We start from the raw sequence: 57,671 nt of genomic DNA, 5'->3' as shown, positions 1-57,671 counted from the left end.
GGTGGTGTCCTTCATATACGATTAACCACATTATGCGTTTTTATTTATTCTCTTGTTAAATCGAGTCACTTGCGGCCTACCTGCAACTTTATATAGCAAAGCAGTGATAGAAATCTTTGGATAAAAACGCCAATCTACAGAAGGTAATCATAATGAAAAAAACACTTATTTCGCTTTTTTTGATGTCACTAGCTGCAAATGTATCAGCACAGACCCCAGAAGTGTTGGATGTGCAAAATGTCGATCAAACCATGAGCCAATTGATGATGGTTGAGCAAGAAGGTGAATTCTTTGTGACTATTGACGAAGAAACAAGTTTCGAAGAAATTACCTTCTCAGGTTTTGTTGTGGAAAGGTATAGCGAGATTTATATCAGCAGACATGATGCGAAAGCATTACAGCTTGAACAAAAGAAAAAATTCTATGTTTATGGTGAAAAAGATCTGGAAGCACTAAACAAAAAAATAGCATTACGTATTGATCAGGATAATCCAAAGTTTTTCTCTGTTGATCTCTACCGTGATTATCATGGTGATTCTGGTGATTTTAGCTATGTTGCTCGAGTCATGGAGTATTAATAATCAATACATTAGCCCGCTTTAATTGAGCGGGTTTTTTATTACCCTAAATTGGTTCAATACCGGAATTTTACAGGACTTGGTATGTCTGAAACTCAGTATGTTGTTTAATGTGAAGGTTAATGATTATCCAAAAACAATTCTGGATAGTCGCTAAACACAGCATTAATAGTTTGTAAATGGCGCAGTTTCTTTGGGTTGTTGACCGTATAACACCACACTTGATATCCCGCTTGTTGGAGTTGTTGGACATGTTTTTTGCTTGTCCAACGGAAGTTTAAGTTACAGCTAAAAGCATTGATCTCTTCTAACAGCTGCCAGTCCTTTTTCGATAGCCTTTCACTTAACACTCCTAATTTATAGCCTTGGCAATATAGCGCTAGCGTACGCATGATGTCGTGGCTAAAGCTAGAGAGTAAAATATTTTTTTTGTCGATTGGACTATGATCAAGCTGCTGTTTTAATTGTTGAGCAACGTTTGAAACATCGTGCCGGTCGACCTTTACTTCAATATTGAGCCCTAACTGGTGCTTGGCTGCCAAAATCAATAATTCTTCAAGCGTCATAATGGGCTCGCCAGTAAAGGTTGGATTAAACCAACGACCAAAATCAAGTTGTTTGAGTTGTTGTAGGGTATAGGCATCCACCCGGCCTTTGCCATTACTACAGCGGTTAATAGTATGATCATGGCATACCACCAATACATTATCTTTGGTTGGTTGCACGTCGATTTCAACCCAATCTAAACCTAAATCAATCGCAGCTTGGACGCTGACTCTGGTATTTTCAGGAAAGCGACCAGCTACACCACGATGCCCAACAACGATTAAAGACATACTTATTCCTTATTACATTTATTTTTCGAGGTAGAATTGGTGACAGAACAATAGCATCGCACTTGACTGCTGTACTATTTTTACAGAGCAATTAATTCTAGCAACAAACCACCAATTCAGTATTGCTTTGCTGACATAGGGTTTGTATAGCATTGTTTTCTTCATCTACAAACATTCTTTTTATTTCAAACAATTGACCGCTCACAATCGGTGCGTAACGGCCAAGTTTTGTGGTGTCGGCAACTAACCAACACTGCTGGCTATGCTCAATGATAGCGCGTGTTAAACAGGCTTCTTCAGGTGTAAAGTCAAGCAATTGTCCTTTATTTCCTAAACCGCCTGCGCCAAATATGCCTATCTTTATATTGAACTGGCGATAGAAGTGGGTAGTTGCCTCACCAACGGTATCTTCATCAGAAGTTCTCACTGCACCGCCAGCCAAATGTACGACAATATTAGGGTTGCGGCTTAACATTAAAGCCGCATTGATATTATTAGTGACAACCGTTAAGCCCGGGTGATCAAGTAAAGCATGAGCAACATTTTTGGGTGTAGTACCTATACCGAGGAAAATACTGATGCCTTCGGGCAGTTCGCTGACGACTTGTCGAGCGATGCGTTGCTTGGCTGAAAGGTTGAGTATATCGCGGTTGCTGTACGACAAATTATCGTTGGCACCAGGTAAGCAAATACCACCATGCACACGTTTTACCATCCCTTTATCACTCAATTCATTGAGATCCTTACGGATGGTTTGCACTGAAACAGAAAATTGATTCGATAAGATAGTGCTAGATAGTACGCCATTGGAGCGTTCTAAATAGGTTAAAATATCTTTTTGTCTAGACGATAGGCTCACAATATCCCCTTGCTGGTATTCGTATCCTCATTGATGAATTTTACGCAATCGCTTGTTTAGTGTGCATAATAGGGCAAAGCCTTTTACCGTGTTCATCAAAAATATGGAGATTGGTTCGGTTAATAAATAAATGCAGTGGTTTATCGTGATCAAGATGAATCTCAGCAGTCACTGCGATAAATGGTTGATTACCGACAATACCGTGAACTAATTGATTTGGCCCGAGTGGTTCGACAGCAGCGATATTCATATTAAGTTCAATCGCATCATTGGACGGCATGGTGCTCGCATGTTCGGGGCGAATGCCGACCGTTATATTTTGAGATGACAAGCTGCGATAGTCGGGTAGATAAATATGTTGAGAACCAATATGTAAGTAACCAGACGCTAACTTTGCTGGGATAAAGTTCATCGCAGGGCTACCCATAAAACTGGCAACAAATTGGCTTGCTGGCTGGTGATAAACTTGCGCCGGAGTCCCAACTTGCTCAATTTTGCCTTGGTTTAGTACCACAATTCTGTCCGCTAACGTCATTGCTTCAACTTGATCATGAGTCACATAGACACTGGTTACGCCTAATTCGCGTTGTAGTTTTTTAATTTCTAGGCGCATGTGAGCACGTAGGGCGGCATCTAAGTTTGATAAAGGCTCATCAAACAAAAAAAGTTGCGGGTCACGTACAATGGCGCGTCCCATGGCGACACGCTGTCGTTGTCCGCCAGAAAGCTTGGCTGGCTTGCGTTCAAGATAGTCTTCAATTTTGAGCGTTTTGGCGACTTTGGTGATTTTTGATTCAATGGTTGCTTTATCGACATTACGATTCTTCAACCCGTAAGCAAGGTTATCGTAAACACTCATGTGTGGGTAAAGGGCATAATTTTGAAAGACCATAGCGATATCGCGCAGAGCTGGTTTTTCATTATCGACTTGACGACCGGCTAAGTGAATTTCTCCACCAGAAATGGCTTCAAGTCCGGCAATCGAGCGTAGTATAGATGATTTTCCACACCCCGACGGGCCAACTAAGACGATAAACTCCCCCTTTTTAATACTGAGATCGACGCCTTTCACTGCTTGATGGCCATTGTCGTAGGTTTTTACCAATTGTCTGAGCTCTAGCATTTTGAACTCCGGTGAGTTTTGAATAGGTTGAACCGTATGGGATTGAGATACTTTTGTGTTCCATAGTGTGATAACCAATGTGTGCTTTATTTCAGTGTTTGTATGCGAAATAGATGGTTTGCTCTTACAGGCGTTATTTTTCACTTTCAACTAATCCTTTTACGAACCAGCGTTGGAATATAACTACCACTAAAACCGGAGGTAGCATCGCTAAAATCACCATAGCAAAGACGTAGTCGTAGCGCGGGGAACTGGTCTCATTAATGCTGTTGAGCACTTGTTTGATGCCCATAACGATAGTGTTGTAGCTCTCATCCGTCGTCATCATGATTGGCCATAAATATTGGTTCCAGCCCACAACGAACATGATGATAAAAATAGCCGCCATCATAGTTTTAGATAATGGCAGTAAGATATCGATGAAAAAGCGTATTGGTCCTGCGTTATCGAGTTGAGCGGCCTCAAGCAGTTCGTCTGGAATGGTTTTAAAAAACTGGCGAAAGAAGAAAGTGGCGGTTGCTGAAGCGATTAACGGCAAGATAAGCCCAGTGTAACTATTGAGCATGCCAAGCTGAGAGACGACTTCATAAGATGGAATAATTCGTACTTCTAACGGCAGTAGCAGTGTGACAAAAATCAGTCCGAACCAAGCACTGGCGTAGGGCAGCCTAAAGTAAACTAAGGCATAAGCAGCCAGCATAGAAATAATGATTTTACCGATAGAAAAACCGAGCCCCATGATCATCGAGTTAACAATCATCGTTTGTGCGTTGACGTCACCGCTAAAGCCAACACTCTTGTTCCATGCCTCGCTATAAATAGCACTAAAATTGTCGCCAGGTAGCCACTGTAAGCCTTCGCTCACGATGGTATTAGGATTATGGGTTGAGCTAGCGAATATCAACCAGATAGGAACCACCATAAATAAAGCACCAGTGATAAGGATTAGGTGGTCGGAAAGTCGATTACTTTTCATATTCTTTCCTTAGTAATGAACGCGTTTTTCAACAAAGCGGAACTGGATAAATGTCAGTATCAGAACCAATAAAAGCAGCACCACGGATTGGGCCGAGCTACCGCCTAGGTCGGCACCAACAAAGCCATCACGATACACTTTGTAAACTAATGATGTAGTGTTGCCACCGGGGCCACCAGAGGTCATTGTGTCTATCACGCCAAAGGTTTCGAAAAACGCATAAGTTAGGTTAATGATCAATAAAAAGAAGCCAGTCGGTGCAAGTAAAGGGAAGGTGATGGTCCAAAAACGTTTCGAATCACTCACACAATCAAGCATCGCAGCTTCCCTGATAGCGAGTGAGATAGATTGCAATCCCGCTAGGAAATAGACGAAATTGACAGAAATTTGCTTCCAGACTGAAACCAAAATCAGTGCAAATGTGGCGTCAATCGGATCTGTTTGGAAGCTGAACTCCCAACCTAGATGACTGAAAACGTTAGTAAGTACGCCAATGTGTGGATTGAATAGAAAAGCACCGATGATACCGGCTACGGCTGGTGCAACGGCATAGACCCAAGTTAGCGTAATCTTGTAAGGGCTTTGTCCGTGGATGATATTATTGGCTTTCACCGCCAGCAGCAGTGCGATAGCGAGCGACAAAAATGAGACGGATAGAGAAAACAACAAAGTAAAGCCTATCGACTTCAGGTACTCGCTCGACTCGAACAGTATTTGATAATTTTCGAACCAGACGAAAGTTGAAGATAGCCCCCATGGGTCTTCTAACATGAAAGATAGATAGACCGCTTTTGCTGCTGGGTAAATAAAAAACACTGTAATTATGGCAATTTGAGGTGCCAAAAACAGATAGGGTAGGGATGAATGACAAAATTGTTGACGACGTTCCACAATTAGATCCAAACACGTTAAATAAAAGAGATAAGCCCTTAGCTAGTGACTAAGGGCTTCGGCTTAGCGAGTCGTTATTGAACGGTTCGCGCGAAACGTTTCAGCAGTTGATTGCTTTCAATTTCGACGTTATCTAACCCTTTTTCAACACTGGTTCGGCCTGCAAAAATGTTGTCAAATTCACGATGCATAACTTGACGAATTTGTGGGTAGTAGCCAAGGCGATAGCCTTTAGTCCACTCTCCTGAAGCGAGGCTAAGCTGTTTTACACCGACTTCAGCATCAGGTTGCTGTTGGTAATAACCTGATTGTTTCGTCAATTCATAAGCCGCATTGGTGACTGGGACATAACCAGTGGTTTTATGCCAATACATTTGTGTTTCAGGCTTGGTTAGGTAGTCAAAAAATGCAGCCACCGCTTTGTCTTGTAGTTTTTCGTGACCGTTAAGGGCAAATAGAGCTGCACCACCAATAAAGGTATGCCCAGCATTTGGATTGACCGATTGCCAGTAAGGTAAATAGGTTGTGCCTAAATTGAAGGTGACACGGTTGCGTAGTCCGCCAAATGAGCCTGATGAGCCCATCCACATCGCGACTTCTTGACGTTCGAAGGGGGTCTGGTTGGCATCCCAGTCACTGCCGTAATACTTGTAGTAACCTTTGTCAGACCACTCTTTTAGTTTCTTAACATGCATCAACATATCATCAGTATTGAACATGATTTGAGTAGGGAGCCCATCGTAACCATTGTGTTTATCAGCTAGCGGCAGGTTGTGACGAGACTTAAAGTTCTCAAACATGATCCAAGGTGTGAGGGACTGAGAAAAACTGGCGTAGCCCTGAGATTTCAACTTACCAGCGATTTGTTCTAGCTGTTCGTAAGTTTTAGGGGCGTCAACACCAACCTTAGCAAAAATATCTTTGTTGTAGTAAAGCACAGGTGTTGAGCTGTTAAAGGGCATGCCGACCATTTTGCCGTTGTTATCGGCATAGAAATTACGAACACCGGCTAAGTAATCATTTGAACTGAATGAGTAACCTGACTCAAGCATAATGTCTTGAACTGGTTTGGCGACGCCTTTTGCAGTCATGATAGTTGCCGCACCAGCATCAAACACTTGCAGGATATTTGGTGATTGTCCTGCACGAAATGCGGCGATACCTGCAGTAAGGGTTTCTTGATAAGAGCCTTTGTAGATAGGGGTGATTTTATAATCATTTTGAGAGGCATTGAAATCGGTTGCGATTTTATTGACGGTTTCGCCAAGTTGCCCCCCCATGGCGTGCCACCATGTAATTTCGGTTGCTGCGAATGTTGTTCCTGAAACGGTTGCTGATAGCAAACCCGCTAACCATAGCTTTTTCATGTCAGTTTCCTTGTGAGTTTCGAACGAGACATTAGAGGTTTCGTTTGATGCTATGGTGGTTGAGTTTTGTGACATATTCATGAGCATTCAATTTCAAAAATATGAAAGATTTATGGTGATCTCATTTGGCTCACAGATTGAATCCGTATCCTGAACACTGCGAAGTACGATGATGAGAAAAAAGAAAGAGAGCAGGGACGTGAATCAGTGTCGACGAGATCACGTCCTGTATTATTGATGCTATAGCGAGATATCAGTATGACTGACTAGAACGATAGAGTACTGAGAAGTTCGCTGTTGAGGAGGTTAACTTTTAGCTGATACCCTACTATCAACAGATTTTCCTACATTCAAAATCAGCACGCCGATAAAAATGGCAATGATTATCGAAACCAAGCGCGTCAATTCCGCTGACATCGAGTCTGTGCCTTGATTTTTAATAATTTGATAGGTTAATACGGTAAAGTTTGTAAATAGTAATTGGTAAATACTCAACCGACAGTTACAGCGAATGGCATAGCAAGCCAGTTGGATACCGCAAAATAGAGCAACGCCTAATACAGCCCAAGTTGGTACATTAAACATAAACAGCAACATTACAGGTACCGTAAATAGTATCCCAACGGTGGTGGTGATTAACCGGTTATGGCTAAATGTTTTTTGTTCATGTTGTATTGGCGTTTTAATCATGCTGCTGATAGTGATTGCAATCAATATTGACTGCGAACTACCAGTACCGATCAATGCCGCTAACACCAAACTCATGGCCGTTGCTTTGAATATAATCAAAGTAATATGTGCGCTGGTTTTCTCCTGGCTTTGTTCATCTGGTTGAATGTCTTGTTCGTCGCCAGGAAAGATTAAGAAGCTCAATGAAGTTACAACGATAGCAATGATAAGAGCTTCAAACATTAACCAAGGTAAAACACTAGCGGATACCCCCATTTGCTTAGTCATTACCGCCATGATGATGACGACCATGAGTGTTAATGTTGATAGGATATCTTTAGGATCACGGTGACTACGATAATAACTTAAAAATAGCAAAGCCCAACAAAACAGAGCAAAGCCGGTTGGCGTGTCAACCAGTATTTCACCTAGGTTGACCACAATAAAACTGATAAAAAACATCACCAACAGTAATTTTAGTAACAGGCTAACCGGTGGCTTAGAGGGCATGATAGTTAGAAATATCACCACAAATATTGGCGCCAACATCGGCATGGCTACACCGTTAAACTGCAAGTAAAACAGTAACAATATTGGGGCGAAAACCAACCTTATAATTGGATTAGCCGCACTATGAAACATAAGTCCATACACTCACGATGCGCATCCAGATTCGTGCTAGCCATTCACCCAAACTACTCTGTTCAGTAAAGAAAGCCACAGTAGCTTGTGAACCATAACGAATGTTAGACGGTACTTCGCCATTTTCAAAAATAATGTTAACCGGATAACGTTGAGCACTTAATGACTTGGTATCTGCGTTTAAAAAGCCAGTTGTTTGGTCGATATTATTACTACCTCCAGTACCCCAGCCAATGCTGTCTACTTTACCGAGTAAAACACGACCCGGTAATGCATCAAGTACAATTTCAACACGCTGACCGACACGGATGTATTCTGTGGAGTTTTCTCTCACTAATGCTGAGATCCACACACCGCGAGGATCAATGAAAGTCAGCATTGGCGAACCTACGGTGGCTTTTTGGCCTGTGGTAAGTTGTAGATTAGTCACTATGCCATCGGAAGGCGCGAGAACTTGTGTTTTTTGTAAATCTAATTGCGCTTGTTCAAGCTTGGCCATCGCAGACAAAATTTGTGGGTTGTTGCTACCTTTTGGACCCAAATTTTGTTGTGCCTGTGTTAATGAGGCCTCTGCGGCTTTAAATGACGCTTGAGTGCGTTCGCGCGCTTCAATCGCGTTATCGAGATCCGCTTTACTTAGCACACCTTTTCTGGCTAATTCAGTGACTCGTGCTGCTTGTTCCCTGGCATTATTACGCGCTGCTAGTGCATCAACGACTTTAGCTTGTGCCACTTCAACCGCTGCTGTACTCGCACCAATGTTTTGCCCGGCAATTGCTAAATTGGCCTGAGCTGCTTTTAGGTTAATTTCATAATTTCTTGAGTCGATCTTGAATAACACATCACCAGAGCGAACAACCTGATTATTGACAACATTAACATCTGTGATGTTACCTGACACTTCAGGAGCAATTCTTACTAAATAAGAGTGAACTCGTGCGGTGCTCGTCATTGGAGTAACTCGGTCTGCCCACAAACTGTAAAACCAAATAAATAAAATTAATCCAATAATATAGAAACTCAGTTTCTTGGATGATTTTTCCGCAGCAGACATGCTTTAAACTCTCTTCAAAATAAAGCTTTATGATAATTGCCGAAATGTATTGCAGCAAGTAATGATTCTAATCGACAGAAAAATGAACCCCATAATAAATGGAGCTCACGCTGCATTTTAGATGCTTGGAAGGAGGGCTATGAAATGTATGAAAGTAGCGCTTTTTCATCAGGCAATGCTGTCATTGCACCTTTCTTTGTGGTTGCGAGTGCGCCACAACCATTTGCCCATCTAACGGCTTCATGAATGACTGAGGGCTTATACCACTCTTGGTGGAAAGACAGTTTTCGCAGGAGACCACCGACAAAAGCATCTCCAGCACCGGTGGTATCAATAGGGGAGACGGGGGTACCAGATATTAAAGTGTTAGTTTCAGCCTGAATCACTAGCGCTCCTTTCGCTCCTTGAGTAATGACAATCAATGGGATAGAAAGCGGCTTGAGAGTCGCTAAACCTGCCTCAATACTGGTGGTTTGTGTCAGAAATAATAGTTCGTCGTCAGAAAACTTAACGACATCTGCCATCGCTACAGCCTTCATAACCACTTCGCTCATCTCCTCTGGTTTTGACCATACATCATCTCTGAGATTTGGGTCAAAACTGATAAAGCCACCGCTGTCTTTCATTTTTTGTATAGCGTAAAGGGTAGTACTTCGGCTTGGTTCATTTGCTAGTGCGATAGAGCAGCAATGCAGCCATTCGCCAGCTTTAAAGGAAGGGATATCAGACACGCTTAGGAATTGATCGGCGCTCGGCTTTACCATGAAGGTAAAGCTGCGCTCACCGTGTTCATCTAGGTCAACAACGACCGTTGAAGTGCGTTGATTCTTATCTAATAGCAGATACTCGGTACTGACGTTTTCATCGCTTAAAGTCGATTGCATGAATCGACCCATCGGGTCGTTACCTACACGACCGAAAAAAGCACTATTGCCTCCTAACCTGGCTATTGCGACAGCAACATTAGCGGGAGCACCACCAGGGCATTTTAAATAGTGAGCATCACCTTCTGGAATCAAATCAACCACTGCGTCGCCTGTTACCCATACTTTGTTCATCTCTATTTCTCCAGTAAGTCTTTATTCGAATGAAGGAAGCCCACTCAATGAGTGGGCTCAGGAGCATAATTGCCTATAGGGGGAGTGGAATTATGCCGTTGCTTGGACACCTTGTTTTGCTCGCTCTCTTGCTCCTAATACCAGAGTTAAGCCGAATGCAACCACAAAGGAAATTAACATACCAATAACGTAGTAGCTGATTTTTTCAGGGTTTATGGAAATAATTCCCGGTAAACCTGCTGCGCCGAGGGCTTGAGCTTTCACGTTAAAGAGAGTGATGAATGCGCTTGCACAAGCTGAACCAATGATGGCAGCAATAAATGGATAGCGAAGTTTTAAGTTGACACCAAACATAGCCGGTTCAGTAATACCGAGTAGGGCTGTGATCCCTGAAGGTACCGCAATGCCTTTTAGTTTTATGTCTTTGGTTGTGAAGCCAACGGCGAGTGCTGCTGCGCCTTGTGCTACGTTGGACATTGCAGCGATAGGGAAGATGAACGTACCGCCAGTAACTGCGATGTCGGCTAAAAGTTGCGTCTCAATGGCAATGAAACTGTGGTGCATACCGGTAATAACAAATGGTGCATAAATGAAACCGAACAATGCGCCACCAACGAAACCTGCAGAGTCATACAACCAGTTTAGGCCGTCACCGAGTAGGAAACCGATATCACGAGTGATAGGACCAACAAGGGTGAAAGTGACAAAACCAGTAATGAAAATAGCCAGCATTGGTGTTAATAAGTTATCCAGTACAGAAGGGATAACCTTACGCAGGCCGTTTTCAACTTTAGCGAGGATAAAGGCTGAAACTAAAACCGGTAGTACTGAGCCTTGGTAACCGACTTTTTGGATTTCAAAGCCAAGGATATTCCACGTTGGAATAGTTCCGGAGACTGATGCGCCGCCAAAACCCCAACCGTTAAGCAAGTCTGGGTGAACCATTAACATACCTAGTGCCGCCCCAAGGAACGGGTTACCACCAAATTTTTTCGAAGCAGAAAACGCTAACAAAACAGGTAAGTAAACAAAAGGTGCGTTAGCAAAGGTATTAATCATGCTTGCCAAATCAGCAAGGCCCGGATTAGCATCAATGAGTGATTGGCCTTCAATAAACAGACCAGTAGCCGTCAGGACATTGAATAGGCCCATCAACAAACCACCCGCAACAATCGCTGGAATGATTGGAACAAAAATGTCAGATAAGCCTTTCACTGCACGTTGAAAGACATTTTGTTTTTGTGCGCCCGCGCTTGCGACATCGTTGGTCGACATTTCTGCCAGCCCAGTTAATTTGGCCATCTCTGCGTAAACTTGATTTACGATACCAGAGCCAAAAATGATCTGATACTGGCCTGCGACTTTAAATTGACCTTTAACACCGTCTAAGGAATCAATAGCTTCTTCATTGACGATTGACTCATCTTTCAGCGCCAATCTTAAGCGTGTTGCACAATGAGCAAGTGCTTGGATATTTTCTTTTCCGCCGAGTTGCTCAAGTAATTTCTTTGCTATGACTGGATAGTTCATAACTCACCCCGATTCTTGTCTGTTCTGTTTATTGAATTAGTATGGTTTAAATATTTTAAATTTTTTTTGGGAACGTTTGCAGAATTAATTCTTGTGCAATAATTTGGGAACGTCAAAAGATAACCATTGATTATGTGAATTTGATCGCTAAAAGATAGGTCGCGAATTCTATAAACAGCGTTAAAATCACATTATATGGTCGATTGTCATTGCATGTTTTGCAAACAATCCCAATGCTGAAGAAATAAGGTTCTATATGTCGAGTTTGCACGATGTTGCTAAGTTAGCTGGTGTTTCAAAATCAACCGTTTCTCGCGTTATTAATGACGAGTATGGGGTGAAAGAAGCAACTAAAATCAAAGTGTTAAAGGCTGTTTCTGAGTGTGGTTATGTGGTTAATCAGGTGGCAAAAGATCTGAAGTCCCAAAAGACCAACTTGATTGGAGTTATTGTACCGCGTGTTTCATCCCATGCGACAGCGCAAGGGGTAGACGGACTCAGTAAAATTTTTGAACAAGCGGGAAAGCACGTTTTACTCGCTAATACACATCAAGAGCATGAGAAGGAATTAGAATACATCCAAATCTTCAACCAAAAACGGGTGGAAGGCATTGTGCTGTATGCCACACATCTTGATTTATCGCTTGTGAATGCTATTAAGCAATCAAATGTACCCGTGGTACTTGTGGGGCAAGATGGTTCACTTCACGACATTCCCAGTATTGTTCATGACGATTTTCGAGTGGGGTATGAAGCTGGTCATCGATTGATTAATAAAGGCTGTAAACAGATAGGTTTTATTGGTGTTCAACGTGATGATGTCGCGGTTGATGTGCTGCGTTCACAAGGTCTAGAGCAAGCATTGACTCTACACAATTTAGAATTATTGTTTCACTTGCGTGGTGATTTTTCTATTGAGTCTGGATACTTACAAAGCAAAACACTAATGGAGCAATATCCGCAGCTAGATGGACTGTTTTGTGCGACAGACCGGATCGCGGTCGGGGCTATTAAAGCGTTACTAGAGTGTGGTATTGACGTCGGGAAACAGGTCAAGGTGCTTGGGGTAGGTAATGATGAGCTTGCCTTTATCAGCAACCCAAGCTTGTCGACATTTAACTATGCCTTTGATAAGGCAGGTGAAAATGCAGCGAAAATGTTACTTGAACGCATTGTTGGGCAAGGGAAAGAAATGAGTAAAGTCGTTTTGACTTTCCAAAGTATTGAGCGTGAGACATGCTGAATGATGCTGGTTTTTTATCCGTAATTGCTGAGTCTCACCTCTCATAATCGATAACTAGTTTTCCGTAACACTTGCAATAGTGAGCATTGTTTTATATTTTGCAATCGTTCCCATTTTATTGAGTGTAAGCAGATGTCATTTGAAGAAATTGTGAGTTTAGTGGGTGGTCAGGCCAATATTAAACGAGTTTTAGCACCAGAGAGTCAGGTTGTTATTTCAGTACATGATCATTCATTGGTTGGTGAATTGCCAAATGGTGCTGAGTTGATTGAAGTGTTAGGTGAGTGGCAGTTGTCTATGCCAAGAACCAGCACCTTCCTTGACAAGCAGTTGGGTGAAATCGGTAAAGTGATCGCATCGCAACAACGACTTGATGCGGCTGAGCGACTCGTGAAAACGGAATGTCCATTTCGTCCGATTTGGCACGTCGCACCTCCACAAGGACTTTTAAATGACCCGAATGGCTTTATCTATCATCAAGGGCAATATCATCTTTTCTATCAGTGGTATCCGCACGCTTGTGCACATAAAGACAAATACTGGGTGCATTTAACCAGCGGTGACCTTATCAATTGGCAGTGGCGCTCGATCGCTCTCACACCATCAGACTGGTACGATAGCCACGGTGTCTATTCTGGGCATGCAGTCAGCCATGGTGATGAATTGATGCTGTTTTACACTGGAAATGTTCGACTCGGAGAGCAGCGTGCTCGCCAAACGATGCAATGTATGGCTGTATCGAAAGATGGACTGCACTTTGAGAAATATGGTCCCGTTATTCACGAATTACCGGAAGGTGTTACAGAACATTTTCGAGATCCTAAAGTGATTCGTCATGATGATAAATGGTTGATGTTGATCGGTGCACAAACGACCGATTTGCAGGGTCGTGTTGCGGTTTATCATTCTGATAATCTGAAGGATTGGCAGTATGATGGATTGGCCGGCGATGATATCGCTCCAATGGGCTATATGTGGGAATGCCCCGATATGTTTGAACTTGATGGGCAACACTATTTTGTGTTTGGTCCGCAAGGTGTGGAGTCATCTAACCCTCATCACACGGCGGTACACCGAAATCGTATTGCTAAAGTAATGTGGGATGACAGAGGACTCCCACGTTTTTCTGAACTGCAAGAACTCGATTCAGGCTTTGATTTTTATGCACCGCAAAGTATGCAAACTGAAGACGGTCGCCGAGTCATGTGTGGCTGGATGGGTTTGCCGGATGATGTTGACCACCCAAGCTGTGATAACGGTTGGATACATCAATATACAGCGATTCGTGAATTGAGTATCGAGCAAGGCCAATTAGTTCAGCGCCCCCTTCGTGAATTAGCACAGTTGAGAGGGAATTTGATAAAAATTGAGCTAGGCAATGAGCCCGTTGATCTCAAAACAAAAAGTTTTGAAATACAAACGACGCTGCCATGGGGAGCAACCTTGCGTTTATTTGAGTTAGGTGAGCAATATGTTGATATTACCTTAGATGCTGAAACGAAAGTTTTACGCTTAGATCGTTCTAATACATTGATTCGACATGGTGATGTTATTCGTGAACTTGAGCTAGATAGTGAACAAGTCGCTTTGCATATTTTATCTGACAGCTCATCTGTAGAAGTTTTTATCAATGACGGCCAAGCGGTAATGACGGGAAGAGTATTTACTGAACAAAATGCAACCCAATGCCGTTTGATTAATGCAAAAGCTGAGGTTGAATTTGCTGAAATGAAAGCAGCGGATGCAGCGCTTTACCCTTTGTAAGTTAGTAGCAATATGGTCACCATATTGGTGACCATAAATAATGGTGAGCAGTAAGTCGTTTAAAGAAATACTAGGACGACAAACGCTCTCATTGGTACGATGCCTACCGCTATTAATTTGAACCGCGTTGCTGCGCTTTGCGTGCCAATTTCTCCGCACGCTTTTGCTCGATAAGTTGCGCCGCATCGCCGCCGATATGATCTTCACCGCGCTGTTTGGCTAGTTGCACCTGCTTTTCGCGCTCACGAAAACGTGCTAGCTGCTCCTCAGTATGGGTACCCACACATTTAGCACAACTTACACCTTGTTCGAAGTGAACGCTCTGTTTGTCTTCTTCAGTAATCGGTAAACGGCAGGCATTACATACTTGGTAATCACTTTCTTTTAAAGCGTGACCAACCGCCACTCGGCCATCAAAGACATAGCAGTCACCTTGCCATAAACTCTCTTCTTCAGGCACTTCTTCAAGGTATTTCAAAATGCCGCCTTCAAGGTGATAAACTTCCTCAAACCCTTGTTCTTTCAAGTAAGCTGTTGATTTTTCACAACGAATCCCACCAGTGCAGAACATGGCTACTTTTTTGTGTTTTTCTGGTGCTAAGTTTTGCTTTACGTATTCAGGGAATTCTCTGAACGTATCTGTGTGTGGGTTTTGTGCGTTTTTAAATGTGCCGATTTGGATTTCGTAATCATTACGAGTATCGACAACCAACACCTCAGGGTCGGAAATGAGAGCATTCCAGTTTTCTGGTTTGACATAAGTACCGACTACATGCCGAGGATCTATGCCTTCCACGCCCATCGTCACAATCTCTTTTTTCAACTTAACTTTAGTACGGTTAAATGGTGGCTCTGATGCTAGGGATTCTTTGTAAACGGTATTCTTTAGGCTGGGTTCAGCGTCGAGCCAAGCCAGTAGCGCATCGATCCCTTTACGTGATGATGAAACAGTACCGTTAATACCTTCACTGGCAAGCAGAAGTGTGCCTCGAATTTGGTTTTCTTCCATCAGCTCAAGAAGCGGTGTTTGCAGCTCTTGGTAGTGGTTGAGTTCAACAAACTTATAGAGTGCACAAACGACATATTGGCTCATGGGTTACCTTTTATAAAAACGATATAGAGAATTTGGGCGCATTATAGCTAAGGGATGCGCCGACAAATACCGACAGTTTCTAAGGACAATACAACGGTTTCTCGAAAGGAGAGTCCAAATGATAGGGATATACCATTCAGGCCACTCTTAAGCGGGATAAACCATAGGGAAATCCAGAGTTGGATGCGAGGCAACCAATGAGTGGTAGCCATATACTTGTTGAATTCGAGTTGAAGTTAATGCTTGCCGCGGTGGAGCATCGCAAACCAATTTTCCTTTATGTAGCATTACTATGCGATCAGCGTATTGAGCGGCAAGGTTGAGATCATGTAACACAACTACAACTGCACAATTTTCCTCGGTCGCTAATGTTCGCGCAATATTGAGCGTATTGTGTTGATGAGCAAGGTCTAAGGCGGATGTTGGCTCATCAAGCATCAGGATCTTTTTATCGTCTGAGTGGTGCAATTGCGTAAGCACACGCGCTAGGTGTAAACGCTGTTTTTCTCCACCAGATAAGGCAGGATAAAGGGTTTCTGCTCGTTCAACAATATCGGTTTTTTGCATGTAATGCAGTGCGATATTATGGGTTTGCTGTTGACTCAAGCAAAGGGGAAGTGCACCTAATTCGACCACTTCTTGCGCTAGAAATGGGAAATTAAGCGTGCTTTGCTGCGGGAGTATCGCCAAATGTTTGGCTAAATTATTTGGCTGCCACGAATGTTGCTCAAGCCCAAAATAGTGTAGCTCAGCCTGCGATTTTATTTCACCACTTAAGACTTTTAGTAGTGTACTTTTACCAGCGCCGTTAGGTCCAAGTAAAGCTGTTACTTGCCCTGAATATATATTGATATCTAGGTCATCCAGCAAGGTGCGTTTAGCAAATTTCACGGTGATATTTCTGGCTTGAATAGCTGGTCTGTTACTCAAAATACTTTTCCTTTTTGTTTAAAAAGAAGGTAAAGGAAGAAAGGAGCTCCCACCAAAGCAGTGACAATTCCCACAGGCAGTTCGGCTGGTGCAACGACAATTCGTGCAAACATGTCGGCAATTGTGAGCAATAGTGCACCGAGTAGAGCTGAGATAGGAATTAAACTGCGATGATCTGGGCCGACGAGCATGCGCCCTAGGTGTGGGATCACGAGGCCAATAAAACCAATCATACCCACCGCACTGACGGTAACACCGACACCGACAGCGCTAAGCAAGATCATCGTTCGTTTTAATTTTTGCACTGGAATACCAAGGTGATGAGCTTCTGCTTCACCGAGTAAAAGTGCATTTAATGCCATCGCTTGACGAGAGAAGAAAATCAAAAGCAGCAATAAAGTGAACATGCAAAGAGCAATACTTTGCCAAGTAGCCCCTGCAAGAGAGCCCATCGACCACAATGATAGATCACGCAGCATTTGGTCATCCGCGACGTAGTTTAAGTAGCCAATTCCAGCACCTGATAACGCGCTAATGGCAACGCCAGCAAGCAGCATAATAGTCACAGAGGTGCCAAATGTGCTGGTACCTAATCGATAAACCAGCACAGTCGTTATGGCACCACCGAAAAAAGCAAAGATTGGCACGGTTAAGGCGCTTATCCACGGAGCTGAAAAGAAGGGAAGGTTCGCCAATAAGACAATGGCGATAGCTGCGCCTAATGCTGAGCCTGCGGAAACGCCAATAATGCCGGGTTCTGCTAAAGGGTTACGAAATAGCCCCTGCATGACCGTTCCACAAAGTGCCAGAATTGCACCGACTAATAAGCACAATAAAGTTCGAGGAAAACGAATTTCGTGAATCACTAAATTGATATGAGCCGCGATATGATTTGAGCGTAATACTAGGCTACTTAAGCTATCACTGATGCTGATATTCATAGGGCCAACCGTTATTGAATATAAAGCAACAATGTTGACGAGCATTAGTAGCCCAATTAACACGGTATTACGAGGTAGATGACGTAACAAAATAGGCCCCTTATGGATACAACAACGCATTAAGGCGCTTTGCTTCGGCTAGGCTTTTAAAACCAAGGCCGCCGACTAAGGCATGCCCATCAATGGTAATGATTTGTTGGTTTTTCCCAGCAGGAGTAGCAGCAAGCATAGGCAATGATTTTAAAATGGCATCAGCTCCGCCCATTTTTTGGTAGCTCCGCCCGCTGACTAAAATGATATCAGGTTGCATTTCGATCATCGCTTCCATCGAGAGTGGTTTGTAAGAGCTCAGTTGGCTTGCGGCAGGGTTGATAGCGCCAGCCAACTGAATAATGCTATCGGGCGTTGTATCACGACCGGCAACATTGGTTGCTCGACCTTCATGAAGCAAAAGAAAAAGCACTTTTTTTTGTGCGCTAGCAATAGGTTTATTGTCTAAGAGCTGTTTAATTTGTAGATTAACCGATTTTTTAAGTGGCTCCGCTTGTGGTTGACTATTTGTTAAGGTTGCGATTTTGTCAATCCTGTCCAATAACCCCTGAGAGGATGACTCATTATTTACGATTTCAACCCTAATACCCGCTGCCTTTAATTGCTGAAGCGTCGTGTCTGGCCCCATTTCATTAGAACCGATCAATAATGTTGGCGATAAAGCCAACAAGCCTTCAGCCGACATTTGTCGGTGGTAACCAATTTTAGGTACAGCAAGCAAAGGAGGAATTTCACTGGTTACATCAACCGCAATCAGTTTGTCTTCTGCGCCAAGGGCTAACAAAATCTCAGTCACAGCACTGCCTGCACTAATAATGCGTTGTTGTGCATGCAACCAAGGTGAAAATAGCAATATCAGTACGGCAAATAGCCAACGAAAAGGGGTATTATGTTTCATCTTTTTTACTCAATATCAGTCATGCTGTTAAGCAAATAAATTACTGGGGATCTTCGGTTAACAGCTGCGTGGCAGCGATACCGTTTTCTTGAAGGAAGGCGAGTAGCTTGACCAAGTGTTGTACTTCTGCTGCTTTGTCCGCACCAATAATGATTGGTCGTTTGCTGTTGTTACTTTCTTCAAGTAGCGCCTGCGTGAAATTATTCCAGTCAATATAATGTTTGCCCTCTAGCGCCCAGTACGGATCACTCGCGAGAATATTTACTGTGATGGACTGTTTATCGACTGCGCTTGTCATACTCGAATCAGTGGTCGGTAGCGATACGTCCAAAGACTCAAATTTAACGGCTGCTGTGAGTAGCAAAAACACCATTACAATAAAGATAATGTCCAACAGAGGAGTTAAGTCCGGCATTAATGATGGGGCCGGTGATGGGTGCGCTTTAATCATCGTGCGTTCGCCACTGCATATTGTTGTTGCGATTTAGCGTCAGCCGCGCACATTGATTCCGTCGGGAAAGTCTGTTGGAAAGAGACACCTTCGAGCCATAAATTCACGTAGTTGAGGGTATGTTCAAGTTTTGCCATCACCCGGTCAGCCCAAAGCCCCAGTAATTGAGCAGAAGTGATTGCCGGTAGGGCTATCATCAAACCTACTGCCGTTGTACGCATGGCCAAACCTAAGCCGTCGGCGAGATCGTTAGGCGTAATGCTACCAGAAGAAGCCGCAACGCCTTTAAACATCTCAATTAAACCGAGGACAGTACCCAGAAGTCCGACTAATGGGCTAATAGCGCCAATTAATGACAACATACGCAAACCTGAATGCAATTGATGGCGTTTTTCCTGTAACCAGATGCCTGCGGCGTCTTCACGCAAGCTTTTTGGAAAATCATGATGCGCAAGCAGCATTGCTACTCCCTTATAAAGAAGAGGGCGCTTGTTAGAAAGTTGACCTACCAGTGTTTCTATTTGTGTTGCGCTGGTAGGTGATATGGTTTTCAGAGCAGCTCCGATAGCACGTTTGCCAACGCCAACACTGAGCAATACTTGAAATAGGCGCTCGGTGATAATCATGATGGTGATGACAGAGCATAGAAATAAAGGCCATGCCATTAAACCAAGTTGTTGCTCTAGTTGAGTAAGTACTTCCATTATCCTTCCAATTTAAAACGAACAGGGACTTGAACGCGGTGAGCCATTTTTTGGCCGCTAACCACGTGGGGTGAAAACTTCCACTGCTTAATGGCATTGAGTGCCGAGTTGTCAAGAAGTGTTGTTCCGGATGATGAGATCAACACCTGTTTAATTTGATTACCGTTTGTATCTAACCAGATTTCATACACAGCAACGCCTTCAATACCACGTTTACGAGCCAATCTTGGGTATTGCGGTGGTACAGGACGAGAAACAAAAGTGGGCTGCTCGACTAAAGGCGGTTGGCTACTAGCACCGCTACGACTTGGAGCCGGAGGCGGTATTTTGACTGAGTTATCATCCGCTTTAGTCTTTGCCAGTTTAGAGGGTGTTTCAGCATTGGTGACTGGCTTGTTTATGTCCTTCTTTACTGGCTCTTGTTTAGAAATCTTGGCCGTTTTCACTATGGGTTTCGGCTTAGCCTGCGGTTGTGGCACGACGCTTTTTTTAGGGTTCGCCTTGTGAGTCTTCTTCGGTGCTGTTGGTTGCTTTGCTACTTGCTGCGCTATCGCTTCTTGTTTGGCGCTCACCTGTGGTTTAGGTTGCGTAACGAAATTAATAGACACCGACGTTGATTGGCTCCCTACTGGCATCGCGAATACTTTTGCTTCTTTATCTGCCAGTAGTACTACGGCGTGAATGGCAATCGAGACGCTGCCAGTGACAAGATATCTAGAAATATTCACGTTCTTTTCCTAAAGCAAAAGTGGCTGGATGCGAGGATTATTACTTATTATTTAAATAAGATCAATTATCAATTGCATTATCATTTGCATCAAATTATGCTTTTATAAGAATTTAATATTAAAGGCTGCGAACGTATGCCACACCTGGTTTTTTGTGAATACCATGCTTAATTTAAATAAATATAATGAATCTATTTTAGGGGCAAAAACGGACGATCCACTTCGTTTTTCGTTCAGTGATAAACAGTCGGCTCATGCTGGTGGATCATCCGTACCGGTTGCGATTGAGCTGCAATCTCACATTTGGCAAACATTAATGACGCAGCCGGTGGCTGGTCCTAAAAAACGTTGTTTGTATATCCATGTTCCTTTTTGTCGCGTACGTTGCACGTTCTGTAACTTCTTTCAGAATGCCTCGAGCCGAAGCTTAGTTGATGACTATTTTAAAGCCTTAATGGTGGAGCTAGAGCAGAAATCCAAACTACCTTGGGCCCAATCGGGCATTTTCCATGCAGTGTACATCGGTGGAGGAACGCCAACAGATCTCTCCGTGACGCAAATACAGCGCTTGGGTGAGGCGATTCGACGTTTTTATCCTCTTGCTCGTGACTGTGAAATTACGTTAGAAGGACGGATTAATCGTTTTAGTGATGAAATGTTTGATAAAGCCTTAGAAGGTGGATTTAACCGTTTTTCTTTCGGCATTCAGAGTTTTAACACTACAGTTAGAAGAAGTGCAAAGCGGCTAGATGACCGCGATGTAGTGCTTGATCGCATTGCTTCGTTAAGCCATGCAGAACAAGCTCCGATCGTGATTGATCTATTGTATGGTCTTCCCTATCAGACATTTGATGTCTTTGAACAAGATTTGAAAGACGTTATATCTACAGGTGCACATGGCATCGATCTTTATCAACTGATCGTTGCAGGAAGTGCACCAATGCTGAATTTGGTTGAAAAGGGCAGAATCCCACCACCAGCGACTACGCCAGACAAAGCCAGCATGTATGAGCTTGGTGTTAACTTTTTTGATAAGCACCATTTTAAATCGCTCAGTGTGAATCATTGGGCGAAAGATAACCGTGAAAGAAGTCAGTACAACAGTTTAGCCAAAACCTTTGCTGAAGTTCTTCCTGTGGGATGCGGAGCTGGTGGCAATATTGGTGGCTATAGTGTTATGCAACAGCGGAGTCTTAAGGCATACATGGATGCAATGAATCAAAATAAATTGCCCATCGCCATGATGATGAAACAGCATTCACTTGAGCCTACTTTTGCTGCCATTAAATCTGGTTTTGATCGCGGTGTGCTTGCTCGTAGCACTTTACCTGACTTTATGGGGATGAACTGTTTTGATTATTTGCAGCCGCTTTTCAAGCATTGGCAGCGGTTGGGTCTTGTTAAGCTAGAAGATGAATATCTTGTCTCGACCTTAGCCGGAGCTTTTTGGGCGGTGAACTTGGCTCAGGCATGTATAAAAGTTTTACACAATGAATTTAACGAACATCTAGATTCAAAACAGATAGCAAATTGGAAATGAACATGGAATTACTGACACAAAAAGTAGCGGCTCTATTAGAGCAACAACCAACACTTTTGCCAGCTGCGATGGCGGTAGAACTGAACGTCACTGAATTTGATGTAGTTAAATCACTACCCAGAGAAATGGTAGCTATTGCTCCTGGCAGCCAAGCGCAAAGCATACTAGAACAACTTACTGATTGGGGAAAAGTAACGACCATTATGCACTCGTTCGGTTCCATCTTTGAAGTGAAAGCGCCTTTCCCTAAAGGAAAATTGGCACGTGGTTATTACAACTTAATGGGTAAAAATGGTGAATTACACGGTCACTTAAAATTGGATGTGATCAGCCACATTGCATTGGTAAGCAAGCCATTTATGGGACGAGAAAGTCATTACTTTGGTTTTTTTAGTGAGCAAGGTGACAACATTTTTAAGGTTTACCTAGGTCGAAATGAAAAACGTGAGCTGCTCACCGAGCAGGTAGAACGTTTTAACGCATTGCAGCAAGACATTGAGTCACAATATAACTAATACAGTCATAATACACCCTGAGCTTATTTAGGCTTAGAGGAGGAGAGTAAATGAATCCGCAGATCAAACAAGAGCGATTACAAGGTCGTTTAGAGCCTGAAATTCAAGAGTTCCGTCAGGAGCGTCGTACGCTACAATTAGCAACGGTCGATGGAGAAGGCCGGCCCAATGTCAGCTACGCCCCTTTTGTTCAAAATCAAGAAGGCTACTTTATTTTAATTTCTCATATTGCTCGCCATGCGCGCAATCTAGATATTAATCCGCATGTCTCGCTGATGATGATCGAAGATGAAAGTTCATCTAAGCAGATCTATGCGCGTCAAAGGCTTACTTTTGATGCTGTTGCGAGTGTCGTGCCGAGAGAATCGACCTTATGGCGACAAGTGATTGGTCAAATGCAGCAACGATTTGGTGAAATCATTGATGGTTTAAGCCAGTTACAAGATTTTAGTTTGTTCCAACTAAAAGTAGAGCAAGGCTTATATGTGAAAGGCTTTGGACAAGCGTATCAGGTGTCGGGTGATGACATGGTTGATTTTGTGCACTTACAAGAAGGGCATAAGAAAATATCTAACGCTTAACGATATTAATAAAAAGCATTTATAAGGGCTAGTCATCTAGCCCTTTTTGATCTTGTGGTTTTAATACAGATTCACCCGTAGCAATTTATACAAAAAAAGCCAGCGATTCGCTGGCTTTTTTATGTTACTGACTACTCGAATAAGCTAAACAGATATTAGAATTGATAGTCGATATTAATACTCCAGTTTCGACCTGGCTGAGCTTTGATATCTTGGCTAAAGGTTTCACCAGTGGCATCTCTGCCGCTTAAGTCATTATATAGCCAATACTTTTTGTCGAAGATATTAAATAAACCGGCACGCAATGTTAAATCTTGAATTGGTTGGTAGTAAGCTGTTAAATCAACAAGTGTGTATCCAGCTACATCGGTGTTTGTTTCCGACTGCCAATCCGTTTTGCTTGCAACCATTTTTACATTCAACATTGTGCCATATTGGTGTCGATTGATTCCTAGGCCTACATTCGCGGTCAATGGCGCTACTGAATCTAAGGCATCACCTGTCTTCTTATCTTCACCATCGGCATACGCAACGGTCAGACGTGAATACATCCCTTGTGGTGCGTTGAACGCTTTATCCAAATAGAGTTTAGAGCTGAATTCTGCACCATAAATGGTGACTTCATCCAAGTTTTCTTTAGTGAAAACGTCTTTGCCATTTTGTTCGCCACCTTTAGTTTGCGTGATGAAGTCTTTGTAATCATTGTAAAAAGTGCTAAATTCAAAATTCGCAAACTCATTTTGTCCACGCAAACCTAACTCGTAAGCTAAGCTTTTTTCTGCTTTGAGATCTGGGTTTGCTTCAATGATGGCACCTTGATTATAGAAATAATACAAGTCATACACGGTGGGTGCTTTGAAGCCTTGGCTGATTTGACCAAAGATCGATAGGTTTGGGTTTAAGTGATAAACCGAGCCTAATTGACCGGTAAAGGCATCATCTTTATTTTTTTCGTAAGATGTGGTGTATCCTTCATCGACACTTGGTGTCGCTTCAAATGAGTCATAACGTATACCTGCGGTTAAAACTAAACGTTCTTGCATCAGGTATGCTTGGTCTTGGAGGAATAGACCCCATTGAATGACGGTGGCGTCAGGAAGGCCAGTACTGCCAGGTGCTGAAGTGCCATAATTCAATTTATAGTCGGTGTTATCTAGATTGAAATCATTGTTGAGAAGGCTCAACCCATAAGTAAATTCATGGGCATTGTTATCAATTTCAACGATTTTAGAAAGCTGAGTATCGAATTGAATGGATTGATCAGAGGCTTCGCGTTGACGTCGGCGCTTACCATTCATTGGTGTGGTATCGTAATTCTTAGATAATGAACGTGAGTCTTGATAGCTTAGTGACCAATGTAATGAGTCTGCTAATTGAGAACTCATTAACCATTGGTGTTCGATACCGACTCGAAGTCGTTCAGAAGTATCTTCATTGTAGTTATCAGAATATGTGAAGCCCGGCATTATGCTGTAACCGTTGTAGTTAAGCTCATCTTCATCATATTGTTTATTATAATATTCAACGGTTAAGCCTAAACGGTGATCATCGTTTGCTTGGTAAAAGGCTTTCGCTAGAAGGTTACCAAGTTGTGAATCAGCAGGGTTTTGTGCACCACGATCTGGGCCTTCTATATCGGCACCTGAACTGTGAGTTTCTGTTTCATGACCGTTTGCATAGGTCGCCATCAGTAGTGTTTCGAGTTTATCTTGGCGCATTGCCCAAGTTAACGTTGTTTTAAATTGGTCATTGGCTGAACTATAACCAGAACGGATACCAAAACGGTTCTCATCACCTTCGGTGACCAATATATCGTCAGGGTTTTTAGTACGTAATAACACAACACCGCCTAAGGCATCAGAACCATAAAGGGTAGAAGATGGCCCTTTATTCACTTCAATGGCTTGCAGAGTATCCATTTCAATGGCATTAGAATATTTACGTTGTTCTGTTGCACCAGGGTTGTAAGGTGTCGGTTGCTGTACACCATCAATCATCATTTTTACGCGGCTACCTTCAACGCCACGAATATTGAAGCTAGAAATACCGAATCGACCATCGCCTAAAGCATCAACACCTGGTGTATAGCTAAGTGCTTGCTGTAAGTCATTGCTCATAGTCGACTCAAGTTCCTTAGCTGAAATCGTTTCGATTGACGATGAAACATCTTTCTTACTTTGTTCTGTTCGGGTCGCTGATACCACAACCTCATCAAATTGGTGCAGATTATCTGCAAAAGAACTCGGTGAAAGTGCAACAAGTATAGAAGCTGACAAGAGTGTTTTGGTGTACATCTGAATTATTACCTTATTCATCAATAACAAATTTATTGTGGATGAATAATATTGGATCTAAATGGTAATTACTATCATTTGTATTTATATTTGTTCGGGTGTGAATTAGCGACTTTATGATTTTGATATAATAATTAATAAGTTATTTTCTTTTATGGGTTGATGAGAATGAAAACTAAAGGCTATTTGTGTGATATTTGTCACGTTTTATTTTCTATTTAACTTTATCCGGAGGGGTAGGTTAAGGTCGATGAGTGCTGTTGTTTTATCTACAGCATACTTGAAGTTACAACAGCGTTTGCAGCGCTCGTTCAACCAATCAGATTGCTTATCTATGTTTATGGGGATTCACTTGCATACCGCCTACCCGCAACTTCAAGTGGTTTGGGTATAGTCACCTTAAACCTGCTATTTGACTTTCCGATCTTATCTTTTTCTGTTGTTTGACAAGAATTGTTATATTATAACAATTCTCACTTGTGATCTTTTGATTGAAAATTGGGGTATCAATCCCCATAGTTAGTGAACAGTGGGTAGGTCGAATGAAAATCAATTCAATATTGCAACAAGCAACAATTCAAGTGAGTGTAGATATGGCGGAAGTACGAGCCAGAGTAGATTTTAAAGTCGGTGTCAAAAGTAATATCGATGCGGAAATCCTCTCGTTTAGAGGACTAAAAACGGATAAAGAGCATGTTGCGGTTATTTTCAGAACAGCTGACGTTACCCAAGAAACGCCACTAGTCCGTATGCATTCTGAGTGTTTGACTGGCGATGTGTTCCATTCATCACGTTGTGATTGTGGTGAACAACTAGAAGAAACCATCAATAAAATGGGCGAAGCTGGCGGCATTATTCTTTATTTGCGTCAAGAAGGCCGGGGCATTGGCCTTTACAATAAAATTGATGCCTATCGCTTACAAAGTGAAGGTATGAATACATACGAAGCGAATAACCATTTGGGTTTCGGTGATGACCTTCGTGATTTCACTGAAGCTGCACAGATGTTAAAAGCACTTAATGTGACGAAAATTCGTTTAGTGACGAATAACCCGAAGAAAATTAAAGAACTCAAAGAACACGGCATAGAGATTGTTGAAGTTGTGAACACTGCTGCCCATATCAAATCTGGCAACGAGAGTTATCTTAAAGCGAAAGTGTCTCATGGTAAGCACCATTTAAAACTATAACTGAGCATTATGATTAAACGAAAAAAACCTCACATTATTGAGGTTTTTGTCGTTTATGCCTTGCAAAAAAAATGTAAATTTGTATTATCGGCAATCAAAGTGCAAATGATAATAATTAGCACTACCAATGATTAATTTTGCTCAACAAGGACGCTTTCATGAAAGTTAACACACTTCTGTCTCAATCTATTGCTGTCTCACTTGCTATGGCAAGTAGTGCATCTTTTGCAGCTGCCGTAACAAAAGAGCAGGTGGTTGAACATTATGCCAATATTGCCCATGCAGTTTTTGCCGATTCTCTTACGACAGCTCAATCATTAGAAAAATCTATTGATCAATTCCTCGCTGCGCCTTCTGCGGCAAAATTAGATGATGTCAAACAAGCATGGATTGTATCTCGCGTGCCTTACCAGCAGTCTGAAGTTTTTCGTTTTGGTAATTCTGTAGTTGATGACTGGGAAGGACAATTGAATGCTTGGCCGTTAGACGAAGGGTTAATCGATTACGTTGCAACCGACTATCAATATGAGTTGGGTAATGAAGGAGCGAGCGCAAACATTATCGCTAATCAAACCTTAAAAATTGGCGCTAACACAATTGACGTCTCGACCATCACACCAGAATTGATTGCTAGCTTAAACGAAGTCGGTGGTTCAGAGGCAAACGTAGCTTCAGGTTACCACGCAATTGAATTCTTGCTGTGGGGACAAGACTTAAATGGCACTAATGCAGGTGCGGGCGCTCGTGCTTATACAGATTTTGTTGTAGGTAATGAGTGTACTAATGACCACTGCGATCGTCGTGGTCAGTACCTAAAGGCAGCGGCTCAATTGTTGGTTCAAGATTTAGAATGGATGGAAAAACAGTGGTCAGCGGATGAAAAAGCCAACTACCGTCAGCAATTACTCAATGAATCATCAGACAATGGTTTGCGAAAAATGATGTTCGGTATGGGATCGCTGTCACTTGGTGAACTGGCGGGTGAGCGGATGAAAGTCGCGTTGGAAGCGAACTCGACAGAAGATGAGCATGACTGTTTTTCGGACAACACACATAACTCTCACTATTATAACGAGCAAGGTATTTATAACGTTTATACGGGTATTTACAAACGTCATGACGGTACGTTGTTAACGGGTGCAAGTATTAACGACCTTGTTGCTCAAAAAGACGCTCAAGCGGCCAAAGAGATTCAAAAGCAATTTGATAGCGCCCGAGCTGAAGTGGGCAAGCTAGTCACTTCGGCTGAGAAAAATGACCAACATTTTGACCAACTGATTGCAACTGATAACCCACAGGGTAACGCCGTTGTAAATGGCGCGATCATGGCGCTCGTGGCGCAAACTGCCTCCATTGAACGAGCCGCGTTAGTGATTGGTATCGATAACCTCAACCCTGATACAGCCGACCACGAATTTTAACAATAAATAGCAGCAAATAAGGGCTCAGATGAGCCCTTTTCCTCTTTTACACTGAAACGATAATTATTGAGAATGACGGAATGAAATTAGTTTTCACAGCCGCACTATTGAGTTTACTTGCATTGCCAGGCTTAGCCGACGAAGTGAAATCTGGTGGCGAGACCAGTACGACCAAAACTGGGCCGAATGCCTATTCATTACCAGCGGCGAATTTGCCAATGAGTAAGCGCCTTGATTTTAGCGTCGGTAACAGCTTTTTCCGTAATCCTTGGGTTCCTGCGCCTTCTTCTACCGATGCCAGAGATGGCCTAGGGCCGTTGTTTAACACCAATGGCTGCCAGAATTGCCATATTAAAGATGGACGAGGTCATCCTCCAGAGAAAAACGATACTCATGCGGTTTCAATGTTGGTGCGTTTGAGTATTCCTGCGGTCACGGAGCAACATAAAGCCATTTATGAAAAAGAAGGCGTGATCCCAGAGCCTATTTATGGCGGGCAGTTACAGGATTTTGCGCTTCCAGACCAAAAAGCAGAAGGAAAAATAGACATCAAGTACCAAGAATTTGCGGTAACTTTTGTCGATGGTACTCATGTGATGCTACGTAAGCCAAATTTAAAAATTACCGAGCTAGCGTATGGTGAGATGCACCCTGATACTCAGTTTTCTGCACGTGTTGCTCCACCAATGATTGGTTTGGGTTTATTGGAAAGTATTGCCGACGAGACGTTACTGGCAATGGCCGACCCTGATGACATCGATGGCGATGGTATTTCGGGCAAAGTAAACCGTGTATGGGATGTGGAAAAACAACGTTTCGCATTAGGGCGTTTTGGCTGGAAAGCGGGTCAACCAACGCTAATGCAGCAAAATGCTGCTGCGTTTAATGGCGATCTTGGGCTAACCAGTCGCTTATTTCCCAAAGAAAATTGCACCGACACACAGACACTGTGCCAATCATTACCCAACGGTGGAGATCCTGAGGTTAGTGATAATATTCTTGATTTTGTTGAATTCTATTCTCAACATTTAGCCGTTCCTGTGCGACGTAATGTGGATGATCCTCAGGTAAAAATGGGTCAGTCCCTGTTTAAGCAAGTTGGCTGTGAAAGCTGCCATCGAACGGACTTGAAAACAGCCAAAGTGGTCGATCGCCCCGCGTTGTCCAACCAAAAAATCGCGCCCTATAGCGACTTGCTACTACACGACATGGGGGAAGGGTTAGCAGATAACCGTCCAGAAGCTCTAGCAAATGGTCAAGAGTGGCGAACCCCACCTTTATGGGGAATTGGCTATACCCAAGAAGTAAGTGGCCATACTTATTTTCTGCATGATGGTCGTGCGCGTAACTTGATGGAAGCTATCTTATGGCATGGCGGCGAAGCACAAAGCGCGCAACAGCAAGTATTGAAACTCAATGTGGCTGAGCGTGAAGCGTTAATTGCCTTTTTGAACTCTTTGTAGGGGAAGCCATGAAAATTTCAATCGCATTTTCAGCGTTGAGCATGTTGCTGTTAACCGCTTGCCAATCTTCACAACTAGAAACCGTCAATGCTATGCAATCAACGCAACACATAAGTCAAGGCGTTTATCGAATTGAGTTTGCTGCCGCTCAGCATTTCGCGCAGCAAGCTGAGCAATTAGTGTTGGGATTTGAGCAGTATTGTCGGTCACCTAACACCGGTTTGGATGGAGTAAAGAACCAGTGGCAACAAACGACGCTAGCTTGGATGGCTCTTCAAGGGCAAGAGCGTGGCCCAGCAAAAGCGTTAGAACAGAGTTGGAATGTTCAATTTTGGCCAGATAAAAAAGATACCACTGGGCGGAAAATGAATGTCTTAGTTCACTCAGATATCTTATGGACAGAGCACGATATTGCTTCGCAAAGCGTTACCGTGCAAGGAATTGGTGCTATTGAATGGTTACTTTACGATGAATATTCACCTTTATTGAACGCCACCAACTCATCAGAAAATATCCATCAGGTTTGTGAGGCTGCACAAGCGATTAGCCAAAATTTAGCAACCAAAGCACAATTTATCGCCACGCAATGGAATGTTAATCCGTGGACAGCGTTAGATGCCATGGCGTGGGAAGCGGAATACATTGCTCTACTATCAAATCAACTCGATTACAGTATGAAAAAGCTCAGTCGTCCGTTAGCCAATATTGGACAACCGCGTCCTTATTTCGCTGAGTCATGGCGAGCAAAGGTGTCGATGAACAACCTGAAAGCCAATGTTGAAGCAATGCAGAGGTTATATTTAGCTGATGGAGGGTTGGATTTTTTACTGCGAGATAAAGGGTTGAATGACCTTGCTGACCGCGTGCAGAACCACTTTGCCTTGATGCTGTTAACTTGGCCAACCGAGCCAAGTTTGTTTGATTTATTACAAAATAAAGAAGGGTACCGAAAGGTGCTTTCTCAAGACAATAAGTTTGAGCAACTCAATTATTTGCTGCACGATGAAGTCGCAGTGGAATTAGGTATCACAATAGGATTTAACGCAACTGATGGTGACTGATCAAACAAGGCGAACCCTTTTAAAAGCGGCATTGTTTGGCGCTGCCGCACCTGTGTTACCTTTTGGATGTGCTACGATTCAACAAAATTCCCCCGCTTTAATTGGCTGCGCCATTCATAACAGGGCTCAATTTCAGGCGGTAGTAGCCGATTCCAAAGGGCAAGCGATTCGAACCTTGCCTTTACCTGCTCGTGGTCATGGTGTTGCGATTCACCGTCAATTACCACACGCTGTTGCATTTGCTCGCCGACCCGGTGAGTTTTTTATGGCGTTTAACTATCAAACTGGCGAAGTAATTAAATTGCAACCAGCTATGCGTACAAGGTTTTTTTATGGGCATGGGGTTTATTCCAATGATGGCGCGTGGTTGTATGCCACTGAGGGCGAAAGATCAACCAGTCGTGGCATTATCGGTGTGTATGATGTTCACCACCAATACCAAAAAGTCGCCGAGTTTAGCGGGTTTGGTATTGGTCCTCATGAAGTCATCATCATGCCCGATAACCGGTTAGCGATTGGGGTGGGGGGCGTTCATACTGATGGCCGAACCCCGCTTAATATAGAGAGTATGATGCCGAGTTTGACCTATCTTTCAGAACAAGGTCATATTGTTGAGCAGTGTACTTTGAGTGACCGACATCTGAGTATTCGTCACCTCGCGCATGACGGCGGACAAACCGTTCTATGTGGGCAACAATATCGGGGGCAAGTAGATGAATTCCCTTCGCTGCTAGCGATGCATACTCAAGGCGGTGAATTATTGCCTCTGCAAGCAGAACCAGAACAGTGGGCAAGGTTTAATCACTATATCGCTAGTATTGCCGCGACGGAACAATGGATTTTAGCGACTTCGCCCCGAGGTAACTGCTATGGGATTTGGTCAAAGGATAGCTTGGAGTTAGTCGAATTATCTGCTTTGCCAGATGCTTCTGGCATTGTTGTCAATAATGATCAATTCCAAATCAGTTCAGGGGCTGGGTTAGCAGTTAATTGCCGTTATCCCGAGCCTGAGATACGTGTTTATTGTAATGTTCTTTGGGACAACCACTGGTCTGCTGTGATCTAATTAACTGAATATTTAAATCACAACACTTCGCGCAAGACGCGTTCTTTTGCCATACTAAATTCAATGCAGGATGAGTTGGATGTTTCAGTATGATAAAAGGCACCGCATTGGCGTTATTATTAATAGTTAGCAGCTTTTCGCTTTCTGCTATGGAAAGGTTTGAGCAATTAGGTTGGATAAAACCGGGCAGCGAACTTGAATCATTGATTCAATATCCACATTTGTTAGAACGCGTCTATCAAGAGAATAACGATCAGTTAATTTGGTTTGATAATCAGGTCATTAATCAATTCGAATATCAACTTGATGTGATCCGACGTGCGGGCTTTAGCCCGCTGTTTATCCGTCAATTAAATCAAATGCAGGCTTATCGTGAGCGTAATTCGATGTTTGAATATGATCTGCTTGCGACCGATACTCTGCTTCTGTATCTGAGTTACGCAGAGCAGGCACCTAAAATTGGAATGGCATGGTTCTTTGAATCGAAGCTTAATCAACTATTAGCACCGCCCAGTCAAGATGCATTATTTGCTTTGCATGTGGCGGTTGAAGTGCAAGGTATCATTGATCTACTCAATCTCTATACGCCCAAAAACCCAACTTATGACCAATTGCTGCATGCTTATGATTTCCTGCTGAGTACGGAAAAGGCCGAGGTTTCTTTATACCAGCAGCGAGGGTTAAAAAAACTGGGTGATAAGTTATCACACCGATTCGCACTCATTGAGCGTTTGTCGCTGGTCAATATTGATGTGACCTCTGTCCGTGACAATGTCACTTGGTATGACAATGGTTTAGTTAAGCCAGTTAAAGAATTTCAGACCATGCATGGTTTGCAAGCTGACGGTATTATTGGCCCTGAAACGATAAAATGGCTTAATTTCTCTCTGTCTGATCGTCTATCGATGCTTGCCCTCAATGCTGAGCGGATGCGTCTGTGGCCAGAAGCGAATGACACACTGATCGTTGTCAATGTTCCTAGTTTTGATATGCGTTATTGGCATTTGGGCCAAGAAGTCTTCCAATCAAAGGTGGTGGTAGGGCGTTCTTCGCGTAAGACTCCTTTAATGATCACTAAACTGGACTCATTGATTTTGAATCCAACTTGGAACGTGCCCTATAAGATCATGGTTGAAGATATTTTGCCGATGGTCAAAAAGGACAGTAGTTATCTAGCTCGCCATAATATAGATATTGTCAGTAGTTGGCGTTCCGAGGAACTGATTGATCCAAATAGTATCAATTGGGCGACAGTTAACCCAGTAGCTTTCCCTTACCGTATGCGGCAGCAAGCGGGGCAAAGTAATGCTTTGGGTCTGTATAAATTCAATACACCGAATCGGCGTGCCATCTATTTGCATGACACACCGAGTAAGTCTTTGTTTAATAACCCTTCGAGGGCGTTCAGTTCTGGCTGCGTAAGGGTGCAAAATGCAGATAAGTTTGCATCGATGCTTTTGGAAACACAAGGTATCAGTGAAAAGCAGTTAGTGGATAAAGACGGGTTAACTAATGCGGCGATTCCACTTAAAAAACGTATTCCCGTCCATATTATCTATCAAACGGTGTGGTATGAAGGTGGTGAGCTACACTACCGTGATGACATTTACCATTATGATACTTTCAGTTACCGTAATGGCTGAGTAGACCATTAATTGCCACCGGGTTCTAACGTTTGAATAGTAGTGAGGAAATTTACCAAAAAATGACTTAGGCAGGTTTTCTTTTTTGTTCAATAACTAAGCAGTTTTTGTGTTAGGTTTGTTCGTTTCTAGCACAGTTTATGCATTTGATCTTCACAATAGAGTTCGGTAGTGTTCGAGCCCGTTGATAATAAAACCTATTGTGAAGGTAAATGTGGTGATGGTTTCTCGCCGAGATTTTATAAAATTAGCCGGTAGTGGATTAGTGATTACAGCTTGTGCACCGAAAATGGTATTGGCTTCTTATCCAGATGCTTCGCGTGTTTTGGCGATGAATAATTTACACACAGGTGAAACGCTTGAAACGTGTTACTTTAACGGCGTGAAATATGTCCATTCTGAACTGCAACGACTGAACCACATTTGCCGTGATTTCCGTCGTAACGAAGTTCACCCGATGGACAAGAATCTGTTTGATCAAATCTCCCAAATTCAAAACTTAATCGGAACGCAAACTGAAGTGCAGATCATTTCGGGTTATCGTTCTCCTGCAACCAATGAGATGCTGCGTGGCAACTCTTCTGGTGTGGCGAAGAAAAGTTATCATATGCTGGGTCAGGCTATCGATTTTCGTTTAGATGGTGTTCAACTTAGTCAAGTTCGTGAAGCGGCTATTGAGCTTGGAGCTGGTGGTGTTGGCTATTATCCAAGCAGTGACTTTGTTCATATCGACACAGGCCCCGTGCGTCACTGGTCGTGAAGGCTTGTCAGTGACTTGTCAAATTACAATCTCAATGTCATAGTTCGAGCAATTTCGGATTCGAATAAGGTTTTCCTATGTCATTAAAGTATCAAGTGGTTCCTGTCACGTCATTTTCTCAAAACTGCTCCATTGTTTGGTGTGATGAAACGATGGAAGGTGTAGTGGTTGATCCCGGTGGTGATGTAAAACAGCTCGCGATGTTAATTAAAGAACTGGGCGTGAAAGTGGTGAACTTGGTATTGACGCATGGTCATTTAGATCATGTTGGTGGTACCGAACCACTGGCGGCAGAGTTAGGCGGCATTGAAATTATTGGCCCGCATAAAGCTGATAATTTTTGGTTGCAAGGACTAGAAGGGCAAAGCCAGATGTTTGGTTTTCCTTTGACTGAGGCGTTTGAGCCCCACCAATGGTTAGCTGATGGCGATGAAGTTAAATTTGGTCACCAAGTTCTGCAAGTATTACATACACCAGGCCATACTCCTGGCCATGTGGTTTTGTTTAGCCAAGAAGCTAAGTTAGCTTTTGTCGGCGATGTGCTATTTAACGGCAGTATTGGCCGTACTGATTTTCCACAAGGTGATTTTAATACCCTTATCGACTCTATTAAGACGAAATTATGGCCTTTAGGCAATGATGTCACTTTTGTGCCTGGTCACGGTCCACACTCGACATTCGGCCGAGAGCGAGCAAGTAATCCGTTTGTCGCTGATGAGATGCCTTTATATTAACGTGGCTAGCTATCACATGGCCTAATTGTTTTGACGTCTACTCTGGCTCGGCTGCTGCAAGGTAACGCCGAGCTAATCCCACAAAGCTTTCTGCATCTCGCTCAAGATCTTATACTGAAATAAAAATATCATAATCAAAATATTGTCGCTGATAACGCATGCGATTAGCGAGCATAGCCAATAATCCTTGATAACTTTTACCACCACTTGCGGTAAATATGGCTGAATCAAGTACCATCTCTTCAAAGCGAGTTTCCTGTCCTTTTTGCTTTGCACCTAAGTAGAGTAGGGACCTTTGACTGAGTAAAATCTCGCTCGCAATCCTTGGGCAAATACTATCGAGGTAGGGCTCATAATCTTTTAACTTAATACCTATCCACGGTAGTGACTGATGCCAACCTTGGTTGTCATAGCTACAAATTCCAATATGCTGAACATTGTGCCATTTTACTACCCAGCCACCTTTAAATAAGTGTTGTTGAAAATGTGTAGGAGTAAGGGTGTAGCTCACTTTTCCTTTTAAAATCAAAAAATAAACCATAGCAACAAGGCTGATTAGCAATATGATGAATAATAGAGCGTGTGTCAGACTGGGAGCGTATACCAACAAGAAAATGGCAATAATAACGCAGATATAGTTACACCATTTGACGTAGGGTGATTGCAGGTGAAACTGAGTGTTGGTGAGATGAAGCGTTTGCATGTATTTGCTGATGACCTCGTAATGTTTGTCGATTTATCTACCTTTTTACGTGTTTGTTGCGGTAGCGATCTTAACTAAACTCCTGTTGTCTCTAATTGTTTAAATAGTAGTCACTTGTCGGTTTATGGCGCGTTTTTGCTGTTCAATCTGTGCAATACCCTACAAATCACAGCAGAATTTTGGTATAAAACGCGCTTCAAATTTTGACCACTGCGATGAATGCAGTGAAATGGAGAAATACTCGATGAGACTTGCTCATAAGCGTAACGTGCAGGCAAAGCTGCAAAAACGCATTAAAGCGACTGTTGCAAAACTAGCAGCGCCTAAAACAGCAAAGCCTGTAACCGCCCAACCAATTGTTCAAACTGCGGCTAAGCCAGCGGCAAAGAAAGCAGTTGATGTAGCGTTAACTCCAAAGCAGCAACAAGTGCTAGACATCGTAGCTAGCAATGCTGAAGGCATTAATCCTAAGTCTATCGGCCTTGTGGCAGGCCAAGAGGATACAAAAGCAGCTTCTTGGGCAACCGGTGCATTAAAGAAACTGCTTGAAGAAAACCTAGTCGCTAAAGAGCAACTGGCAGGTAACAAAGTTATCTACAAAGCGATTTAAATTTCTTTTCGCTCTGATTTGGTTTGGCCTCGGTTTTCCGAGGCTTTTTCGTTTATCAATCATCTCCTTACTCTCTTATACCTCTATTTGATCACAATTTTGAAAACAAAACGTTAGTTTTGTTATTAATAATTACGTACGTGCTTTCCTCATGAGTTTTCAGTAAACAAAATTTCATCCAATTTAAAAACAATACGTTAAATAATTAGTATCTATACGGCTACGTATTTATACGTAATGCTTTGGTTGTAGGTAAACGTATATTTTCTTATGGCATGCGTGCATGCGCCTATTTTTTTTGCTTAAAAGTTAACGCAAGGTTATCGGGTAACAAAGTGCTTCAGTGTACTAAAAACAATAACCAAGGACGTGACAATGAGCCTCATTAACCAATCTGTAAAACGTGTAATCAAAACGACAATGGTCGTTGTGACAGCATGTATGGCGGTGTTATCCACCAGCACACTCGCTGACGAAAAAATCTACCGTCTAAAACTTGCTGAAACGTGGGGGCCAAATTTCCCAATTTTCGGTGATGCGACAAAAAACATGGCTGCGATGGCAGAAAAAATGTCAAACGGTCGCTTACAAATTCGTATCGACTCTGCCAATAAACATAAAGCGCCGCTAGGCGTATTTGATATGGTGAAATCGGGTCAGTACGACATGGGGCATTCAGGCTCTTACTACTGGAAAGGCAAAGTACCTAACACTCTTTACTTTACTTCTATGCCTTTTGGCATGGTCCCTGCTGAACAGTATGCATGGTTCTACCATGGTGGTGGCATGGAGCTCATGGAGCAAGTCTATTCACCACATAACCTGCTTTCATTCCCTGGTGGTAATACCGATGTGCAAATGGGAGGGTGGTTTCAAAAAGAGATCAATAGCGTGGAAGACCTACAAGGTTTGAAAATGCGTATCCCTGGTTTTGCTGGAGAAATAATGGCTGAGCTAGGTGCGAAACCAACCAATATTGCACCGGGTGAATTGTATACATCATTAGAACGTCGAACGATTGATGCTTTGGAATGGGTTGGTCCATCATTAGACTTGCGCATGGGTTTCCACAAAATTGCACCTTATTACTATACCGGTTGGCATGAGCCAGGATCAGAATTGCAGTTTCTTGTGAACAAGAAAGTGTGGGAAAAACTCCCCGACGACCTGCGCGAGATTTTGCGTGTTGCTATGCGCACCGCAGCGTACGACATGTATGTGCAAGCTGTTCATGAAAATGGTAAGAACTGGGTTTCTATTAAGAGCGAATACCCAGATGTTCAGGTCAAAAATTTCCCACCAGCAGTATTGAAAGCGATGAAAGAAGCAAACGATCGTTTACTTGCTAAACATGCTGCTGAAGATGAGCTCGCTAAGAAAATCCAACAATCTCAAGCTTCGTATTTAAAACAATCACGAGCGTGGACGGATATTTCACTCAATGCTTATTTGAATGACCAAGCTCAACAATAAAAATTTAGCCGCTAGGTTTTAGTAACTTGGCGGCTGAGAAGCCTAAGAAAACCTAAAATAAATAAGCTCCGCTAGCCTGATGGTTAAGCGGAGCACATCAAATCCACGGAGTCAGGAATGAGAAGTCTGATTTATATCGAAAGACTGTTTAACCGAGTGGGTGATTTCCTCGGTTGGTTGTCGAGTGTGTTGTTCCTACTGTTGTTGACCAATATTGTATATGACGTTGTGATGCGTTATGCGTTTAACGATGTGTCAATTGCCTTCCAAGAAATGGAATGGCATCTATTTTCCGCTGTATTCTTACTTGGCGTACCTTATGCGATCAAAGCGGGTGGCCATGTTCGGGTTGATATTTTTTACGAGCGACTTTCTCATAAAGCTCAGGCTGTTATCGATTTATTAGGAACCTTGTTATTTCTTTTCCCATTCTGTTTATTGGTGGCTTGGTTTGGTATCGATTTTGCCAAAGAGAGCTATCAACTTGGGGAAACATCTGGTGACCCAGGTGGCTTGCCGTATCGCTGGGTGATCAAAGCAATGATACCACTCTCATTTTTTTTCATGGCAGTCAGCGGCGTTGGCTTAATGCTGCATTCTCTCAATAAAATCTTTAATCCACGTTTGATGCATCTCAGCGCAAACGATTCTAAATAAAAGGAATAGTATATGATTGGAATCGTAATGTTTTTTGTGGCGCTCTTTGCACTATTGCTCGGCTTTCCTGTTGCTTTTACTTTTGGAGGAATCGCTCTTATTTTTGGAGTGTGGGCCGAAGGGATAGAGATGTTTGCGTTTATGCCATATCGCATTCAATCAATCATGGAAAACACGGTATTAATGGCGGTACCTCTGTTTGTTTTTATGGGGTTAGTATTACAAAAGACCAAATTAGCTGAACAATTACTCGAGTCAATGGGGCGACTATTTGGCGGGGTTCGTGGAGGGCTTGCTATTTCAACTGTTTTGGTTGGAGCGCTATTGGCGGCTTCCACCGGGGTAGTTGGAGCTTCAGTGGTGGCAATGGGCTTAATCTCGTTGCCGGTGATGCTCAAATACAATTACGACAAAGGTTTGGCTTGTGGCACGATCTGCGCGTCTGGCACACTTGGTCAAATTATTCCACCTTCGATAGTTTTGATCTTACTAGGTGATGTGCTTGGTGTTCCTGTTGGGGATTTATTTCAAGCGGCATTGTGGCCGGGTTTTGTATTAGTAGCGGCGTACGTTATCTATATTTTGATTTACGCAAAACTGCACCCAGAAGCTGCTCAGGCAATGGAGCGAGATGATAGTATCAGCCGCCGGCAGGAAGTATTGAAAGCACTAAAATCCGTTGTTCCACCTTTGGCTTTGATTGTCGTGGTGTTAGGTTCTATTTTCGCGGGCGTTGCAACGCCAACAGAATCTGCAGCACTTGGTGGCGCAGGCTCGATTGTGTTAGCACTACTGTATGGTCAATTTAGCTGGAGTATGGTGTACCAAGCAGCAAGAGAAACGGTAAAAGTTACAGCGATGGTTTTTGCTATTTTGCTTGGTGCGACGGCATTTTCGATGGCGTTTACCTATACCGGTGGTGATTTGCTGGTTGAAGAGTGGATGTTGGCGCTTCCTGGTGAGAAATGGGGCTTTCTGATTGCGACTATGGTTGTGGTGCTGATACTTGGTTTCTTTATCGATTTCGTCGAAATTTGTTTTATTATCGTGCCAATCCTTGCCCCCGTTGCTGAGTTAATGGGTATTGATATGACGTGGTTTGCTATTTTAATTGCGATGAATTTGCAGACCTCTTTTTTAACTCCACCCTTTGGTTTCAGCTTGTTTTATCTTAAAGGTGTAGCACCTAAAGGGGTGACGACAGCAGATATTTATCGTGGGGTTACGCCTTTCATTTGTATTCAAATTTTTGTATTGATTACACTTTTAGTTTTCCCTAGTTTCTATGGAATGTGATCAGATTCGAGGTTGTGAAGACTAAGTTTCGTAGTTGTAGCACAAATTGTTAAAGTACTAACAGCTTACTGGGTGTTCAGTAAGCTGTTTTTGTATGAGGAAAGGGAATGCCTCTGAAGGTCAAACTGATATTGCTGACTCTGCTGCCATTGCTCATTGTGACAGCCAGTACTGGTTGGATCTCTATCCATCAAGCGAAAAATTTGGGTCAAAGTGAAGTCGATATATTCCGCGCGAGTCTCATTCAAGCCCGAGAAACCGCATTGCAAGATAGTGTTGATTTAGCAATGGATGCCATTCGACACGTTTATACGGATGATTCTCTAGCTATAGAAGATGCTCAGCAGCAAGTTAAAGCAATTCTCACCCAGCTTAGGTATGGGGCTGATGGCTATTTTTTTGCTTATGACAGTGAGGGAACGAACCTCGTCCACCCGATCCTTCCTGAATTGGTTGGGCAAAATTTGCTGCATATCCAAGACGAAGAAGGTGATTTTCTGATTGAGGCTTTGCTTTTTCAAGCCGAGTCTGGTGGCGGATTTCATCAGTATTTTTGGCAGAAACCATCAACAGGTGAAACGGTACCTAAACTCAGTTATGCCGCGTGGCTTGATAAGTGGGGGTGGATGATTGGTACAGGGCTGTATATCGAAGATATTAGCTCAGAAGTTGCATCAATGCAGACGGCGATTAACAATAACATCGAAACGACTTTCTTTTCTGTCGTAGTCATTTTGGCTGTGACTGTCGCCGTTATCATAGTGTTAACGTTGGCGATTAACTTACATGAACATCGTCTGGCTGACAGGAATCTCAAAGAGTTGGCGCATAAAACCGTTATGTTTCAAGAGGATGAGAAGAAGCACTTAGCTCGGGAGTTACATGATGGTATTAACCAATTGCTGGTTTCGAGCAAGTGCCATTTAGAGCTGCTCGCGCATAAGTTGAATGATGATCTGCTGGCTACACATATCGACAAATCTCAGCAGTCGCTGATGATGGCAATTCATGAGGTTAGGCGAATCTCTCACAACCTACGTCCGAGTGCGCTAGATGATATCGGTTTACAAGCAGCACTGACCACGCTATTAGACGATTATAAATCTCATTCAACCATCAAAATTGACACATTATTTGACACTCAGCCAGGGAAATTGAAATCTGAAGTGGCGACAACCCTGTATAGGGTTGTACAAGAGTCTTTGAACAACATTGAAAAGCATGCTCATGCTCAGCAAGTGACGGTGATTCTTCAGCAGATGGGTAATTTTTTGCAATTACTAATACGAGACGACGGCGTAGGTTTTAATCTCAATGATACTCAGGTTAGACGCGGTATAGGCTTACGCAATATGCGAGAACGAGTAGAGTTTATTGGCGGTGAGTTTGAACTAAGTAGTGAGACTGGTTTTGGTACGGAGATTACCGTGTTATTACAATTGGATGGATTAGTGTATGGAAAAACCGATTAGAGTGGTGATTGTTGATGACCACCAAGTCGTTCTAGAAGGTTTCATGGCGCGTTTAGAGTTAGAGCCGGATATCGAGGTCATTGCAACAGCCAGTAATGGCATTGAAGCTATTGAGGTGGTGAAAGCCACTATGCCTGATGTAATACTCATGGACGTCAGTATGCCTATCATGAACGGTATTGATGCGACTCATCTTATTAAAGAAGAGGTCCCAACCGCCAAGGTACTTATGCTAACGATGCATGACAACCGTGAATACATCATGAAAGTAATGCAAGCTGGTGCGGTTGGGTACATGCTTAAAGAAATATCGGCTCAGAAAATGGTGCAAGCAATTAAAACGGTTAATCAAGGCTCGACCTATTTTTGCGAATCGGTTACTCAAACACTATTTACTCAACCAGTGATACCCGCTGAACAAAAACCAAATCCGCTAAGTCGTAGAGAGGAGGCTGTATTAAAATTGGTTGCACAAGGTTGTAGTAGCAAGAGAGTAGCGTCGCTCTTGAATATCAGCTACCGGACCGTTGAAACTCACCGACAGAATATCAAACATAAATTGGACATTCACTCAACCGCTGAGCTAGCAAAATACGCAGTGCAAAAAGGGATATTAGAATAACCGCCCCAACAGGTGGCGCTGGGCGGTTGCTATTCTTCTTTGGTGATACTACCTATTTCAAGCATTGGTGCAACGTCGATGTTTTCGGCATTCATCATCGAAGATAAACGTTGCACAGATGAAAGCAGCAGGCTCTGTTCCCATTCTGCAAGCTGTCTAAATTGATCAACAAAGCTTTCTTGTAATGGCTGTGGTGCTTTTGCTAGCAATGCTTTTCCGGCTTCAGTGAGATGAGCATGCACTTTACGTTTATCAGTATTGCTGCGAATTCTTTGCACGTAACCGTTACGCTCAAGTCTATCCAAGATGGTGGTCGCTGTTGCTTGGCTCATGTTGGTGTGATTAGACAAGGTTCTAATGGTCACTTCACCGAGCTCTTCAATTGAGCGCATCAAAATGAGCTGAGGACCTGTCAGTCCAGCATCTTTACTTAGTTTTTTCGAATGCAGATCGATTGCACGGATGATCTGTCGGATTGAGACTAAAACTTCTTCGTGTTTTTCCAAAATCACTACCCAAAAATGAATGTTATTAATAAGTCGCGACGATACCGCAGTTCCCCATGCTTTAAAAGTACTGTGAGCAAGGTTTATTACGCAAAATAGAATCTAAAAATCAATTGTGATGTAAAATTATTAGTGCTCAAAGTATTTTTGTAGTGCGTAAGCTAGGTGTTAGTGCGATTTTTGTCCGTCCAGTCTGGTTTTTTAGTTGATTTTGTTTAAGTAATGGCCATTGTGTGGATTTTGTCGATGAGGGTGGTAGGATGGGCAATAAAATTAAAAATGAAATTGCTATGTGCACGAAGTTATTTCTAATTTTTAAAATGGAAATTGTTTCGTTCTCATGGTTATTGAGTTCCACTGAAAATCATTTTTTAGAGAGGGAAAATGACAAAAGGTATTGATAAATACAGTATCGATAGTACTGACTATACGGTCGGACAAGATAATGTTCAAAAATGGGGTTTTGATGTACATAACCCTGTTTTTGGGTGGAGTGCTGGCTTAATTGCATTGTTTTTAATTGCAACACTGTTGGTTGAGCCGGAAACGGCTAAGGCAGCGCTTGATGGTGTTAAGTGGCAAATTATCGGCACATTCGATTGGTTGTTTATCTGGTCGGGCAACATTTTTGTCGTGTTTTGCTTAGCTTTGATCGTCTCACCATTTGGTAAAATCCGTTTGGGCGGTCAAGATGCTGCGGCTGATTATTCATTTATTTCATGGCTTTCAATGCTGTTTGCTGCGGGAATGGGTATTGGCCTTATGTTTTGGAGTGTTGCAGAACCGGCGGCTTATTTTACCGGGTGGTACGAAACGCCATTGGGTGTTGAGGCAAATACACCAGAAGCGGCAAAGTTGGCCTTGGGTGCTACCATGTATCACTGGGGGCTTCATCCATGGGCCATTTATGGCGTGGTGGCGTTATCATTAGCTTTCTTTGCTTACAATAAAGGCTTGCCTCTATCCATTCGTTCTATTTTCTATCCTTTGCTTGGTGATCGCGCTTGGGGTTGGGCTGGGCACGTAATAGATATTCTTGCGGTACTTGCAACCTTGTTTGGTCTAGCGACATCGCTTGGTCTTGGTGCGCAACAAGCGGCTAGTGGTATTCACCATGTGTTTGGTATTGATGCAGGCATGGGGCTACAAATTACCGTTATCACCGTTGTTACCTTGTTAGCTGTTGTGTCTGTTGTGCGGGGTATTGATGGTGGTGTGAAAGTCATCAGTAACATCAATATGATCATCGCGTTTTTGCTACTGCTATTGGTGGCGCTGATTGGCTACGCGGTCACCTTTGCTTCAATTCCGACAACCCTCATGGCGTATATTGAAAATATAATCCCATTAAGTAACCCTCATGGGCGTACTGATGAAGCATGGTTCCAAGGTTGGACTGTCTTTTACTGGGCTTGGTGGATTTCATGGTCACCATTTGTCGGAATGTTTATTGCGCGTGTTTCAAAAGGTCGTACTATCCGTGAATTCATGACAGCGGTATTGTTGGTACCAACAGCGGTAACGTTAATTTGGATGTCAGTATTTGGTGGTCTGGCAATTGATCAAATTATTAATAATGTTGGTGAATTGGGTGCAAACGGTTTAACTGAAGTGCCGCTAGCAATGTTCCAAATGTTTGATGCACTACCGTATGGCAATGCGTTATCGATCATTGCTGTTGTATTAGTCTTGGTGTTCTTTATTACCTCATCCGACTCTGGTTCTTTGGTTATCGATAGTATTACTGCTGGCGGTAAGATAGACGCACCAGTATTACAGCGCATTTTCTGGGCTCTGATGGAAGGTGCGATTGCGGTCGCACTACTTTGGATTGGTGGTTCGAATGCCATTCAAGCCCTGCAAGCTGCGGCCATATCGACGGCATTACCATTCACCATTGTGCTGCTGTTAATGTGTGTTAGTTTGATTTTAGGTATGCGGACTGAAAAAATTAAATAGCATTAATAAATGACAAAAAGGGCGACGTTATGTCGCCCTTTTTGTTGCTGAAAAATTGACGCTTGTCACTGGATTGTCTTTTTGAAAATATTAATAAAAGCAATTGGTTATCTTGATATAAAAAACTATATTTAGTTCGTGCATGTACTGAGGAAAGTGGTTAATATTTGGCACCTTTTCTGTTCCCAAAATTTTGAAAATTCATGAAATTGACCCTTAAGCAAAAGCTGATAGGTGCCAGTCTTTCTGCCGTCGTCGTTATGGCGAGCGCATTGACTTGGCTATCTGCAGACCAACTATTTGAACAAACTAGAAATGGCGTATATTCACGTGCAGCAAGCCTTTCAGCCGCTGCGGCGAAAGGTATTTCTGACTGGATCGTCGTTCGCAAGGATATCTCATCAGCCTTTAACGATTACACCTCGCAAGACGACGTTGTTCCGTTTTTACAACAAGCGCGTAAAGCAGGTGGTTTTGATGACATCTTCTTTGGCACCCCAAAAGGTGACATGTACCGCTCTCATCCTGAGCGCAATCGTGCTGACTATGATCCTCGCCAGCGACCTTGGTATAAAGATGCCTCTTCGGCTGGCAAACAAATTATTACCACTGCATACCAAGACGCTATCACCAATGCGTTATTGGTGACTATTGCTGAACCTGTACGTATAAATGGTCAGTTCGCCGGTGTTGTTGGCGCTGATGTCCTGATTGACCAACTGATTAATGATGTGATCAGTTTGGATGCAGGCAAAAATGCTTATGCGATGTTAATCGATGCTCAGAACGGGACATTCCTCGCTCATCCCGATAAAAACTATTTGCTGAAGCCTGTCTCATCACTTTCCAAAACATTACAGATGAACATGATTGAGCAAGCCATGTCATCCGCAACAATTGAAGAGATCACAATTAAAGGTCAGGACAAGCTGTTTTATTTTGCGAAAGTCCCACAAACAGATTGGATTTTTGCCATTGAAATGGATCGTGCAACCGAAGAAGCCGCTCATACCTCTTTGCTTCAAGGTCTGATTATTACCGCGTTCATGATTACCATTGTTGTCATTGTTCTTGTGTCATGGTTAGTGAGTTTCCTATTCCGAGACCTAGGCCGTGTATCAAAAGCATTGGAAGAAATAGCTTCTGGTGAAGGTGATTTGACTCAGCGTCTTGAACCTCGAAGTGATGATGAAGTAGGGCAATTGGCCCATAACTTCAATACCTTTGTTGGTAATATGCATACTATGGTGTCAACGCTAAGTCTAGTTTCTGCTGCATTGTCAGAACAGTCAAAGCAGACCGCTTCACAAGCAGAAGAGCGTAGTTCACGCATTCGCTTGCAACAAGACGAAATTAATATGGTGGCGACTGCCATCAATGAAATGGCCGCAGCCACTCAAGAAATTGCCGGTAATGCTGACCATACTGCACAGAATGCGGGAGAAGCCGTAACTGCCTGTGTGCACGGTTCTGACCAAGTGTCTCAAACACAAGGTTCAATTCAGAACCTAGCGCAAGAGGTACAAGTGGCTACCGATGTGATTCAAGAACTTGAAGCACATGGTAAGCACATTAATACCATCTTGGCGACGATTCAGAATATTGCAGAGCAAACTAACCTACTCGCCTTGAATGCAGCGATTGAAGCAGCTCGTGCAGGTGAACAGGGACGTGGCTTTGCAGTCGTTGCCGACGAAGTGCGCGTACTTAGTCAACGTACTCATGCATCGACAAAAGAAATCCAGCAAATGATTGAAACCCTACAATCAACCACGGGTAAAGCTGTTGGTATTATGGATGACAGCCGTATGCTTGCAGGTACCAGTGTCGATGATGCCAATGCGGCTTCGGCAAGCTTAACGCAGATCCATGAGTCAGTTGAACGTATTAGTGATATGGCGACACAGATTGCCTCGGCAGCAGAAGAGCAAGCGTCTGTAACTTCTGAGATCACACGTAACACTGAAGGGATTCGTGATGTCTCTAATGACTTAGCTCTAGAAGCGCATAGCGCGGCAGAGCAAGCGGCTCAGTTGTCAGAATTATCTCATGAGTTAGAAAATGAGATCCGCCGCTTTAAGTTATAGTATTTAAATTGACGGGCATTATAACCTATTGATTAAAATATAAAAAAGGAACTTTCGGGTTCCTTTTTTTAGTTTATTATTGATTGCGATTGTTATTATAACCAAAATTCTTTTATGCTTTGCTTAGCACTAAAATGGTGCGCGATTTGGGCCTGAAATAATTCAGCGGTTGCAATCGCATCTGTTAGGGCATGATGCGGGGTATAAGCTGGTAAACCATATCTGATCCGTGATTGGCCTAAACGGACTGATTGTGGTGATTTACCTTTCAATTTATTCATCAGCCCTCCGTATAACCGCTTCTGAATATCTGTTTCAAGTTGCAATGTGTCAATCACAGGGAACTCAATCCCTTCCTGAATTCGTATCTTTAACGCCTGATCGAGAAAACGACGTTCAATGTGACGGTAGTGAACCACCACAATACGCCCAGTTAGCGCATTAAGAACGGGTTCAATGACCTCTGAAAGATCCGGAGCATCTAAAATATCATTATGAGTGATTCCATGAATAACAACGGAATTCTCTTTTAATATTTGGCGAGGTCTAACAATCCAATGCTGGGCACGATTAATGAATATTCGATTCAGTGTAAAAGGCACGACTCCGATAGTGATAATGTCATCAGTGCTCGCATTTAACCCTGTGGTTTCAAAATCAAGGGCAACAAACTCGATTTCATCTAAAGGGGTATCACCAATGACTAACGCCTTCGAGTAAAATGCTTTCAGTAGAGGGTGCTTCGCCAAATCATGCTTATTGGCATATTTATTGGTCCAGTCAATACTTGGTTTCTGAAACAGTTGTTTAATCATTGCGGTCACTTAAATTTATTACTGGCTTGATAACGGTACTTCAGAAAATTCTGTGCATTACTGAGTATTTGGAAAGCATCTTTTAAGTTACGTCTTTCAAAATCAGACAAATTCTCAGGTTCAATATTGTTATCGGGTTCAATCGCTTGTTCTACATCAACGGCTTGGTGACGGATTCGAACCATAGAGACAAACTCCATCGCATCTTTTAAATCTTGAGCTCGGCCTTTTGGTAAAATGCCAGCATCGATAATGTCATCTAAACGCTCAAAAGAATTGGTAGAACGAGAGCCTACGGCTAAAGCATGAACTCGGATAAGGTCAGCCAGCGGGGCTGTACCACGGCGCTTTAAGTTAATGGTGTTGTTGTGACGCCCATCTTTTTCCATGACAAAGTCTTTAAAAAATCCTAATGGGGGTGTTCGATTAAGCGCATTACGAGCTAAACAGGCAAGAAAACGGTTATTTTTTCTTGCTCGACGGACAATAAACCCATTGAGTTGTTCTGCCCACTTGGTTCGACCATATACACCACATAAATCAAAGAAAATTGACGCATTAAGTAAGGCTTTAGGGTTGGGGTCATCGATCCAATCGGCAAAGCACTCTTCCCATTGTGCACGGGTCATGCGCCACATTGGATTACTGGCCATAATGTCACCAGTGCAATAACTGTAACCACATTGGTCTAAGCTATCGCAGACAAACTTAGCCAGTGCTTCGAAGTATGCGCCATGCTTTTTCTCATCATAACTATCATCTAAGATCATTGCATTATCTTGATCGGTGACGATTAATTGTTCATCGCGTCCCATTGAACCTAAAGCGAGGAAGCAATAAGGAATAGGGGGCGATCCTATGTTCTCTTCGGCTAATTCGATAATACGCTGCTTAAAGCTACGTCCTATGACCGACATGGCTGTTCCTACCATGTGAGAATTCGCATCCTCATTTACTAATCGAACAAAACTGTCTTTGACTTGATTGGACAGCGCTGCTAGCTCTTCTACATTTTGTTGTTGGAATATTCGGCTGACGAGCAGCAGTGAGTTTTGTGATTCGTAGCGGACGATATCAGTCGCTTCAATAATTCCTATCGGTTTTTTTTCTTTTAAAATGGGTAAATGATGTACGTTATAGCGAAGCATGGTTAGCATGGCCTCGTAAACGTAGGCATTGTGATCCAGCGAAACGACTTCCACCGTCATTACGTCTGTGACCTGTTTACTTGGATCAACGCCAACCGCCAATACGCGTGTACATAAATCACGGTCAGTCAAAATACCGACTACAGGGCTCGCATCTTCTTCGTTGTCTTCAAAAATATCTGGGTCGATAACCAATAAAGAGGAGATATTTTCCTCAGCCATCTTGATCGCCGCGTTCTGTATCGTCTCCGTTTTATAAACGAATGGTGCTTCACGAGTCAGTAGGGTTTTCACTTTCGATGTGGTGAGATCATTTTGATCTGATTTGCTTGATATAGCCTGACGTAGGCGAGCATTATCTTCTACTTCGACAAAGTCGGCGAAGCTATCATGGTTATCATATAAGTCTTGAAAGATATTCTCAGGAATGCAGTAGACCAATGTATCTTCAATGGCAGTAACGGGAAAGCGAACTCGGTTATTGGTTAATAGCCCCATCTGTCCAAATAACCCACCTTCAGTCAAGCGATTGTAAAGCTCACCTTTACGACGGTAAACTTCAACGACGCCACTACGAATTAAGTACAAATCTTGAATGTGATCGCCAAAATGAATAATGGGAGTGCCTTGACGAAAGTAGGATATTTCGACGTGTTGTGTCACATCGACTAGGGTCTCTTCAGGAAGTTCATTGAAGGGGGGATATTGAGCAAGGAAGTTTTTTATTTCTATTAATTCGGCTTCCATCGTGGCTTCCTTTTAGCTTAAGGATTCAAAACGTCATGTTACATGAATTCACAAGCAATTGCAGGGCGAGGGGAGGCTCGTTATTTAAAGATGAAAGTTTCATCAATGATGTAAAGAAAAATAGCCGACATTGAGCCGGCTATTTCCTATTTTTATGGGTGGTTATAAAACAGCAGCGATGCCTTTACATAATGGCCCCATGTTAGATTTCGTCATGCCAGCAACGCTGATTCGACCAGAGCCGACAATATAAATAGCAAACTCATCTTTCAGGCGAGTTACTTGGTCTTTGCTTAGGCCAGAGAAAGAGAACATGCCATTTTGGCGTTCAATAAAACTAAAATCTGCCTCTACACCTTCAGCTTTCAACGTAGCAACAAATAGTTCACGCATTTCTTGAATACGGACACGCATTTCAGCGACTTCTTGTTCCCATTCTGTACGCAATTCCGCATTATTTAGAATGTGCGTTACCACTGCAGCACCATGCGCAGGTGGGTTTGAGTAAATAGAGCGGATAATGGCTTTAACTTGAGAAAAGGCAGTGGTCACGGTTTCTGTTGATGCTGCGACGATAGTGAATGCGCCCACACGCTCATTGTATAAGCCAAAGTTTTTAGAGAATGAACTCGCAACCAAGATCTCTTTGTTGTATTTGGCAAAAGTACGTAGGCCTTGTGCATCTTCTTCTACGCCTTTAGCAAAGCCTTGGTAAGCGAAGTCAAACAGCGGCAGTAGTCCTTTCTCTGCAACCAGTTTAGCTAATGCTTCCCACTCTTCAGCGGTTGGATCGATGCCTGTTGGGTTATGACAGCAGCCGTGTAGTAAGACGATATCTCCCGTTTGAGCTTGAGCAAGATCAGCCAGCATAGCAGCGAAATCTTTATCTTTTGCTTCAGCGTTGTAGTAAGAGTATTGCGCTGTTTCTAGACCCGCGGCATTAAACACCCCATGGTGGTTAGCCCATGTTGGATTACTGATCCAAATTTTCACATCACCCAGTTGACGTTTAATGAATTCGCCAGCCACACGCAATGCACCTGTACCACCTGGAGCTTGGGCTGTTTTTGCTAACTTTTGAGTGACAATGTCAGACTCAGCGCCAAAAAGCAGTTTTTGCACAGCAAGGCCGTATTCAGCCGTACCTTCAATTGTGAGGTAAGATTTTGTTTTCTCAGACTCAAGTAGTGCCGCTTCTGCTTTTTTTACTGTAGCAAGAATTGGGGTTTCACCAGCTTCATTTTTGTAGATCCCAACGCCAAGGTTAATTTTCTCTGCGCGAGGGTCTTTTTTGAACTCTTCAGTTAAGCCAAGAATAGGGTCAGCCGGGGCTGCGACAACTTTTTCAAACATAACGCTCATCCATGTAAAGTATAAGAAAGGGGTCTAAAAACGTAGAAATTAACGTATTTATACCTTTATGAAATATCTGTGACAACCGCGTAAAAGAGAAAAATTAAAAATAATTTGATTTGGCAATGAATCGTTAGAAAAAAGGCCATTTATTTAAAAGAAAACCCCAATCGGCTGGCGATTGAGGTCTAGAATTTTAGAAAATATTTGATCTGGCGCTGATGCTAGTCGTTATTTTTTCAGTTCTATTTCCGACTCTATGGCTTGTGTTTCAATGTCAGGGTGTTTTGCTAATTTGTCCGCAGCCCATTGATTGAAATGCTTTAAAATAGCAGAAACAGCGTGCGTCTGATTCACTTTTTCGCCTTCTTTCACTTCCAGCGCTTGTTTGGGATGAAGCCCGGTTGCATCCTCGGCAATATGCAGCCAATCAGGGTGCCAATAATAAGGCTGACCGGAGGGAGTTGTCCAACTATGTACACCGTTAGATTGACCTTTGTATTGCAAGTTTTCTGCTTCTATTTTTTTCATTATTTATCTCTCTAAGCGTTAATACTGACTTAATGAGGATTATAGCGTGAGCATCCTCAAGATATCACGAGTCAATGTAGCAGAGGTTATTGAAATTAATGTGATTTAAGTCTTATTAATGGTGAGATATGGCAAGGCAATTAAGTATGATGGCAAAATCTGAGAGCTAAGCCATTCAATATAATGATTTTTAAAAAGAAAGCTAAAGTAGTCTACCCATACTCATTAAATATTTGGTAGCTATACCGTTCCTATTTGAAGTTGCAGCGGTGTTGGTTACGTTCGATCACCCCAATCACATAGTTTATCTATGCTCATGGTGATGAACTCACTTGCCGCCTACCTGCAACTTCAAGTTGTTTGGGTATAGGTTCAGCAACAGTATGTCTATAGTATTAAATAATAAATTACACAAAAAAAAGCCTCCATGACAGGAGGCTTTCTAAATCGATAGTGTGAATAGTGTTTAGAAGTTTGCTGAACGTGGTGTGCGTGGGAATGGAATCACGTCACGAACGTTACCCATGCCTGTTACGTATGACACCAAACGCTCGAATCCTAAACCAAAGCCAGCATGTGGAACTGTGCCGTAGCGACGTAAATCACGGTACCAGTTCATGTGTTCAGGGTCGATACCCATCTCGATCATGCGAGCATCAAGCACATCCAAGCGTTCTTCACGTTGAGAACCACCAATAATTTCACCGATACCCGGCGCTAGAACATCCATCGCTGCTACTGTTTTACCATCTTCATTGAGACGCATGTAAAACGCTTTGATATCTTTTGGATAGTTCTTAACGATAACTGGTGCTTTGAAATGTTCTTCCGCAAGGAAGCGTTCGTGTTCTGAAGAAAGGTCGATACCCCATTCCACGTCAAATTCAAACTTACGGCCAGAATCGAGTAGGATTTGAATTGCATCTGTGTAATCAACTTGGGCGAAATCTGACTTCACGAATTGCTCAAGACGCGTAATCGCTTCTTTATCAATGCGTGATGCGAAGAATTCAAGGTCATCACGACGCTCTTCTAATACCGCTTTAAACACATATTTCAACATGTCTTCGGCTAATTTTGCTACATCGTTTAGATCTGCAAATGCCACTTCAGGTTCAACCATCCAAAACTCAGCCAGATGACGGCTTGTATTTGAGTTTTCAGCACGGAAAGTAGGGCCAAAAGTATAAACTTTGCTTAGTGCACAAGCGTAAGCTTCGGCGTTTAACTGGCCAGATACGGTTAGGAATGTCTCTTTACCAAAGAAATCTTCGTTGTAATCAACATTGCCTTTGTCATCTAGAGGAAGGTTTGCGTGATCTAATGTTGATACGCGGAACATTTCACCTGCACCTTCAGCATCGGATGCTGTAATCAGTGGTGCCGACATCCAGAAGTAACCTTGTTCATGATAGAAGCGGTGGATTGCTTGAGACAGACAGTTACGTACGCGAGCTACAGCGCCAATAACGTTAGTGCGTGGGCGTAGGTGTGCAACTTCACGGAGATATTCAATCGAGTGACGAGTTTTTGCCATTGGGTAAGTATCGGCATCTTCAACCCAACCAACGACTTTTACCTCAGTCGCTGCTAGCTCAAAATCTTGACCAGAAGCAGGGGACTCAACAATCTTGCCAGTTACTTCAACAGAGCAGCCAGTGGTTAGCTTTAATACTTCGTCTTCGTAATTATTAAGATTATTAGGGACCACGGCCTGAATCGGGTCGAAACAAGAGCCGTCATAAATGGCAAGAAAAGAGATTCCAGCTTTGGAATCACGACGTGAGCGAATCCAGCCACGGACAGTGACTTCACTGTCAACCGCTAGCTTACCGTTCAATACGTCTGTTACAGGCGCGTAAGTCATGTTAGGTATAGTCTCCATTGAGGTAAAAACTCAACCCAATATTCAAACGTGTTTTCACTTTAAGAAACGAACGAAAAACAAGCTAAACATTGGGTTGCTTATTACTTTTTTAATTCAATGGCACATATTACCTGTCAATTCGCTAGCATCAACCTTTATTGTCGATTAGACGAAGAATTCTTCGTTGAAAGGGTAAATTGATTCATTAATGTTTCTAAACGTTGTGAAAGCTGTTCTAAATCAACACTGATCTCGCGAGTTTGTGTGGCCGATTGAGAGGTATCGTCGGCATGGCGTGTGATAATTTCAATTTTGCCTTGTACGTCTTGGCTAACTTGTGTGGTTGTTCGAGTTTGTTCTTGAATCGAAGTGGCGTGAACCAGTACTTGTTCCATCTCTGCAACGACATTTGTCATAGTGGAAGAGAGTTCTTCGACTTCGGTTGAGCGTTTATGCGCTTGTGAGCAGACAGAATCAACCGATGAAAGGGAGGCGTCACTGTTATGTTTAAATTGTGCGATAATTTGCTCGATACTCCCTGTCGCTTCTGCAGTTCGAGAGGCGAGTTGACGTACTTCATCGGCAACGACCGCGAACCCACGCCCTTGCTCCCCAGCACGAGCAGCTTCAATGGCTGCATTGAGAGCCAGTAAATTGGTTTGTTCTGCGATGCCTTTAATGGTTTCGAGAATTGAGGAAACTTGTCCGGTTTGGCCGTTTAGTTCGGATATTTTGTGCCTAACAGATTCGATATCACCGACTAGACCTTTGATGTCTTCACTTGCCACATGAGCTTGTTGAGCACTTTGCTGCGCGACACTCGCAGTGTGTTTAATTAATGTTGATGCATCGATAGTTGCTTGTTCAACTTGTTGCTGTTGAGATTGCATTTCCTCAATGTTGATCTGTACATCAGAGGTTTCACGTTGTTGGTTATCTGCTGCTTGGTCGGTGACTTGTGCTACATCCGTCAATTTATTTGCAGACTCTGCGAGTGAATGGGAGGTGTCTTGCACTTTGACTAAGCTGTCGGAAACGGTATCCATCAGGGAATTAATTGATTGGGCAAGTTGACCGAGTTCATCGGTTCTATCGTCGCTTAAACGTTGAGACAAGTCTTTACTTTTACTCACGCTACACATGAATCGTGACGTTTTTTGGATAGGCCGTACAATTATTTTTCGGATCAAGGCGAGGGTAATGATAAAACCAACAAAAGCAATAGAGGCCATGATACCAACCGCGATAACGGTATGCTTGCTCATCATCTGGTTGACATGGCTTAAGTTATATTCAAGACGAATGGCACCTAACACAGTACCCTCTTCAGCCATATGGCAGGCAACACAATTGGTTCCCCGGTAATCGCTGCTTGACTTCATTGGTAGCGCAACGACTAATCCTTTACCCCAATCGGCGCTAATTGGTTCTATAATGGTTTCGCCGTTGAGTGCACGTCTATCAATATCATCAAGTGGTTTTTGATTTTCTTGTCCAGGTCCGTAGAGTTTGCTTACCGCGTCCGCACGTAATACTCGGACTTGTTCAATGCCGTCTTGCGCTAAGGCTTTTTGGCGCAAGGTTTCTTTTTGCGCCATAGTCCCTGTGATCATCATCATATTAAGGCTATCAAAATAGTTGCTGGCTTTATCATGCAGTTGTTCACTGAGCACTGAATTGAGCAGATCCCGTTGTTGGGTATATTGATAAGTTGTTGATACGGCCAATACAACCGCAAAAACAGAGATGAGGGTTAAGAGTAATTTAGACGTTATTGTTGAGTTCATGATAATTTTATAGTTATAAGTTAAAGGCAATGTAAATATAGCGTTAATTGCAACTACTGCAAAAGTAGTAGTTTAGGGAGTGTGACCTTAGATAAATTATGGTTTTGTATCTGCGATATTGCACTTGTCTTATCAAGCTTTTGACATTAAAGCCATTTTTCTGGCAGCTAACATGAAATAACCATTTTAAAGTTCAGTTTAACTGTATTGCTGGAGATTAATATTAAGGTGAACTTGTGTCATTAGGCCTTATTACTTAGTATTGCGTGTCTTTCTAAAGCCAGAGAATCAAGATGAAAACAGAATTATATAAAGAGTTTATGTTTGAAGCAGCTCATCATTTACCACATGTACCTGAAGGACATAAATGTGGTCGCTTGCACGGGCACTCTTTCTTAGTTCGTCTGTATGTAGAAGGGGAGGTAAACCCGCATACAGGATGGGTTGTTGACTTTGCGGAAATAAAAGCCGCATTTAAGCCTATTTATGATCGTTTGGATCACTATTACTTGAACGATATCGAAGGACTCGAGAATCCAACCAGCGAAGTGTTAGCACAATGGATTTGGCAACAATTGAAACCTGCACTCCCACTATTGAGTAAGGTAGAGATTAAAGAAACGTGTACTGCTGGTTGTATCTACAAAGGCTAATGTTTTAGTGGTAAAAAAGAAACCCAAGCAAGAATGCTTGGGTTTCTTTTTACATAGATAGAGTGTCTAGCACACGACTTTAATAGCCAAACCACCTTGTGAGGTTTCACGGTATTTAGCATTCATGTCTTTACCGGTTTCCAGCATCGTCTCGATAACTTTATCAAGTGAGACACGGGGGGCTGAAGAACGACGAAGCGCCATACGTGTTGAGTTAATAGACTTAACTGCAGCAATACCATTACGTTCAATACAAGGGACTTGCACTTGACCTGCAACAGGGTCACAGGTGAGGCCAAGGTTATGTTCCATTGCAATTTCTGCTGCCATACATACTTGCTCAGGGCTACCGCCCATCAGCTCAGCAAGACCTGCTGCTGCCATAGAACATGCCACACCCACTTCACCCTGACAGCCCACTTCCGCTCCAGAAATTGAAGCATTACGCTTGTATAGACCACCGATAGCGCCTGAAGCGGCGAAGTAACGGATGTAATCTTTCTCGGTAACAGTTTGAATGAATTTATCGTAATACGCTAAAACGGCAGGGATAATGCCACAAGCACCATTGGTTGGCGCTGTTACGACACGACCACCCGCTGCATTTTCTTCATTGACTGCAAATGCGTACATATTAACCCAGTCAACAACCGCCATTGGATCGTTGGTCGTTTTTTCTGACGTCATTAATTGTTGACGAAGCGCAGCGGCACGACGAGGAACGCGCAGAGGACCAGGCAAAATTCCTTCGGTATTCATACCACGATCCATACACTCGCGCATGGTTTTCCAAATGTTAGCAAAATAGGTGCGAACTTCTTCATCAGAGTGCAATGCTTTTTCATTCGCCATGACCAGAGTGCTGATGGAAAGACCACTGTCCTTACATTGGTTCATCAGTTCTTCAGCACTGGTAAACACATACGGAACTTTGATTGGGTTTTCTTTCTCTTTACCAAAATTCTCTTCATCAACGATGAAACCACCACCGATCGAGTAATAAGTTTTCGAGTAAGCCACTTCGTCATCAATCCACGCGTGGATCTGCATACCATTTTCATGCAAAGACAAGTTAGTTTTGTGGAAATTCATTCCACCATCTTTAGGAAATGATACGGTGTGGCAGTGCATGCCAACAGGAAGGCGCTCTGTTTCTTCAACACGAGCAATAAAGCTTGGAATTGTATCTATATCGACTTTCTCAGGGGTATTACCAGCAAGACCCATGATGATAGCAATATCCGTGTGGTGACCTTTCCCTGTCAGTGATAATGAACCATAAACGTCCACGGTGATTTTAGTGATGTCGCGCAATTTTCCCATTGAACGTAAATCATCAATAAATTCTTTACCCGCTTTCATTGGTCCCACTGTGTGTGAGCTTGAAGGACCAACACCGATTTTATAGATATCAAATACACTAATCATATCGATTACCTCAAAAGTAAGCCCCCCTATCAAAGAGGGAGGCTTCTTATTATTGTTATATTCTGTATTCAGTTATCAAAGTCATTGTCTTCAGTAGTCGAAGCCAATACACCAGATTAAAGAGCGCCGTAGATTACAGAACTAATCGCAGCAAGACCACAGATAGTTGTGAAAATCTGTACTGGTGCTGAAGTCTTGTACTTAGCCATTGCTGGAACTTTGTGCATAGCAAAGATAGGCAATAGGAATAAGATACCAGCGATCATTGGTGCACCCATGGTTTCGATCATGCCAAGGATACTTGGGTTAACAATGGCTACAACCCATGTTGTCAATACGATGAAAACCAGTGACATTTTCTCAATTTTGCTAACAGAGCTATTAGAGCGAGACTTAATCAGACCAACTAGACCTTCATGAGCACCTAGGAAGTGACCAAAGTAGCTTGATGTGATTGCCGCGAAAGCAACGAGAGGACCCATGTAAGAAATCATTGGAGACTCGTGGATGTTCGCTAAGTAAGAAAGAACAGATATGTTTTGTTCTTTTGCTAAAGCTAATTGCTCTGGTGATAGAGAAAGAACCACTGAGAACACGAAGAACATCACAAAGCCCATCAGCATCATTGCAGCACCACCAGTGATCATGTCAGTTTTTTTCACTGCATTGTCACCGTATTGCAGACGTTGTTCTTTAGAGAACTGACTGATAATTGGACTGTGGTTGAAAGAAAACACGATGATTGGAATTGCTAACCAAACAATAGTTGGCATTGCAGACCAGTCAGGTGCGACTTCGATCATTGAAGTGTTCCATTCTGGAATCAGGTAGAACGATAGTGCTAATAAAACCAATACCAATGGATAAACCATGGCTGATGTTGCTTTTAGCATCAACTCTTTACCAAATACTACGCCTGCAGTCATAGCAGCAATCAGCGCACCAGACAGAAGCCAACGAGGAATCGATTCCATGCCGACTTGGTTTACAAGGAAAGAATCCACAGTGTTGGTGATGCCCACACCATAGATAAGAACAATAGGGTAGATGGCGAAAAAGTAAGCGAAAGTGATAAGGTTTGCGCCAGTTTTACCAAAATGTTCTTCTACTGTATCTGTGATATCTGCATCAACACTTTTTGCAGAAAGGACGAAGCGTGCTAGACCTTTATGCGCAAACCAAGTCATTGGTGCAGCAATTAGGGCTAAGATAACTAATGGCCAAAAACCACCAGCACCAGCTTTAATTGGAAGGAAGAGTACACCAGCACCAACTGCTGTACCAAAGAGGGAAAGACACCAAG

General features: G+C 42.8%; 49 protein-coding genes and 2 pseudogenes (1 of these 51 only partly in view). 23 read left to right on the top strand and 28 right to left on the bottom strand.

Annotation, left to right across the window (positions count from 1 at the left end; all coding sequences use genetic code 11):
- Positions 1-152: 152 nt before the first annotated feature.
- Positions 153-578 (top strand): hypothetical protein, encoded by a 426-nt coding sequence (locus EYW48_RS09695; RefSeq protein ID WP_168521983.1) that lies wholly within the window; start codon positions 153-155, stop codon positions 576-578.
- Positions 579-697: 119 nt separating this feature from the next.
- On the opposite strand, the gene EYW48_RS09690 is transcribed toward EYW48_RS09695, so the two are convergent.
- The 10 genes and pseudogenes from EYW48_RS09690 to EYW48_RS09645 all read right to left on the bottom strand — a co-directional run bounded on the left by EYW48_RS09690 (position 698) and on the right by EYW48_RS09645 (position 11,583).
- Positions 698-1,414 (bottom strand): glycerophosphodiester phosphodiesterase family protein, encoded by a 717-nt coding sequence (locus EYW48_RS09690; protein WP_176246518.1) that lies wholly within the window; start codon positions 1,412-1,414, stop codon positions 698-700.
- A 97-nt stretch (positions 1,415-1,511) separates the two neighbouring features.
- Positions 1,512-2,276: a DeoR/GlpR family DNA-binding transcription regulator gene (locus EYW48_RS09685; RefSeq protein ID WP_141652935.1), complete on the bottom strand. Its 765-nt coding sequence runs from the start codon at positions 2,274-2,276 to the stop codon at positions 1,512-1,514.
- A gap of 37 nt (positions 2,277-2,313) precedes the next feature.
- A pseudogene (gene ugpC, locus EYW48_RS09680) lies at positions 2,314-3,396 on the bottom strand (sn-glycerol-3-phosphate ABC transporter ATP-binding protein UgpC); the annotation flags it as partial.
- A 133-nt stretch (positions 3,397-3,529) separates the two neighbouring features.
- Positions 3,530-4,372, bottom strand: coding sequence for a sn-glycerol-3-phosphate ABC transporter permease UgpE (gene ugpE / locus EYW48_RS09675; protein WP_053312347.1), 843 nt, complete (start codon positions 4,370-4,372; stop codon positions 3,530-3,532).
- 9 nt (positions 4,373-4,381) lie between these two features.
- Entirely contained in the window at positions 4,382-5,263 is an 882-nt protein-coding gene (locus EYW48_RS09670) for an ABC transporter permease subunit (protein ID WP_168521989.1), read from the bottom strand.
- Positions 5,264-5,337: 74 nt separating this feature from the next.
- Positions 5,338-6,630, bottom strand: a complete 1,293-nt coding sequence (ugpB, locus tag EYW48_RS09665) for a sn-glycerol-3-phosphate ABC transporter substrate-binding protein UgpB (protein ID WP_261917693.1) — start codon at positions 6,628-6,630, stop codon at positions 5,338-5,340.
- 306 nt (positions 6,631-6,936) lie between these two features.
- Positions 6,937-7,941, bottom strand: a complete 1,005-nt coding sequence (locus tag EYW48_RS09660) for a DUF2955 domain-containing protein (RefSeq protein WP_053312344.1) — start codon at positions 7,939-7,941, stop codon at positions 6,937-6,939.
- Positions 7,931-8,995 (bottom strand): HlyD family secretion protein, encoded by a 1,065-nt coding sequence (locus tag EYW48_RS09655; protein ID WP_277432322.1) that lies wholly within the window; start codon positions 8,993-8,995, stop codon positions 7,931-7,933. Before EYW48_RS09655 ends, EYW48_RS09660 begins: the two co-directional genes overlap by 11 nt.
- Positions 8,996-9,132: 137 nt before the next feature.
- On the bottom strand, positions 9,133-10,053 hold the full coding sequence (locus EYW48_RS09650; protein WP_176246513.1) for an aminoimidazole riboside kinase: 921 nt from the start codon (positions 10,051-10,053) through the stop codon (positions 9,133-9,135).
- Positions 10,054-10,143: 90 nt separating this feature from the next.
- A complete protein-coding gene (locus EYW48_RS09645; RefSeq protein WP_053312341.1) occupies positions 10,144-11,583 on the bottom strand; it encodes a sucrose-specific PTS transporter subunit IIBC in 1,440 nt (479 codons plus the stop codon).
- A gap of 256 nt (positions 11,584-11,839) precedes the next feature.
- Between EYW48_RS09645 and EYW48_RS09640 the strand changes: the two genes are divergently transcribed.
- Complete coding sequence (locus tag EYW48_RS09640) at positions 11,840-12,826, top strand: LacI family DNA-binding transcriptional regulator (protein ID WP_171980266.1); 987 nt, start codon at positions 11,840-11,842, stop codon at positions 12,824-12,826.
- Positions 12,827-12,958: 132 nt separating this feature from the next.
- A complete protein-coding gene (locus tag EYW48_RS09635; RefSeq protein ID WP_176313483.1) occupies positions 12,959-14,590 on the top strand; it encodes a glycoside hydrolase family 32 protein in 1,632 nt (543 codons plus the stop codon).
- Positions 14,591-14,702: 112 nt separating this feature from the next.
- On the opposite strand, the gene EYW48_RS09630 is transcribed toward EYW48_RS09635, so the two are convergent.
- The 7 genes from EYW48_RS09630 to EYW48_RS09600 form a co-directional block, all read right to left on the bottom strand.
- A complete protein-coding gene (locus EYW48_RS09630) occupies positions 14,703-15,683 on the bottom strand; it encodes a rhodanese-related sulfurtransferase (protein ID WP_171980268.1) in 981 nt (326 codons plus the stop codon).
- Positions 15,684-15,830: 147 nt separating this feature from the next.
- Positions 15,831-16,613, bottom strand: a complete 783-nt coding sequence (locus tag EYW48_RS09625) for a heme ABC transporter ATP-binding protein (RefSeq protein ID WP_176246510.1) — start codon at positions 16,611-16,613, stop codon at positions 15,831-15,833.
- Positions 16,610-17,599: an iron ABC transporter permease gene (locus EYW48_RS09620; RefSeq protein WP_277432330.1), complete on the bottom strand. Its 990-nt coding sequence runs from the start codon at positions 17,597-17,599 to the stop codon at positions 16,610-16,612. The genes EYW48_RS09625 and EYW48_RS09620 overlap by 4 nt, the downstream gene beginning before the upstream one ends.
- Positions 17,600-17,654: 55 nt before the next feature.
- Positions 17,655-18,503 carry an ABC transporter substrate-binding protein gene (locus EYW48_RS09615; RefSeq protein WP_277432321.1) on the bottom strand — a complete coding sequence of 283 codons (849 nt, stop codon included), beginning with the start codon at positions 18,501-18,503 and terminating at the stop codon, positions 17,655-17,657.
- Positions 18,504-18,543: 40 nt separating this feature from the next.
- A complete protein-coding gene (locus EYW48_RS09610) occupies positions 18,544-18,954 on the bottom strand; it encodes a biopolymer transporter ExbD (protein WP_261917700.1) in 411 nt (136 codons plus the stop codon).
- Entirely contained in the window at positions 18,951-19,658 is a 708-nt protein-coding gene (locus tag EYW48_RS09605; protein ID WP_277432320.1) for a MotA/TolQ/ExbB proton channel family protein, read from the bottom strand. Before EYW48_RS09605 ends, EYW48_RS09610 begins: the two co-directional genes overlap by 4 nt.
- Positions 19,658-20,386, bottom strand: a complete 729-nt coding sequence (locus EYW48_RS09600; protein WP_176246508.1) for an energy transducer TonB — start codon at positions 20,384-20,386, stop codon at positions 19,658-19,660. Before EYW48_RS09600 ends, EYW48_RS09605 begins: the two co-directional genes overlap by 1 nt.
- A gap of 163 nt (positions 20,387-20,549) precedes the next feature.
- On the opposite strand from EYW48_RS09600, the gene hutW reads away from it, so the two are divergent.
- Genes hutW through hutZ form a run of 3 tightly spaced genes read left to right on the top strand, consistent with a single transcriptional unit; the run spans position 20,550 to position 23,022 of the window.
- Entirely contained in the window at positions 20,550-21,926 is a 1,377-nt protein-coding gene (hutW, locus tag EYW48_RS09595; RefSeq protein WP_277432319.1) for a heme anaerobic degradation radical SAM methyltransferase ChuW/HutW, read from the top strand.
- A 2-nt stretch (positions 21,927-21,928) separates the two neighbouring features.
- Positions 21,929-22,441, top strand: a complete 513-nt coding sequence (gene hutX / locus EYW48_RS09590; protein WP_172533126.1) for a heme utilization cystosolic carrier protein HutX — start codon at positions 21,929-21,931, stop codon at positions 22,439-22,441.
- A gap of 50 nt (positions 22,442-22,491) precedes the next feature.
- The gene (gene hutZ, locus EYW48_RS09585) at positions 22,492-23,022 is read left to right on the top strand and encodes a heme utilization protein HutZ (RefSeq protein WP_053312330.1); all 531 of its coding nucleotides are present in this window, start codon (positions 22,492-22,494) and stop codon (positions 23,020-23,022) included.
- Positions 23,023-23,177: 155 nt separating this feature from the next.
- On the opposite strand, the gene EYW48_RS09580 is transcribed toward hutZ, so the two are convergent.
- Positions 23,178-25,316 (bottom strand): TonB-dependent hemoglobin/transferrin/lactoferrin family receptor, encoded by a 2,139-nt coding sequence (locus EYW48_RS09580; protein ID WP_274699380.1) that lies wholly within the window; start codon positions 25,314-25,316, stop codon positions 23,178-23,180.
- A gap of 542 nt (positions 25,317-25,858) precedes the next feature.
- Between EYW48_RS09580 and ribA the strand changes: the two genes are divergently transcribed.
- From ribA to EYW48_RS09540, 8 genes are all read left to right on the top strand, one after another.
- Positions 25,859-26,506, top strand: coding sequence for a GTP cyclohydrolase II (gene ribA / locus EYW48_RS09575; RefSeq protein ID WP_053312328.1), 648 nt, complete (start codon positions 25,859-25,861; stop codon positions 26,504-26,506).
- 158 nt (positions 26,507-26,664) lie between these two features.
- The gene (locus EYW48_RS09570) at positions 26,665-27,927 is read left to right on the top strand and encodes an imelysin family protein (RefSeq protein ID WP_171980278.1); all 1,263 of its coding nucleotides are present in this window, start codon (positions 26,665-26,667) and stop codon (positions 27,925-27,927) included.
- 80 nt (positions 27,928-28,007) lie between these two features.
- A complete protein-coding gene (locus tag EYW48_RS09565; RefSeq protein WP_168522015.1) occupies positions 28,008-29,390 on the top strand; it encodes a di-heme oxidoredictase family protein in 1,383 nt (460 codons plus the stop codon).
- Positions 29,391-29,431: 41 nt separating this feature from the next.
- Positions 29,432-30,451: an imelysin family protein gene (locus tag EYW48_RS09560; RefSeq protein WP_253910127.1), complete on the top strand. Its 1,020-nt coding sequence runs from the start codon at positions 29,432-29,434 to the stop codon at positions 30,449-30,451.
- Positions 30,441-31,517, top strand: a complete 1,077-nt coding sequence (locus EYW48_RS09555) for a DUF1513 domain-containing protein (RefSeq protein WP_277432318.1) — start codon at positions 30,441-30,443, stop codon at positions 31,515-31,517. Before EYW48_RS09560 ends, EYW48_RS09555 begins: the two co-directional genes overlap by 11 nt.
- Positions 31,518-31,606: 89 nt before the next feature.
- Positions 31,607-33,160 (top strand): L,D-transpeptidase family protein, encoded by a 1,554-nt coding sequence (locus EYW48_RS09550; protein WP_277432317.1) that lies wholly within the window; start codon positions 31,607-31,609, stop codon positions 33,158-33,160.
- A 217-nt stretch (positions 33,161-33,377) separates the two neighbouring features.
- The gene (locus EYW48_RS09545; protein ID WP_172533166.1) at positions 33,378-33,920 is read left to right on the top strand and encodes a DUF882 domain-containing protein; all 543 of its coding nucleotides are present in this window, start codon (positions 33,378-33,380) and stop codon (positions 33,918-33,920) included.
- A gap of 77 nt (positions 33,921-33,997) precedes the next feature.
- Positions 33,998-34,654, top strand: a complete 657-nt coding sequence (locus EYW48_RS09540) for an MBL fold metallo-hydrolase (protein ID WP_277432316.1) — start codon at positions 33,998-34,000, stop codon at positions 34,652-34,654.
- A gap of 37 nt (positions 34,655-34,691) precedes the next feature.
- On the opposite strand, the pseudogene EYW48_RS09535 reads toward EYW48_RS09540, so the two are convergent.
- Positions 34,692-35,357: pseudogene (locus EYW48_RS09535) on the bottom strand (DUF2982 domain-containing protein).
- A gap of 244 nt (positions 35,358-35,601) precedes the next feature.
- Here EYW48_RS09535 and EYW48_RS09530 point away from each other — a divergent pair.
- From EYW48_RS09530 to EYW48_RS09505, 6 genes are all read left to right on the top strand, one after another.
- Positions 35,602-35,967 carry a hypothetical protein gene (locus tag EYW48_RS09530; RefSeq protein WP_053312319.1) on the top strand — a complete coding sequence of 122 codons (366 nt, stop codon included), beginning with the start codon at positions 35,602-35,604 and terminating at the stop codon, positions 35,965-35,967.
- 375 nt (positions 35,968-36,342) lie between these two features.
- A complete protein-coding gene (locus EYW48_RS09525; protein ID WP_168522027.1) occupies positions 36,343-37,440 on the top strand; it encodes a TRAP transporter substrate-binding protein in 1,098 nt (365 codons plus the stop codon).
- A 117-nt stretch (positions 37,441-37,557) separates the two neighbouring features.
- Entirely contained in the window at positions 37,558-38,097 is a 540-nt protein-coding gene (locus EYW48_RS09520) for a TRAP transporter small permease subunit (protein ID WP_053312317.1), read from the top strand.
- A gap of 12 nt (positions 38,098-38,109) precedes the next feature.
- On the top strand, positions 38,110-39,393 hold the full coding sequence (locus EYW48_RS09515) for a TRAP transporter large permease subunit (RefSeq protein ID WP_053312316.1): 1,284 nt from the start codon (positions 38,110-38,112) through the stop codon (positions 39,391-39,393).
- 107 nt (positions 39,394-39,500) lie between these two features.
- Positions 39,501-40,865 (top strand): cache domain-containing protein, encoded by a 1,365-nt coding sequence (locus EYW48_RS09510; RefSeq protein WP_053312315.1) that lies wholly within the window; start codon positions 39,501-39,503, stop codon positions 40,863-40,865.
- Complete coding sequence (locus EYW48_RS09505) at positions 40,849-41,487, top strand: response regulator transcription factor (protein ID WP_053312314.1); 639 nt, start codon at positions 40,849-40,851, stop codon at positions 41,485-41,487. The genes EYW48_RS09510 and EYW48_RS09505 overlap by 17 nt, the downstream gene beginning before the upstream one ends.
- 29 nt (positions 41,488-41,516) lie before the next feature.
- Here the strand turns inward: EYW48_RS09505 and EYW48_RS09500 are convergent, their stop codons facing one another.
- Complete coding sequence (locus EYW48_RS09500) at positions 41,517-41,993, bottom strand: MarR family transcriptional regulator (protein ID WP_053312313.1); 477 nt, start codon at positions 41,991-41,993, stop codon at positions 41,517-41,519.
- Between the two features lie 384 nt (positions 41,994-42,377).
- On the opposite strand from EYW48_RS09500, the gene EYW48_RS09495 reads away from it, so the two are divergent.
- Together EYW48_RS09495 and EYW48_RS09490 are read left to right on the top strand one after the other, a co-directional pair.
- Entirely contained in the window at positions 42,378-43,952 is a 1,575-nt protein-coding gene (locus tag EYW48_RS09495; RefSeq protein WP_168522033.1) for a BCCT family transporter, read from the top strand.
- Positions 43,953-44,155: 203 nt separating this feature from the next.
- Positions 44,156-46,039, top strand: coding sequence for a methyl-accepting chemotaxis protein (locus EYW48_RS09490; RefSeq protein WP_053312311.1), 1,884 nt, complete (start codon positions 44,156-44,158; stop codon positions 46,037-46,039).
- 95 nt (positions 46,040-46,134) lie between these two features.
- On the opposite strand, the gene EYW48_RS09485 is transcribed toward EYW48_RS09490, so the two are convergent.
- The 6 genes from EYW48_RS09485 to EYW48_RS09460 form a co-directional block, all read right to left on the bottom strand.
- Entirely contained in the window at positions 46,135-46,851 is a 717-nt protein-coding gene (locus EYW48_RS09485; protein WP_277432329.1) for a 3'-5' exonuclease, read from the bottom strand.
- Between the two features lie 8 nt (positions 46,852-46,859).
- Entirely contained in the window at positions 46,860-48,749 is a 1,890-nt protein-coding gene (locus tag EYW48_RS09480; protein WP_171980285.1) for a putative nucleotidyltransferase substrate binding domain-containing protein, read from the bottom strand.
- 162 nt (positions 48,750-48,911) lie between these two features.
- Entirely contained in the window at positions 48,912-50,111 is a 1,200-nt protein-coding gene (locus EYW48_RS09475) for an amino acid aminotransferase (protein WP_080996498.1), read from the bottom strand.
- A gap of 222 nt (positions 50,112-50,333) precedes the next feature.
- On the bottom strand, positions 50,334-50,633 hold the full coding sequence (locus tag EYW48_RS09470) for a hypothetical protein (RefSeq protein ID WP_168522043.1): 300 nt from the start codon (positions 50,631-50,633) through the stop codon (positions 50,334-50,336).
- Between the two features lie 466 nt (positions 50,634-51,099).
- Entirely contained in the window at positions 51,100-52,500 is a 1,401-nt protein-coding gene (asnS, locus tag EYW48_RS09465) for an asparagine--tRNA ligase (protein ID WP_053312306.1), read from the bottom strand.
- Between the two features lie 155 nt (positions 52,501-52,655).
- On the bottom strand, positions 52,656-54,287 hold the full coding sequence (locus EYW48_RS09460) for a methyl-accepting chemotaxis protein (RefSeq protein WP_176313932.1): 1,632 nt from the start codon (positions 54,285-54,287) through the stop codon (positions 52,656-52,658).
- Positions 54,288-54,580: 293 nt separating this feature from the next.
- Between EYW48_RS09460 and queD the strand changes: the two genes are divergently transcribed.
- Complete coding sequence (gene queD / locus EYW48_RS09455) at positions 54,581-54,940, top strand: 6-carboxytetrahydropterin synthase QueD (protein ID WP_053312305.1); 360 nt, start codon at positions 54,581-54,583, stop codon at positions 54,938-54,940.
- Positions 54,941-55,006: 66 nt separating this feature from the next.
- On the opposite strand, the gene EYW48_RS09450 is transcribed toward queD, so the two are convergent.
- Together EYW48_RS09450 and EYW48_RS09445 are read right to left on the bottom strand one after the other, a co-directional pair.
- Entirely contained in the window at positions 55,007-56,368 is a 1,362-nt protein-coding gene (locus EYW48_RS09450; RefSeq protein ID WP_053312304.1) for an L-serine ammonia-lyase, read from the bottom strand.
- A gap of 116 nt (positions 56,369-56,484) precedes the next feature.
- Positions 56,485-57,671 carry the 3' portion of an aromatic amino acid transport family protein gene (locus EYW48_RS09445; protein ID WP_171980287.1) on the bottom strand. The gene runs 67 nt beyond the window's last position, so the window shows 1,187 of its 1,254 coding nt (coding positions 68-1,254); the start codon falls outside the window, past its right edge; it ends in the stop codon at positions 56,485-56,487.

Origin of the sequence: Vibrio sp. 1180_3, from assembly GCF_029478545.1 — a bacterium.
Classification (GTDB): domain Bacteria; phylum Pseudomonadota; class Gammaproteobacteria; order Enterobacterales; family Vibrionaceae; genus Vibrio; species Vibrio aestuarianus.
Note: the sequence above shows the minus strand (reverse complement) of the source record. Positions and strands in the feature narration are given on the sequence as shown.

Bases quoted from the DNA above. Each gene is read 5' to 3' on its own strand.
- EYW48_RS09695 (WP_168521983.1), top strand. From the start codon at position 153: ATGAAAAAAACACTTATTTCGCTTTTTTTGATGTCACTAGCTGCAAAT.
- EYW48_RS09690 (WP_176246518.1), bottom strand. From the start codon at position 1,414: ATGTCTTTAATCGTTGTTGGGCATCGTGGTGTAGCTGGTCGCTTTCCT.
- ugpE (WP_053312347.1), bottom strand. From the start codon at position 4,372: ATGAAAAGTAATCGACTTTCCGACCACCTAATCCTTATCACTGGTGCT.
- ugpB (WP_261917693.1), bottom strand. From the start codon at position 6,630: ATGAAAAAGCTATGGTTAGCGGGTTTGCTATCAGCAACCGTTTCAGGA.
- EYW48_RS09660 (WP_053312344.1), bottom strand. From the start codon at position 7,941: ATGTTTCATAGTGCGGCTAATCCAATTATAAGGTTGGTTTTCGCCCCA.
- EYW48_RS09655 (WP_277432322.1), bottom strand. From the start codon at position 8,995: ATGTCTGCTGCGGAAAAATCATCCAAGAAACTGAGTTTCTATATTATT.
- EYW48_RS09650 (WP_176246513.1), bottom strand. From the start codon at position 10,053: ATGAACAAAGTATGGGTAACAGGCGACGCAGTGGTTGATTTGATTCCA.
- EYW48_RS09645 (WP_053312341.1), bottom strand. From the start codon at position 11,583: ATGAACTATCCAGTCATAGCAAAGAAATTACTTGAGCAACTCGGCGGA.
- EYW48_RS09640 (WP_171980266.1), top strand. From the start codon at position 11,840: ATGTCGAGTTTGCACGATGTTGCTAAGTTAGCTGGTGTTTCAAAATCA.
- EYW48_RS09635 (WP_176313483.1), top strand. From the start codon at position 12,959: ATGTCATTTGAAGAAATTGTGAGTTTAGTGGGTGGTCAGGCCAATATT.
- EYW48_RS09630 (WP_171980268.1), bottom strand. From the start codon at position 15,683: ATGAGCCAATATGTCGTTTGTGCACTCTATAAGTTTGTTGAACTCAAC.
- EYW48_RS09620 (WP_277432330.1), bottom strand. From the start codon at position 17,599: ATGCTCGTCAACATTGTTGCTTTATATTCAATAACGGTTGGCCCTATG.
- EYW48_RS09615 (WP_277432321.1), bottom strand. From the start codon at position 18,503: ATGAAACATAATACCCCTTTTCGTTGGCTATTTGCCGTACTGATATTG.
- EYW48_RS09610 (WP_261917700.1), bottom strand. From the start codon at position 18,954: ATGATTAAAGCGCACCCATCACCGGCCCCATCATTAATGCCGGACTTA.
- EYW48_RS09605 (WP_277432320.1), bottom strand. From the start codon at position 19,658: ATGGAAGTACTTACTCAACTAGAGCAACAACTTGGTTTAATGGCATGG.
- hutW (WP_277432319.1), top strand. From the start codon at position 20,550: ATGCTTAATTTAAATAAATATAATGAATCTATTTTAGGGGCAAAAACG.
- hutX (WP_172533126.1), top strand. From the start codon at position 21,929: ATGGAATTACTGACACAAAAAGTAGCGGCTCTATTAGAGCAACAACCA.
- hutZ (WP_053312330.1), top strand. From the start codon at position 22,492: ATGAATCCGCAGATCAAACAAGAGCGATTACAAGGTCGTTTAGAGCCT.
- EYW48_RS09580 (WP_274699380.1), bottom strand. From the start codon at position 25,316: ATGTACACCAAAACACTCTTGTCAGCTTCTATACTTGTTGCACTTTCA.
- ribA (WP_053312328.1), top strand. From the start codon at position 25,859: ATGAAAATCAATTCAATATTGCAACAAGCAACAATTCAAGTGAGTGTA.
- EYW48_RS09570 (WP_171980278.1), top strand. From the start codon at position 26,665: ATGAAAGTTAACACACTTCTGTCTCAATCTATTGCTGTCTCACTTGCT.
- EYW48_RS09565 (WP_168522015.1), top strand. From the start codon at position 28,008: ATGAAATTAGTTTTCACAGCCGCACTATTGAGTTTACTTGCATTGCCA.
- EYW48_RS09560 (WP_253910127.1), top strand. From the start codon at position 29,432: ATGTTGCTGTTAACCGCTTGCCAATCTTCACAACTAGAAACCGTCAAT.
- EYW48_RS09555 (WP_277432318.1), top strand. From the start codon at position 30,441: ATGGTGACTGATCAAACAAGGCGAACCCTTTTAAAAGCGGCATTGTTT.
- EYW48_RS09550 (WP_277432317.1), top strand. From the start codon at position 31,607: ATGATAAAAGGCACCGCATTGGCGTTATTATTAATAGTTAGCAGCTTT.
- EYW48_RS09540 (WP_277432316.1), top strand. From the start codon at position 33,998: ATGTCATTAAAGTATCAAGTGGTTCCTGTCACGTCATTTTCTCAAAAC.
- EYW48_RS09530 (WP_053312319.1), top strand. From the start codon at position 35,602: ATGAGACTTGCTCATAAGCGTAACGTGCAGGCAAAGCTGCAAAAACGC.
- EYW48_RS09525 (WP_168522027.1), top strand. From the start codon at position 36,343: ATGAGCCTCATTAACCAATCTGTAAAACGTGTAATCAAAACGACAATG.
- EYW48_RS09520 (WP_053312317.1), top strand. From the start codon at position 37,558: ATGAGAAGTCTGATTTATATCGAAAGACTGTTTAACCGAGTGGGTGAT.
- EYW48_RS09515 (WP_053312316.1), top strand. From the start codon at position 38,110: ATGATTGGAATCGTAATGTTTTTTGTGGCGCTCTTTGCACTATTGCTC.
- EYW48_RS09510 (WP_053312315.1), top strand. From the start codon at position 39,501: ATGCCTCTGAAGGTCAAACTGATATTGCTGACTCTGCTGCCATTGCTC.
- EYW48_RS09505 (WP_053312314.1), top strand. From the start codon at position 40,849: ATGGAAAAACCGATTAGAGTGGTGATTGTTGATGACCACCAAGTCGTT.
- EYW48_RS09495 (WP_168522033.1), top strand. From the start codon at position 42,378: ATGACAAAAGGTATTGATAAATACAGTATCGATAGTACTGACTATACG.
- EYW48_RS09490 (WP_053312311.1), top strand. From the start codon at position 44,156: ATGAAATTGACCCTTAAGCAAAAGCTGATAGGTGCCAGTCTTTCTGCC.
- EYW48_RS09480 (WP_171980285.1), bottom strand. From the start codon at position 48,749: ATGGAAGCCGAATTAATAGAAATAAAAAACTTCCTTGCTCAATATCCC.
- EYW48_RS09475 (WP_080996498.1), bottom strand. From the start codon at position 50,111: ATGAGCGTTATGTTTGAAAAAGTTGTCGCAGCCCCGGCTGACCCTATT.
- EYW48_RS09470 (WP_168522043.1), bottom strand. From the start codon at position 50,633: ATGAAAAAAATAGAAGCAGAAAACTTGCAATACAAAGGTCAATCTAAC.
- asnS (WP_053312306.1), bottom strand. From the start codon at position 52,500: ATGACTTACGCGCCTGTAACAGACGTATTGAACGGTAAGCTAGCGGTT.
- EYW48_RS09460 (WP_176313932.1), bottom strand. From the start codon at position 54,287: ATGAACTCAACAATAACGTCTAAATTACTCTTAACCCTCATCTCTGTT.
- queD (WP_053312305.1), top strand. From the start codon at position 54,581: ATGAAAACAGAATTATATAAAGAGTTTATGTTTGAAGCAGCTCATCAT.
- EYW48_RS09450 (WP_053312304.1), bottom strand. From the start codon at position 56,368: ATGATTAGTGTATTTGATATCTATAAAATCGGTGTTGGTCCTTCAAGC.